The 55,516-nt window shown below is 36.2% G+C and carries 64 protein-coding genes, 2 tRNA genes and 1 pseudogene (1 of these 67 running past the window's edge); 27 read left to right on the top strand and 40 right to left on the bottom strand.

Annotation, left to right across the window (positions count from 1 at the left end):
• The 7 genes from R7P80_RS25105 to R7P80_RS25075 form a co-directional block, all read left to right on the top strand.
• On the top strand, positions 1-194 hold the final stretch of the coding sequence (locus R7P80_RS25105; RefSeq protein ID WP_318096843.1) for an RNA 2'-phosphotransferase. The gene continues 391 nt to the left of window position 1, outside the view; only the last 194 of its 585 coding nucleotides appear in the window; the start codon falls outside the window, past its left edge; its stop codon occupies positions 192-194.
• 95 nt (positions 195-289) lie between these two features.
• Positions 290-1,255, top strand: a complete 966-nt coding sequence (locus R7P80_RS25100) for a hypothetical protein (RefSeq protein ID WP_318096842.1) — start codon at positions 290-292, stop codon at positions 1,253-1,255.
• Positions 1,256-1,352: 97 nt separating this feature from the next.
• The gene (locus R7P80_RS25095; RefSeq protein WP_318096841.1) at positions 1,353-1,826 is read left to right on the top strand and encodes a hypothetical protein; all 474 of its coding nucleotides are present in this window, start codon (positions 1,353-1,355) and stop codon (positions 1,824-1,826) included.
• Positions 1,827-1,840: 14 nt separating this feature from the next.
• Positions 1,841-2,425, top strand: a complete 585-nt coding sequence (locus R7P80_RS25090; protein ID WP_318096840.1) for a hypothetical protein — start codon at positions 1,841-1,843, stop codon at positions 2,423-2,425.
• An 11-nt stretch (positions 2,426-2,436) separates the two neighbouring features.
• The gene (locus R7P80_RS25085; RefSeq protein ID WP_241620630.1) at positions 2,437-3,423 is read left to right on the top strand and encodes a hypothetical protein; all 987 of its coding nucleotides are present in this window, start codon (positions 2,437-2,439) and stop codon (positions 3,421-3,423) included.
• Between the two features lie 15 nt (positions 3,424-3,438).
• Positions 3,439-4,995 carry a hypothetical protein gene (locus R7P80_RS25080; protein WP_318096839.1) on the top strand — a complete coding sequence of 519 codons (1,557 nt, stop codon included), beginning with the start codon at positions 3,439-3,441 and terminating at the stop codon, positions 4,993-4,995.
• A gap of 96 nt (positions 4,996-5,091) precedes the next feature.
• Positions 5,092-6,279, top strand: a complete 1,188-nt coding sequence (locus R7P80_RS25075) for a hypothetical protein (protein WP_116921452.1) — start codon at positions 5,092-5,094, stop codon at positions 6,277-6,279.
• Positions 6,280-6,337: 58 nt separating this feature from the next.
• On the opposite strand, the gene R7P80_RS25070 is transcribed toward R7P80_RS25075, so the two are convergent.
• Genes R7P80_RS25070 through R7P80_RS25060 form a run of 3 tightly spaced genes read right to left on the bottom strand, consistent with a single transcriptional unit; the run spans position 6,338 to position 8,562 of the window.
• The gene (locus tag R7P80_RS25070) at positions 6,338-6,700 is read right to left on the bottom strand and encodes a hypothetical protein (protein WP_045594296.1); all 363 of its coding nucleotides are present in this window, start codon (positions 6,698-6,700) and stop codon (positions 6,338-6,340) included.
• 23 nt (positions 6,701-6,723) lie between these two features.
• Positions 6,724-7,110, bottom strand: coding sequence for a hypothetical protein (locus tag R7P80_RS25065; protein ID WP_048516149.1), 387 nt, complete (start codon positions 7,108-7,110; stop codon positions 6,724-6,726).
• Positions 7,111-7,119: 9 nt separating this feature from the next.
• The gene (locus tag R7P80_RS25060; RefSeq protein ID WP_318096838.1) at positions 7,120-8,562 is read right to left on the bottom strand and encodes a GTPase; all 1,443 of its coding nucleotides are present in this window, start codon (positions 8,560-8,562) and stop codon (positions 7,120-7,122) included.
• Between the two features lie 406 nt (positions 8,563-8,968).
• Here R7P80_RS25060 and R7P80_RS25055 point away from each other — a divergent pair, with 406 nt between their 5' ends.
• From R7P80_RS25055 to R7P80_RS25025, 7 genes are all read left to right on the top strand, one after another.
• Positions 8,969-9,967, top strand: coding sequence for a DUF2333 family protein (locus R7P80_RS25055; RefSeq protein ID WP_241620622.1), 999 nt, complete (start codon positions 8,969-8,971; stop codon positions 9,965-9,967).
• A 5-nt stretch (positions 9,968-9,972) separates the two neighbouring features.
• Positions 9,973-10,317: a hypothetical protein gene (locus R7P80_RS25050; RefSeq protein WP_133297343.1), complete on the top strand. Its 345-nt coding sequence runs from the start codon at positions 9,973-9,975 to the stop codon at positions 10,315-10,317.
• A gap of 350 nt (positions 10,318-10,667) precedes the next feature.
• Positions 10,668-10,733, top strand: a tRNA-OTHER gene (locus R7P80_RS25045).
• Positions 10,734-10,740: 7 nt separating this feature from the next.
• Positions 10,741-10,816 (top strand) — tRNA-Gly (locus R7P80_RS25040).
• A 373-nt stretch (positions 10,817-11,189) separates the two neighbouring features.
• Positions 11,190-11,636: a cell envelope integrity protein TolA gene (locus tag R7P80_RS25035; protein ID WP_241620618.1), complete on the top strand. Its 447-nt coding sequence runs from the start codon at positions 11,190-11,192 to the stop codon at positions 11,634-11,636.
• Between the two features lie 34 nt (positions 11,637-11,670).
• A complete protein-coding gene (locus R7P80_RS25030) occupies positions 11,671-11,892 on the top strand; it encodes a hypothetical protein (RefSeq protein WP_229623713.1) in 222 nt (73 codons plus the stop codon).
• A 50-nt stretch (positions 11,893-11,942) separates the two neighbouring features.
• Positions 11,943-12,596, top strand: a complete 654-nt coding sequence (locus R7P80_RS25025; protein WP_318096837.1) for a hypothetical protein — start codon at positions 11,943-11,945, stop codon at positions 12,594-12,596.
• Positions 12,597-12,754: 158 nt separating this feature from the next.
• Here the strand turns inward: R7P80_RS25025 and R7P80_RS25020 are convergent, their stop codons facing one another.
• Positions 12,755-14,167, bottom strand: a complete 1,413-nt coding sequence (locus tag R7P80_RS25020) for a hypothetical protein (protein WP_118894929.1) — start codon at positions 14,165-14,167, stop codon at positions 12,755-12,757.
• A gap of 116 nt (positions 14,168-14,283) precedes the next feature.
• On the opposite strand from R7P80_RS25020, the gene R7P80_RS25015 reads away from it, so the two are divergent.
• Positions 14,284-15,318 carry a hypothetical protein gene (locus R7P80_RS25015; RefSeq protein ID WP_229623711.1) on the top strand — a complete coding sequence of 345 codons (1,035 nt, stop codon included), beginning with the start codon at positions 14,284-14,286 and terminating at the stop codon, positions 15,316-15,318.
• 35 nt (positions 15,319-15,353) lie between these two features.
• Here the strand turns inward: R7P80_RS25015 and R7P80_RS25010 are convergent, their stop codons facing one another.
• The 3 genes from R7P80_RS25010 to R7P80_RS25000 form a co-directional block, all read right to left on the bottom strand.
• On the bottom strand, positions 15,354-15,908 hold the full coding sequence (locus tag R7P80_RS25010; protein ID WP_318096836.1) for a hypothetical protein: 555 nt from the start codon (positions 15,906-15,908) through the stop codon (positions 15,354-15,356).
• Complete coding sequence (locus tag R7P80_RS25005) at positions 15,905-16,576, bottom strand: hypothetical protein (protein WP_053317326.1); 672 nt, start codon at positions 16,574-16,576, stop codon at positions 15,905-15,907. Before R7P80_RS25005 ends, R7P80_RS25010 begins: the two co-directional genes overlap by 4 nt.
• Before the next feature lie 140 nt (positions 16,577-16,716).
• Positions 16,717-17,238, bottom strand: a complete 522-nt coding sequence (locus R7P80_RS25000) for a thermonuclease family protein (protein WP_048516159.1) — start codon at positions 17,236-17,238, stop codon at positions 16,717-16,719.
• Between the two features lie 171 nt (positions 17,239-17,409).
• Between R7P80_RS25000 and R7P80_RS24995 the strand changes: the two genes are divergently transcribed.
• Together R7P80_RS24995 and R7P80_RS24990 are read left to right on the top strand one after the other, a co-directional pair.
• Complete coding sequence (locus R7P80_RS24995) at positions 17,410-17,946, top strand: hypothetical protein (protein ID WP_318096835.1); 537 nt, start codon at positions 17,410-17,412, stop codon at positions 17,944-17,946.
• 11 nt (positions 17,947-17,957) lie between these two features.
• Positions 17,958-18,425 (top strand): hypothetical protein, encoded by a 468-nt coding sequence (locus tag R7P80_RS24990; protein WP_318096834.1) that lies wholly within the window; start codon positions 17,958-17,960, stop codon positions 18,423-18,425.
• Between the two features lie 245 nt (positions 18,426-18,670).
• On the opposite strand, the gene R7P80_RS24985 is transcribed toward R7P80_RS24990, so the two are convergent.
• From R7P80_RS24985 to R7P80_RS24965, 5 genes are all read right to left on the bottom strand, one after another.
• On the bottom strand, positions 18,671-20,047 hold the full coding sequence (locus R7P80_RS24985; RefSeq protein ID WP_318096833.1) for a transposase: 1,377 nt from the start codon (positions 20,045-20,047) through the stop codon (positions 18,671-18,673).
• A 190-nt stretch (positions 20,048-20,237) separates the two neighbouring features.
• On the bottom strand, positions 20,238-20,576 hold the full coding sequence (locus tag R7P80_RS24980; RefSeq protein ID WP_054390400.1) for a hypothetical protein: 339 nt from the start codon (positions 20,574-20,576) through the stop codon (positions 20,238-20,240).
• Positions 20,577-20,623: 47 nt separating this feature from the next.
• Positions 20,624-21,379, bottom strand: coding sequence for a hypothetical protein (locus tag R7P80_RS24975; protein ID WP_318096832.1), 756 nt, complete (start codon positions 21,377-21,379; stop codon positions 20,624-20,626).
• Between the two features lie 83 nt (positions 21,380-21,462).
• Complete coding sequence (locus R7P80_RS24970; protein ID WP_045594272.1) at positions 21,463-21,825, bottom strand: hypothetical protein; 363 nt, start codon at positions 21,823-21,825, stop codon at positions 21,463-21,465.
• Between the two features lie 141 nt (positions 21,826-21,966).
• Complete coding sequence (locus R7P80_RS24965; RefSeq protein WP_048516162.1) at positions 21,967-22,530, bottom strand: NUDIX hydrolase; 564 nt, start codon at positions 22,528-22,530, stop codon at positions 21,967-21,969.
• 139 nt (positions 22,531-22,669) lie between these two features.
• Here R7P80_RS24965 and R7P80_RS24960 point away from each other — a divergent pair, with 139 nt between their 5' ends.
• Both R7P80_RS24960 and R7P80_RS24955 read left to right on the top strand, forming a co-directional pair.
• Positions 22,670-22,990: a hypothetical protein gene (locus R7P80_RS24960; RefSeq protein ID WP_318086789.1), complete on the top strand. Its 321-nt coding sequence runs from the start codon at positions 22,670-22,672 to the stop codon at positions 22,988-22,990.
• A 145-nt stretch (positions 22,991-23,135) separates the two neighbouring features.
• Positions 23,136-23,465 carry a hypothetical protein gene (locus R7P80_RS24955; RefSeq protein ID WP_318096831.1) on the top strand — a complete coding sequence of 110 codons (330 nt, stop codon included), beginning with the start codon at positions 23,136-23,138 and terminating at the stop codon, positions 23,463-23,465.
• 316 nt (positions 23,466-23,781) lie between these two features.
• Here R7P80_RS24955 and R7P80_RS24950 read toward each other — a convergent pair whose 3' ends face one another.
• From R7P80_RS24950 to R7P80_RS24935, 4 genes and pseudogenes are all read right to left on the bottom strand, one after another.
• Complete coding sequence (locus R7P80_RS24950; RefSeq protein WP_318096830.1) at positions 23,782-24,342, bottom strand: hypothetical protein; 561 nt, start codon at positions 24,340-24,342, stop codon at positions 23,782-23,784.
• 6 nt (positions 24,343-24,348) lie between these two features.
• A pseudogene (locus R7P80_RS24945) lies at positions 24,349-24,726 on the bottom strand (HlyD family efflux transporter periplasmic adaptor subunit); the annotation flags it as partial.
• A 53-nt stretch (positions 24,727-24,779) separates the two neighbouring features.
• Positions 24,780-25,445 carry a hypothetical protein gene (locus R7P80_RS24940; protein ID WP_318096829.1) on the bottom strand — a complete coding sequence of 222 codons (666 nt, stop codon included), beginning with the start codon at positions 25,443-25,445 and terminating at the stop codon, positions 24,780-24,782.
• Positions 25,446-25,447: 2 nt separating this feature from the next.
• Entirely contained in the window at positions 25,448-26,026 is a 579-nt protein-coding gene (locus R7P80_RS24935) for a hypothetical protein (RefSeq protein ID WP_318096828.1), read from the bottom strand.
• Between the two features lie 131 nt (positions 26,027-26,157).
• Between R7P80_RS24935 and R7P80_RS24930 the strand changes: the two genes are divergently transcribed.
• On the top strand, positions 26,158-26,517 hold the full coding sequence (locus R7P80_RS24930; protein WP_318096827.1) for a hypothetical protein: 360 nt from the start codon (positions 26,158-26,160) through the stop codon (positions 26,515-26,517).
• 222 nt (positions 26,518-26,739) lie between these two features.
• Here R7P80_RS24930 and R7P80_RS24925 read toward each other — a convergent pair whose 3' ends face one another.
• The 6 genes from R7P80_RS24925 to R7P80_RS24900 all read right to left on the bottom strand — a co-directional run bounded on the left by R7P80_RS24925 (position 26,740) and on the right by R7P80_RS24900 (position 33,056).
• Positions 26,740-28,290 carry a hypothetical protein gene (locus R7P80_RS24925; protein ID WP_318096826.1) on the bottom strand — a complete coding sequence of 517 codons (1,551 nt, stop codon included), beginning with the start codon at positions 28,288-28,290 and terminating at the stop codon, positions 26,740-26,742.
• A gap of 90 nt (positions 28,291-28,380) precedes the next feature.
• Positions 28,381-29,514, bottom strand: a complete 1,134-nt coding sequence (locus R7P80_RS24920; protein ID WP_318096825.1) for an SPASM domain-containing protein — start codon at positions 29,512-29,514, stop codon at positions 28,381-28,383.
• Positions 29,501-30,100, bottom strand: a complete 600-nt coding sequence (locus R7P80_RS24915) for a hypothetical protein (RefSeq protein ID WP_053317318.1) — start codon at positions 30,098-30,100, stop codon at positions 29,501-29,503. The genes R7P80_RS24920 and R7P80_RS24915 overlap by 14 nt, the downstream gene beginning before the upstream one ends.
• Positions 30,090-31,283, bottom strand: coding sequence for a radical SAM protein (locus R7P80_RS24910; protein WP_318096824.1), 1,194 nt, complete (start codon positions 31,281-31,283; stop codon positions 30,090-30,092). Before R7P80_RS24910 ends, R7P80_RS24915 begins: the two co-directional genes overlap by 11 nt.
• Positions 31,270-32,370 carry an SPASM domain-containing protein gene (locus R7P80_RS24905; protein WP_044129067.1) on the bottom strand — a complete coding sequence of 367 codons (1,101 nt, stop codon included), beginning with the start codon at positions 32,368-32,370 and terminating at the stop codon, positions 31,270-31,272. The genes R7P80_RS24910 and R7P80_RS24905 overlap by 14 nt, the downstream gene beginning before the upstream one ends.
• A 227-nt stretch (positions 32,371-32,597) precedes the next feature.
• The gene (locus R7P80_RS24900) at positions 32,598-33,056 is read right to left on the bottom strand and encodes a hypothetical protein (RefSeq protein WP_318096823.1); all 459 of its coding nucleotides are present in this window, start codon (positions 33,054-33,056) and stop codon (positions 32,598-32,600) included.
• A gap of 251 nt (positions 33,057-33,307) precedes the next feature.
• Here R7P80_RS24900 and R7P80_RS24895 point away from each other — a divergent pair, with 251 nt between their 5' ends.
• Positions 33,308-34,615, top strand: coding sequence for a hypothetical protein (locus R7P80_RS24895; protein WP_318096822.1), 1,308 nt, complete (start codon positions 33,308-33,310; stop codon positions 34,613-34,615).
• Between the two features lie 142 nt (positions 34,616-34,757).
• Positions 34,758-35,012 carry a hypothetical protein gene (locus tag R7P80_RS24890; RefSeq protein WP_020332248.1) on the top strand — a complete coding sequence of 85 codons (255 nt, stop codon included), beginning with the start codon at positions 34,758-34,760 and terminating at the stop codon, positions 35,010-35,012.
• Positions 35,013-35,071: 59 nt separating this feature from the next.
• Here the strand turns inward: R7P80_RS24890 and R7P80_RS24885 are convergent, their stop codons facing one another.
• Positions 35,072-35,758 (bottom strand): hypothetical protein, encoded by a 687-nt coding sequence (locus R7P80_RS24885; RefSeq protein WP_318096821.1) that lies wholly within the window; start codon positions 35,756-35,758, stop codon positions 35,072-35,074.
• A 234-nt stretch (positions 35,759-35,992) separates the two neighbouring features.
• On the opposite strand from R7P80_RS24885, the gene R7P80_RS24880 reads away from it, so the two are divergent.
• Positions 35,993-36,463, top strand: a complete 471-nt coding sequence (locus R7P80_RS24880; RefSeq protein WP_045594252.1) for a hypothetical protein — start codon at positions 35,993-35,995, stop codon at positions 36,461-36,463.
• A gap of 34 nt (positions 36,464-36,497) precedes the next feature.
• Here the strand turns inward: R7P80_RS24880 and R7P80_RS24875 are convergent, their stop codons facing one another.
• The 9 genes from R7P80_RS24875 to R7P80_RS24835 form a co-directional block, all read right to left on the bottom strand.
• A complete protein-coding gene (locus tag R7P80_RS24875; RefSeq protein WP_318096820.1) occupies positions 36,498-37,757 on the bottom strand; it encodes a multifunctional CCA addition/repair protein in 1,260 nt (419 codons plus the stop codon).
• A 6-nt stretch (positions 37,758-37,763) separates the two neighbouring features.
• Positions 37,764-38,330 (bottom strand): non-canonical purine NTP pyrophosphatase, encoded by a 567-nt coding sequence (locus tag R7P80_RS24870; RefSeq protein ID WP_053317312.1) that lies wholly within the window; start codon positions 38,328-38,330, stop codon positions 37,764-37,766.
• Positions 38,331-38,341: 11 nt separating this feature from the next.
• Positions 38,342-38,746, bottom strand: coding sequence for a hypothetical protein (locus R7P80_RS24865; protein WP_318096819.1), 405 nt, complete (start codon positions 38,744-38,746; stop codon positions 38,342-38,344).
• Positions 38,747-38,865: 119 nt separating this feature from the next.
• The gene (locus R7P80_RS24860) at positions 38,866-40,230 is read right to left on the bottom strand and encodes a hypothetical protein (RefSeq protein ID WP_318096818.1); all 1,365 of its coding nucleotides are present in this window, start codon (positions 40,228-40,230) and stop codon (positions 38,866-38,868) included.
• A gap of 59 nt (positions 40,231-40,289) precedes the next feature.
• The gene (locus R7P80_RS24855) at positions 40,290-41,504 is read right to left on the bottom strand and encodes a hypothetical protein (protein WP_318096817.1); all 1,215 of its coding nucleotides are present in this window, start codon (positions 41,502-41,504) and stop codon (positions 40,290-40,292) included.
• 41 nt (positions 41,505-41,545) lie between these two features.
• Positions 41,546-42,115: a hypothetical protein gene (locus R7P80_RS24850; protein ID WP_045594244.1), complete on the bottom strand. Its 570-nt coding sequence runs from the start codon at positions 42,113-42,115 to the stop codon at positions 41,546-41,548.
• Between the two features lie 65 nt (positions 42,116-42,180).
• Positions 42,181-42,570: an autonomous glycyl radical cofactor GrcA gene (gene grcA / locus R7P80_RS24845; protein ID WP_020332256.1), complete on the bottom strand. Its 390-nt coding sequence runs from the start codon at positions 42,568-42,570 to the stop codon at positions 42,181-42,183.
• Positions 42,571-42,579: 9 nt separating this feature from the next.
• Complete coding sequence (locus R7P80_RS24840) at positions 42,580-43,305, bottom strand: DUF1524 domain-containing protein (protein ID WP_053317309.1); 726 nt, start codon at positions 43,303-43,305, stop codon at positions 42,580-42,582.
• A gap of 109 nt (positions 43,306-43,414) precedes the next feature.
• The gene (locus R7P80_RS24835) at positions 43,415-43,711 is read right to left on the bottom strand and encodes a hypothetical protein (RefSeq protein ID WP_053317308.1); all 297 of its coding nucleotides are present in this window, start codon (positions 43,709-43,711) and stop codon (positions 43,415-43,417) included.
• A 313-nt stretch (positions 43,712-44,024) separates the two neighbouring features.
• Here R7P80_RS24835 and R7P80_RS24830 point away from each other — a divergent pair, with 313 nt between their 5' ends.
• The gene (locus tag R7P80_RS24830) at positions 44,025-45,347 is read left to right on the top strand and encodes a hypothetical protein (protein WP_053317307.1); all 1,323 of its coding nucleotides are present in this window, start codon (positions 44,025-44,027) and stop codon (positions 45,345-45,347) included.
• A gap of 104 nt (positions 45,348-45,451) precedes the next feature.
• Here R7P80_RS24830 and R7P80_RS24825 read toward each other — a convergent pair whose 3' ends face one another.
• From R7P80_RS24825 to R7P80_RS24805, 5 genes are all read right to left on the bottom strand, one after another.
• Positions 45,452-45,874, bottom strand: coding sequence for a hypothetical protein (locus tag R7P80_RS24825; protein ID WP_116921428.1), 423 nt, complete (start codon positions 45,872-45,874; stop codon positions 45,452-45,454).
• Positions 45,875-45,934: 60 nt separating this feature from the next.
• The gene (locus R7P80_RS24820) at positions 45,935-47,140 is read right to left on the bottom strand and encodes a hypothetical protein (protein ID WP_045594238.1); all 1,206 of its coding nucleotides are present in this window, start codon (positions 47,138-47,140) and stop codon (positions 45,935-45,937) included.
• Between the two features lie 2 nt (positions 47,141-47,142).
• Positions 47,143-48,402: a ParA family protein gene (locus tag R7P80_RS24815; RefSeq protein WP_318096816.1), complete on the bottom strand. Its 1,260-nt coding sequence runs from the start codon at positions 48,400-48,402 to the stop codon at positions 47,143-47,145.
• Positions 48,403-48,758: 356 nt separating this feature from the next.
• Positions 48,759-49,037, bottom strand: coding sequence for a glutaredoxin domain-containing protein (locus R7P80_RS24810; protein WP_020332262.1), 279 nt, complete (start codon positions 49,035-49,037; stop codon positions 48,759-48,761).
• A 125-nt stretch (positions 49,038-49,162) separates the two neighbouring features.
• Positions 49,163-49,453 carry an HU family DNA-binding protein gene (locus R7P80_RS24805; RefSeq protein WP_020332263.1) on the bottom strand — a complete coding sequence of 97 codons (291 nt, stop codon included), beginning with the start codon at positions 49,451-49,453 and terminating at the stop codon, positions 49,163-49,165.
• A gap of 631 nt (positions 49,454-50,084) precedes the next feature.
• On the opposite strand from R7P80_RS24805, the gene R7P80_RS24800 reads away from it, so the two are divergent.
• Both R7P80_RS24800 and R7P80_RS24795 read left to right on the top strand, forming a co-directional pair.
• Complete coding sequence (locus R7P80_RS24800) at positions 50,085-51,524, top strand: DNA cytosine methyltransferase (protein ID WP_020332264.1); 1,440 nt, start codon at positions 50,085-50,087, stop codon at positions 51,522-51,524.
• Between the two features lie 71 nt (positions 51,525-51,595).
• Complete coding sequence (locus R7P80_RS24795; protein WP_318096815.1) at positions 51,596-52,276, top strand: hypothetical protein; 681 nt, start codon at positions 51,596-51,598, stop codon at positions 52,274-52,276.
• Between the two features lie 11 nt (positions 52,277-52,287).
• On the opposite strand, the gene R7P80_RS24790 is transcribed toward R7P80_RS24795, so the two are convergent.
• Positions 52,288-53,286 carry a GIY-YIG nuclease family protein gene (locus R7P80_RS24790; RefSeq protein WP_223370989.1) on the bottom strand — a complete coding sequence of 333 codons (999 nt, stop codon included), beginning with the start codon at positions 53,284-53,286 and terminating at the stop codon, positions 52,288-52,290.
• Positions 53,287-53,401: 115 nt separating this feature from the next.
• On the opposite strand from R7P80_RS24790, the gene R7P80_RS24785 reads away from it, so the two are divergent.
• Positions 53,402-53,635 carry a hypothetical protein gene (locus R7P80_RS24785; RefSeq protein ID WP_318096814.1) on the top strand — a complete coding sequence of 78 codons (234 nt, stop codon included), beginning with the start codon at positions 53,402-53,404 and terminating at the stop codon, positions 53,633-53,635.
• Between the two features lie 69 nt (positions 53,636-53,704).
• Here the strand turns inward: R7P80_RS24785 and R7P80_RS24780 are convergent, their stop codons facing one another.
• Both R7P80_RS24780 and R7P80_RS24775 read right to left on the bottom strand, forming a co-directional pair.
• The gene (locus R7P80_RS24780) at positions 53,705-54,367 is read right to left on the bottom strand and encodes a DUF5565 family protein (protein WP_318096813.1); all 663 of its coding nucleotides are present in this window, start codon (positions 54,365-54,367) and stop codon (positions 53,705-53,707) included.
• A 113-nt stretch (positions 54,368-54,480) separates the two neighbouring features.
• Entirely contained in the window at positions 54,481-54,717 is a 237-nt protein-coding gene (locus tag R7P80_RS24775) for a hypothetical protein (protein WP_045594227.1), read from the bottom strand.
• Positions 54,718-55,516: the final 799 nt, after the last annotated feature.

Here is a 55,516-nt window from a genome sequence, read left to right as displayed (position 1 = left end):
ACTATGTGCATCTTTCAGTTAACATTCAAAAAGCAACAAGAGTAGGAAAACGCCACTCTAAAGAGAAAAAGCCTGTCATTCTTGTGATCGATAAAAATGCTCCTGTAGACTTTAAGATTTCTGACAACGGAGTCATTCTGGTCGATTTTGTTCCCCCTCAATACATTTCAATTTTAAAAGAAGACAAGGATTAACATTCACTCATAAAAAAGCATCGTTAATCAACTTATTGTTATGATTTATCGATTTTTGATATAATAGTGACCAAAACCACATAAGAATAAGAACAATGTTATCTGAATACATAGCAACCATAATGATTGATGCTGCCACCTCTATACTATTCAAAGAGTATCAAAGTGAAATTGAAGCAAAGAAAGGCTTTAAAATCACTACAAGAGTTGGTAGTGGTCATAGAACCAAGTGCTCTCTAAAAGGCTATAATGGCTACCTTAAGATCACCTATCAAATAGGTAAGAAGATAATTGAAAGCAAGCAAACAAGCTATTTGGAACTTTCTAAGTGGCGTTCATCCAGCGAAATCGTTTCTAAACACAAATTTTTTGATGGCAATCTTACAGTGCAAACCTCACTTGCGCATACGGTGCTTCACGAATTTGCTCACCTATTAGACATCATAAGAAACTTTACTTATGACCCAAATCGCAAGCGGAACAATGTTCATGGCGCTGTTTTTATTTCAATTCTAGAAGAACTGAGACAAAAAGGTCTTGATAAGAAAGTTTATGATCAGCTTATGCTAGATCCATTATTCAGATCGCTTGAGATTCAGGACACAAGCAATATTCCAGCTAAAACCTATTCACAGGAAAATGTCTCTAAAGGTTCATTCTACAAGGTGATCATTGAAGACAGAATCGGAACCTTTAAAGTTCTTAACACAAACCGAAAAACGGTTAGTGGAATACTTAGTTATGACGGTTCTGAATTCATACAAGGTAAAATTGGATACGCACTTATATTGTCTGATCTTGATATCAATGAAGTCTCTATCACTTTCCCGTCAGCCCTGATTCAAGAAGGCTCAATCAAGAAAGGAAGCTTGTTCCAGGTTAAGCATGATGGCAAGTTTTACATGGGTAAAGTTACCAGCAAGAGAAATGGAACAATCAGCATGTTGGTTACAAATAATTGTGAAAACTTCTATAAAATGAAGGTTCACTCTGCTCTACTTCAACCACTAGGTGAAGAAACTAAACACATCAATCCACACTGCCTATCTCGATTCAATTAAAGGTAGTAATCCACTATCAAACAAAGCCTTTTTAATTGACCGTTACTTTTTATTATGTATAATAAATGTAATTAAAAATAAATTAAAAGGGCTGTTCATGTCTTTAGAATCAAATACAAAAGAAGAAAAATCACTTCTTGATAGAATTAATGCTAAATCAATTGAGGGTGAAAAGGACTCCGATTCTGAACCGAGAATTGCATTCTATGTTGGTTTAGACTCTCACGTAAGTGCTCATACGGTTAAAGCCATTTTAAGTAGTGAGAGATTTTCTAACTCTATCGTTTTAGCCCATTCAGAAGATGTCGTTAAGTTGAGTCATGAAGGCATTAAGGCACATGATGTTGAGCTTTATAAAGACACTGACGAACTGTCCATCTTCTCTTTGCGAAATATTGAATGCCGCGATCCACTAGAGCATGAGTTATTAAAGCTAAAAAGAGATCTATGTAGACCACCTAACTTTAATCTACAGCCTAAGAAAGTAGATTTAGATTACGGAAATACCTACCCTGGTATGTCAAAGAAAAAAGGCGGTCATCGCCATCAATTCATCAGAAAATTGAAATAATTAAAGTAAACACCATGAATATTAAAGAATTAAATGAAAAACTAATTAACTTGATGATTGTGTTTAGCCTTGAGTCCGAAGATGATAACAGGATTCGTCGTCTTAGCACTGCGTATTCTATGCTTGTAAACAAAGCAAATTACTCTGGCGAAACACATCACTCATTAGCTGACATTGACCGAATCTTATCTTCAGGAGAGAACAAATCTTTCTTTGAATATTGTGTAGAACATGGGTTTAATATTGATATTAATGAAGGCGCACTAATGCCTCTTGATAAAGAATATTTTGAGACTTGTCCGCATAACATCTCGACACTGTTAACCACTGAGCAATTTGAGTCACTACTCCCTCATAAAGAACAAGCTATATGGGATACCGAAAAGGTCTTTCTCCCTGTATCAGAATGGGATGAGGATTATGGTGATTGTTTATTTTTCAGACTAGAAGCTGGTGAACCACCAGCCGTTACAAGTCCAATTTCTTCTGATTGGGATGCAGATTATTTTACGCATTTCATGCGATTACCAAAAGAGCTTTCTTTTACCACTAACCACCGAGAAGCCTGCATCAAAAGCGGTATCCCTACTACTATTTAAGGATAATTATTATGCTAAAAAGTATTTCTGTTAGAAACTTTATGGGGATTCAGGGGCTGCTTAGATTCGATACTACGAAAAGTGATGACCTTGAACTTTCTGTAATCAATGGATGTCCTGGTTCTGGTAAGACAAGCCTTTGTCTTGCAATGCTAGATCCTATCAACCATCTGTCTATGTATGAGAATAATAGACCAATGAATGGCAGAGAGATTCCATACATCAACATTTACTCAGAGCAAGGTTTGGCTGAGTTTCGATTTGAGTATGATATTGATGGGTGTAAGGTCTACTATGGTTACGGTAAAACAAATAAAAATGGCGTTGTTTGGGAAGAGCTTCATATAAACGGCGAAGTCATGACTAGGATTGATCGTAGAGATAGTCATATTGCAGAGATTAACCTGCCTGGTGCTGAGACATTACGCAGAAATCTTGAGACTAACCAGACTATCAGCGTTGTTCGTTATGTAAAATCTAATTCTGTATTGGATCGCAATTCAAAGGTCACTGAAATTTTCCTAAAGTTTTGTGATTTTAACGAACATGTATATTTCAGCAGCCCTGCTTACCTAACGCATTCTGCTCGTAGTGATAACTCTTACATACTTAGTAATAATGCGAAATACATCCATCAACATCAACTCACAGACCAGTTAAATAAGTACTTTCGCGATCTCGGCTTGAATCTTTGCCTGTTTACACAAGAAGAATGGGGCAATGCCACCATTAAGGTTAAAAGGGAAGGAAAAACGTTCAGCGCTAACTTTGCACTTACGGAGAGTCAGATTATGCTTATTGATTTTTTCGTTGCGATACACAAATCAGAACAGTGTTCTTTGGTGATTATTGATGATGTATCTAAAGTTGCTGGAGTAGAGTTTGAAAGAAAAATCTCACAATACATTATTAATAATTGCAAATCACAAATTGTGTTAACTGATATCTCTAAAGAAATTAATAAACTTAATAAAATAGAACCATTTACATTTAAATAAATAGTAGTGCTAATAATGAACAAATCAAAAATAAAAGCGTTTTTAAATCGCATTGATAAACCTAAGCATCCTTCATCATCTAGGTTTTTTGCATATATACTTCTTATTATGGGGGTCTTTGCATTGAATTGGGTTAGTAATCTAAATATGCTTGAAGATGAAATATTTGATAAAATAAATGCCCGTCCAAGCGATATTTTTTCACATTTATATTTCTTTCCTGCGGTAATGATAACTATTTCAATTTCAAAAATTATAAACTCTTATGATAAATATACAGATAAAATTTTCAATTTCGAGAAGAAGCTTGTAGAAACATTGAATTTAGTGAGAATAAAAGTTAAGAATGAGTATGCATTGATTTTAATTGATATAGCTTCATTTTTATTTTGTATGTTCTCAGTTATTTTCTTTGCATTTAGCATAAGCTACAGTTTTGTAACTATTTCCGAGTTTTCAAAATTATTCGAATTTGGTAGCCACTATGGTTTCAAGGACGATTTATTTAACTCTTCAATATCTCTTTTGCTCTCATATTTATTTTTGAACTTAATTTTTGTTAAGCCTGTAGAGAAAGAAGATAAAGATACTAAAAAAATACCATATTCAGTTATCTTTGGAATGATAATCCCGTCTCTAATCTTTATGCTTCCATTCACTCCTGGCTTTTCTGAAAATATAATTAATCAGGATGAATTTACAAGTAGCCATTTTTCAGAAATGAAATTTTATATGACTATGATGTTAGGTTTGCTCACAATAGCTATATTTCTATCAATCATATTTGACGAAAAGCCAAAGATTGATTGGAAAAAGGCAATTTTCGCATCTGCAACATCATACACTTTGATTTTATTAGTTGTATTTTCAATCAATAACTCTGTAATAGATGAAATGTTCGATAAATCAAAGTACGAGAGGACAATATCAATTAATAATAAAGAATTTACATATAAACCTGGTAACGTAGCACTAAAAGAAAATGACTTCTTTTTCGCGCTTGAAGCCTATGATAAAAACGGACTACTTTTTATTAATGCGATAGATGGAATGATTTATTATTCAAAAAACCATGAGGATGAAACCATTAGAGCAATTGGTAAATTAGCACAAAGACGCTACCAATTGATTGAGGATAATAAAGAATTTATTGAAAAAACCAGCGCCAACAATCTCAAGTTGGGTGATTTTATTACCTTATATATCGCCAAAATCGAAGTTCAGAAACAAGTTTATGATGAGAACTTAGTATATAACCTTGCTTCTATCGGCAAATACCAAGAAGCAGCCGATATTTATCTAAACAAACTAATGAACTCTGAGATGAAGTTTGTACCTATAGAAGGAAAAGAAGTAAAGTACCTTACTGGACGATTTGAACTACCTTCTATGATGGCACTGATCATAGCATCAGGAAAAGCGAGTCTTGATACAAGCAAAATCCAGGATCAAGAGACGAAAGAAAAGTGGGAAAAAGAACTTAACCGAGTGAGTGAAATACATAACGGCAAAAAACCGTCACATATTAGGTTAACCCCTGAAGAAGCAGAAGAAATAAGAAGCTGGTTCTGAGAACATCGTGTCATCCCCGCTGCTAAGCGGGGTTTTTATTTGTTGTATAAAAGCACTGTGATATAATAAGAAAAATATAAACTCAAAGGAATCCACATGAGAGCACCAATTTTATCTTATGCAAGATTAAAAGACTCAATTTTGGCGGTTGAAAAAAACGGGGGTACTGTTTTTAGCAACTTTCTTGGCAAATATGGTCAAGAACTAACCATTGAAATCTTCAAAGAAAATGAACAAGTAAGGTTTGGTTTTAATAGACCCGCAACCGAATATTATGAAATGACAGACTTCAATGTTCCTCATTTGCAATATCTTTTCGATAAAGATGAGTGTTTCCCATCTGAATTCTTAGCACATGAGCTTGCAGAAGCCATTATCACTATCACTGACAGACAAACTGGTGAAAATCTTACTGCTTTATTCGATATCGATTCAGAGAAAGTTATCATTCCAGAAAGCCAAGAGATTTTGAGCCTCGCAGCAACTGAAAGCAAATACAAAATTCAAATTCCTGAACATGATTTGAGCATGTATGAGAAAGCTAACTCATTCTCAGAATCCCAATTCTGGAATGTAATTAATTCTATTGAAGACAAAAGTAAGAGCAACCTTGGACATGAAGGGTATCTCATTGAAAAATCAATGTCAGATCCAGAGATGCATGGTTTTAATTTACGAGCAAGAAAGCTAGTACGCGAGCTTATGGATCATCTTAATGATGAGTACGATATCTTAGATATCGCTCATACAAACAGGTTAGCAAATCACGTTGTAATGCTAGGAAAAGATGAGTACTACAGTGTCATTAATGGTAAGGATATTCTAGAAGTTGTCGGAAGCGATCTTAACTCCACAATGTCAGTAGATCAGTTAAATATTCCTTACACTCTACAATCATCATACCCGTATCAGCCTAAATTATCTGTTTCATCTCCAAAGCTCTATGCGCAAAAAGAAGCTGGTAGACTTTTAAGCTATCTAAGAGATATCGATTATAAAGCTCTAGAAGCTGAGACAGGGATTAACACGGATAAAGTCAAGGCAACCACCTCTAATGCAATTGCAAGGCTTGAGTGCGTTCTGAAGGGTGATTTTGATACAGCTATTAAAGGCTGGTCACATCAACAATACGAAAACTTATTGTTCCCAAGTATCAACATCCCAATGAAAACACACGAAACCGATCCTATCATTGGAGCATCAGTTTCTAATCTTATGAAAGACTTTGTTCTATGCAATGCAAAAACCATCCACCGAGATAGAGATTCTACACTTAGCATGTAGCACCTACATAATAAAAGGAGTCATGATGACTCCTTTTTTATAACTCATAAGCTATACTTTAAGCAATTTGAAAGCCCATTTTTTGAGCTTCTATTTTGATTCTCTCAATAAACTCGATATCAATATTGATGTAGCAGATCACATGCTTTTCAACATCCTCGTAGGTCTCTAGGCTTCTTAACCAATCAACAGTAAATGAATATGACTCTGCAAGCATTACTTGATATTTAACACCATCTACTGGGAATACACTTACAAAAAATCTTGCTGTCTTATAACTTTTGCTAAACTCAGAAAAAAGAACTACTGGAAATTCAATCTCTTTCGCTTCAGGGAATTTCTCAAGTATCGCTTCATTAAGCTTTTCCTGGTAAAAACGTGTTAAGTTTGATTCCAAATCCGATAAATCTAATCTTCTCATTTCTATTCCCTATAACTTATTGACTAGCATTTTATTGAAAGAACAACAGAATCAATACCTTCACTAATCTCTGTGCAATTGAAGATTTCCATGTATTTTTTACGATCTTCTTCTAAATGAAGATTTAGTCTTAAGTGTTTATGCTTTTCTTTTTTGCGCTTTGAGTTCGTGCTGTATATTTGCAAACCTTTCTTCTTGTACTCTTCTCTATCTCTAGAGACAGAGTATGGTTCAAATGACTCTTCTTCTTTATGGAAAGGATACCAAGTAAAACTGTTTGCAATTGCCCCAATGATATGACCATTCCGTCTAGCATAAGATTGACCACGGATGAACATGTCTCCATTAGCCATGATTTTTAGATCACCATCAGATGGCTTTCTCTCACTGTGTTTGTAGTAAATAATCATGTTTCACTTCTACTTTATTACAATTTTTAATGATTTAACCAGTGCGTTTTTCAACCGTTTAGCTTCACTTTTCATTGATTCAATGGTTGATGTATCAAATCGTCTACGATTGAATTGAACATGTAATGCCTGGTCGCACCCTGCTATGAATCGTGACTTCAGTTCTTCATACCCTGTTTCTGAGGATTGTACTAAGCAATATTCATCAATAACGCTCAAACTCTCAAATACAGACTTATTGTATTCAAGTGCAGCATCTTCATTACCCTTAACCATGTCGGCATGTGTTATTGCCATAATGCATACAGGTTTTTTCTTTTTAGGGTTCGCTTCGTAATAATTATGCACTCTACTGATCAATTCAATATCATTGTTTTTAGAAGGCTTATTTGCTTTAACAGCAAATATTACAATGTCGCTTTTTGAAATTTCTTTAAGCGTTAATTCAAATTGATTTTCACTTCCATCAATACCTTGACTATCAACCAGAGTAAAATCTACTTCATTGTTTTTGTATTGATAGGCTGTAAACTTATCAGTCGTAGGTAAGACCGACACTTCCGACATTACCTTTCCTAATAATCCATTAATAATACTGGATTTTCCAGAGCTAATCTCACCTACAACTGAAACTCTAATCGGTTCAATTTTGAACTTGCTAATTGACTCTTTATCTTTCTTACTTGTTTCGCTTACTGAAGTATACAATTTGGAATCGTATTTTTTACCATAGAGATCAATCGCTACTGTCGCGACTTCCTGATATAGAATTTTAAGTAAATGAACTCGCAAATCATCATTAAACTTATCGTAGATTTCAGAGGTAATCATTCCTCTCAGTTCTGAAATCAAACCTGTAGGAGTCGTTACTCGATATGCGCGATAAATATTCCATAGAATATTTGCCGTATCTTTATGATCATAACAAGTTTTCAGAGTCGAAACTTTCACGCTATCAACGAAAGGTATGTTTTCGAGAAGATGCTCTCGGTATTTTTTAGATACCTCTTCTAACATGATCAGAAATTCTGGCGCGGTAAAGGCAAGTTCACCATTGAATCTTGAGTTGGAACAACGGTTAGCTATCAAAGTAACAATTGAGAGCGTGTTTGCCTTAATACCCTCAATTGATGGCTCTTTCTCAAGATAGGTATCAATCAATTGATTGGCTTCTATCCAAGCATCTAGCTCTACTTGGTTCCAATTGCTGGATGGTTCAAGCCCATTAAGGTCTGCTTCACCTGCTTCACCTAACCTGCTTTCGTTTGCTCTTATTCTCTTCTTTTCAAAAATTACTAATGCTATAGAAGTAATAATTGCAGTAGCAATTAGATAGATGACGAAATCCAGTAATAGGTTTTGCTGAAAGATTGCGTAAGATCCGAATCCAAGTATCCCTAATGTAGGGAAAGCTAGGTAAGCCAAACCAAATCTAGTGAATATTTTTTTCATGTTAACCTCTTGTAATTTTGCACAATATAAGCACATAACTATTGACTTATCAATTTTTATTTGTATTATTAAAGGCGAGTTCAAGTTACCCAAAACGCGACTTGACTCAAAATCCTCACAGAGGCTAACGTCACGGCGGTAAGACAAGGGTTTGAATGAGTACTCGAAAACCGCCCCTAATTCAACACAACTCTTCCTCACAAAACTCATCCCTTCTTAATCAAAGGCAGGGAGCAAACAATCAATCTCAATTAACCAAATAAAACATCAGCATAGCTGATGAACATCGATCCTTTTCTTTTCTATAATTTTGAATTTTTACTTTACTTTTAAATTGAAGTGTATAAGATCCATAACAACTAAATCAAAATAGTACACACAATTAATTAAATTAAAGGATCATTTAATGACTCAACCAAAAAAGTCTTATAAAAGTAAACTAATCCTGTCTGCTATAGCTGCATCTGTCATAGCGGTTACTGGTTATGTACATGTGATAAGCAACACACCAGACATAAAACAAACAAAAGAAATTCTTAAAATTCAGCAAATTAAGAACTCAGATCAAGTGGTTGGTGACGCATTCACTGCTACTAACATTCAGTTAATCGAAACACTTCTCAATAAAACTGGCGGTTTTACATCGAACGATCTTCTTGTTAAGGCAAAGGTATTCGATAACATGCCGAACTGGGAAGAAGGCGTGATCGGAATGGTAAAGGACTCTGTTCTTACTCTTGAAAAAGAGTTCAGCCGTTCTCAATCGCAAGATCTGAAAGACAAAAAACTATCAGAAGCGTTTTCTTCGATCAGCTATTCTCCGACTAGCTGGTGGTTCCCATCATCAGAAGATCAATACAAGAAAGCTTCTAAAGCTCTAGGTGATTACCTTTCTCGCATCTCTGATCCAAAAGATAAAAATGCTCAGTTCTATGCTCGTGCTGATAACCTTCGCGCATGGTTAGATTTGGTATCAAACTCACTTGGTAGTTACAGCCAACGACTATCGGCATCAGTAGAACAGGAACGTTTTAATACTGACCTTTCTAATGACAAAGCTGCTGTACAATCTACTTACAGTGATCAGAAGGTTGTAGCTAAAACCCCTTGGCTGGAAATTGATGATGTGTATTGGGAAGCTCGCGGTGCTTCATGGGCGCTAATTCAACTTCTATACGCAGTAGAAGACGATTTCGGTACGGTTCTGAAAGATAAAAACGCTGTAGCCAGCTTGAAGCAGATCATTCGAGATCTTGAAGATACACAGAAAACTCGCTACTGGCCTGTTGTCCTGAATGGTTCACCATTCGGCGTGACTGCAAACCACTCACTAGGTATGGCTAACTACATTAGCCGTGCGAACAACGGCATCATTGAGCTGATCCGTCTCCTAGAACGTGGTTAATAGCTATGAAGTGGCTATTAAGAAGCGAAAGCCATGAGGTCGAGGTTTCAGGAGCTTCGCACCTTTCAATGGCAATGTTGGTTGGTCTGATTGAATCAGACCAGCTATATGCTCATGAGAGCCGAATTGGTCAAGACATCTTGTCTATCCCAAAGAAAAGTTCAATGAAATGCATTGATACCTGGTTTACGATGCACTTCAATGCTCCTATGGCTGAATGTATTGAATCTGAGGGATATCTTTCAGTAATTGCGTTGTTAGAGCAAATCGTAGGTACTGATGAACCGACTCTGGGTGAAAATGACATAGTTGATGCTGCTTATAAGCTGCTTCATGAGCTACAAATGTAAAAAACGAAGAATTAATAAAACACATAAAAAGTAGTTGCACATACTTTTTATTGTTGATATTATTTCTTCTACCCACTGAGAGAACACTGTTCTTTCATCACGGAGCTGGAATCCAACTTAAGCTTTTGTGTATGGGATAGAATCCGAGTTGGAGGCATAGCGGATAAGGTCAGCAATTTTTAATTGCGTCACTACCTGTTTAGTCAATGAAGGTCGCAAAGCCGCTGGAGATTGACAGGATGTGACTGGACATTAGGGGCTGAGATTGCAGGTGACTTTTCGGTAGAATAGTAACCGTAGAGTTTTTCTTAGACCTTGGCAGGATTTCCTGCCCTGGTTCTAAAATCAGTGCGGTTGAAGTTAGAGGCTTAACGCCATCATGATGGAGTTCGCAGGTTCGAATCCTGCCTTCCGCATCCAAATGCGTATATAGCTCAGTTGGTAGAGCACTGTCCTTCCAAGTCAGGTGTCGAGGGTTCGAACCCCTTTATACGCTCCAAATTTTGCTGCCGATATAAACTTTTGCTTGTTACAAGCGAGCCAGTAGTAATACTGCTCTATCTGAAAGGCTTAAGCCTTGAGTTTAAAATTATCGGTGCAATAGAGCATCATAGCGGCTATCCCCATTTTGGAGGGGTTAACAAGTTCAAATCTTGATAGGCGCTCACTGAAGCTCACTCAGCACATAACCGATTATGCGGTCTGCATCGTCTATCACGATGTAGTGAGCTAAAGCTCTATGTGCGACCTACTGTTCACATACAGATCTAATCTGTATGCCTTTCTGGTCTGGTCAACCAGGAAGAGTTAAAGACCTAATAGCCTCCCTCGTGGAGGCTTCTCTATATGTATTGAAAAGTAAGGTTTTTACTATGAGATTACTACTATTATCTATATTATGTTTAAATTCTTCTTTGTCCTTTGCCATAGAAAAAGACATTTCTTCTAAGGACGATGCAGAGCTTGATCGAATCTTTGCTGAGCTTGAGCAGCAAACTCAAGAGAGATTGATGTACAAGAGTGAACGTGATCAAGAATTTGAGATGTATAACGAGAAATTCCAAGAATTATTTAAAAATGCAATAAATCTGGATCTTGATCAGCCATTTGAGTGCCGAATAAACATTAAACTACTGCCAACAACAGATGGTTTTATTGTTCGAAAGGTAACTATGCTTTATGATAGCGGTCACTGCACACATATTCCTGAAGCGATAGAAACATTGCAATTTCCTATGCCAAAAAATAAAGAACTTATTCGAATATTTCAAAATATTAATTTTACAATGCAAAGTGATAAAGTGTTAAAATCAGAATAACCTAATCGTTAGCATTCTACTTTAGCGAGAAACCATGATCATTTTAAATTTCAATCCTGTCTGGTTAATCATGTCTATCCTCTCAGGAGCAATGACACTGAACTTTGCTTTGGATGTACTACATCATGGTTCCTCACTAGATTCTCATGAAGGTGCAATGAAAGAGTATCATGAGATCTTCTACAAAAAATCCAAGTCACGCGCTTTAGCTTCTTTTATTGCCTTCGCACTATTTGTTATTCTATTCATCGCATAATAAATTGACTCTCATAATTACCTATGTATAATAATAAACAGAGGTGATTTATGTTAGTTAATATCGAAATTTCAAAGGTTTCAGAAGAAAAGCTCTCTGAATATCGAAAAAATCTTGCAGAGGTTTATGGTGAAGGCGAACCACCGATTAAGGTGTTTGCTGAAATGTACCAAATGGACAATCTATCCACTGAAGTCACGCGGCTGGAAGACAATACGGGTTTATATCCTGTTCGATTTGATATGAGCTTAAGCCATCAAGAACTTCTACCTGAAGGCATTAAAATCATTAAGTACCCGCACTGCTTGCCAGCTCTAGTAACACAAATCAATTACGACAAACACAATCGTATTGTTGAGACCAAAAGTAGACTTAATAAATATGGTTACTGCGAGTCTTTTTCCGATTTTATGGTAATCGCAGGTAATCAACTTAATGCATCAGCGCGTAATTTCTTGGTTACATTCTCGTACATTAAGGGTTATGAACGAGCAAGCACAGAAGCTGACCGAGGCAGCTTAATTCGAAGCGATCACACGGTTCCGATCACATCTAATCAAATCGAAGGCATTCTTCACTATCATGTTTATGAAGTCGTGAGCAGCGATTATGAGGATATTACGAGCGATCAAGCGTTTGAGCTGCTTGGAATGGACTTGCGAGGTGAAGTGATTAACACTGAAGATCTTCGAAGTAATTTTTGATAGCAAATATTGATGGAAACTAAAGAGTCATTACTCATGAAAACGACGACTAAACTGGATTGTCGGCTCTTAACGAACAACAACTGAATATAAGAAAACCTTGCGCGAACTTTTGATTCACGCAAGGTTTAAAACTTTTCATGTATTGGTTTATATATTTACAGAGAAAGCTCTTTTTCGTTGGTTTCTTTCAACTCTTTGTACGCTTCCTTGTGCGCATCAATAAGCTTATTGATTGATTCAACCTTTTCGAGTTCCATTTTGAGGAATCTAGCATAGTTACAGTCAGAGTCAGCTTTAGCTTCATATTCCTTGATTCTTGATTGAGAGTAATCAGCTCTTTCCTCATGGAATTTAACGCGCTCTACGTGGTATTCCATCTTTTCTGCAACTGTACGATTATCGTCATCAAAAGTAATCTCACCACTTCTCAACGCTGACTCCCTACCCAAGTAAAGAGGTGTAAAATGACGAGCAAAACCACCACCATTATCACGCCATCTATCACTAATTGGACACGTCTCGGTGTAAGTTTTACCTGTTTTCTCATCTGTAAACACAAACTTAATGTCTGCTTTATACCCGAAATTATCTACAAAACGACTTTCCGCTGGATGGATAAAGATTTTTCCGCAATCGTAATCTCTTAACATCCCGTCACCCCAACAGTCACTTGAAGTGCTTAAACCACCAAAACGCATGATTTCTTCTTTAAAGGATTCTTCGAACTCAGCATCGATAAAGTCTGTCACCAAACCATTTTCATCAAAATGATGTGAGGCTAGGTATTTAACAGCACCTTTCAGGGTTTTATAGTCTTTCGTTTCATAACTAAGAGTACGACCACTAACCGTGTTCTTATTCATGCTATCGTAACTATGGAACGCTTGGTACTTCCCTTTTGAATTGATCACAATGCCACCAGGTGCTTCTAATTGCTTAAAGTAATCTGACAGCGTTTCACCAGCCTTAAGCTTAGGATAACCATCTTCTGAATATTCACGGTCAGCGTCTTTTTGAAACATCCCTGGATTCAAGATCTGTACTTTATTCACAACATAAGACTTGAGCTTTTCCATAGCCTGATTAAGCGCGTCATCAAGTTCTACAACATGTTTAACATGGATTTTGTCGTTAATGGTCTTACTACCATCACTTTTAGATACGTGGATAGTGTAGACACCCTCATGGTCATACAAAGGACGAGAAGAATTGTCATGAATAGCAAACCAAGCTTCCATATTTACATCTCGATGGTTTGCGAACTTACAGACACCAGCAGCAACGATACCCGATTTAGGGTCATACTGAGGTTCATAGAAATCATTGCGCAATGCTTCGTTTACGAAGCTCTTAATAAGCGATTCTGGCGATACCTTCATCTCTGGTTCCAATCCCTGAATATAGTAACCAGTTTGTTCTTCGAAAGATGTAAGAGGGATAGATTCAACGAATCCATCTTCATGACCTCCGAAAGTGATTTTGATGTTACCATCTCTGGTTTCAGGAAATTCAATAACCTTCTCAGTAACATCATTAAGAATGAATTTACCACCTACAACTTTTTTCATTATTTTTATCTCTTAGCAGTATTTAATTCTTAAATTATAACACGCAATCCCACATTTAAAAACTTAATGGTTCTATTTTTTATGATATAATCAAGAAAAACAATAGGAATAAAATAATGAAAACTCCAACATTGAGAAAGAAAATTAGAGCAATATATAGTCATCTTTTAAACACGAAAGAGAAAACAAATACTACCGATGATGAGAAAGCTCTATTTGTTCTCAAGCAACAACAAACTTTACTTCAAAATGAAATCGAAAATAAATCTAAACTTTCTAAATTGTTAACCGACCATATTAGCAATAGCATTGTATCTAACCAAAAAGTTATTGACACAATAAGCGAACAGATAAAGGCAACAAAAATTCCGTATAGCAGCTTTGAAGACGAAGTTAAAAAGTCAATTGATGAGTATAACAAATCAGTTAAGCTGTTCGCAGATAAAGGCGGTAAAGGTTTTTATGATCTGGCTATTTCAATGTACCCAAATCATGAAATGACACATAATGATTTAATATCTGTAATTGAAGAGCTTAAAGAAAATGGTGTTGATATAGAAATTTTGGATAATGAGCCAAATGAAAAATACGATGAGTATAGAACAAGACCATTTGGAGGAACTTATTACTCATCTTTAACAGTTGTGTTGCCTTCATCGCATATGGATACACTTCAAGAAGCAATTAATCAAAAAAATAGCGCAATCATTTCTACTTCTTTTACAGAGAAGTCTATTCTATGCGATTTCCATGCACACTTTATCATGCCCTATGCATATGACGAAGATAGAGAGATAACACTGGACTCGCTAAAGAAAATGATTGCTAAAGAACGTAGCAAACCTGAACGAACAGACAGGATTGTTCAAAAGGCATTTACATCACTAGGATTTTTTAGGTCTGAGCTATCATATAGTGGTTTTAAATCAGAGAACTGGGATCACTTAAATGACGCGATGTTGTTAGCATTTGAAAATTTAGATTTATACCAAAACACAAATGACCATATTAATGGTTTGATGCCTGGACCATTTGGTTATACTAATGAACACTCCAAACTTCTTGGTTATGAAAAACCAACAAGAGTCAATATTGTTGATGACCTGAAACTAAGAGAGATAAAAGATAGGTCTGTGTCATTACAACCATAGAGAGAAAAGCCCGTTTTCGTAACGGGCTTATACATTCATTCAACACCATTTATTGCATATACGTTGTTAAACGTGTTGATGTCGTATCCAAGGTCGTTTGTTACACCCTTCGACACTTCAATAAAGTCATATGTGGCTGGTAGCCCCCCAAGATAAATCAGATCTCCTTCGTCACTTTCATAAATCGGGAAATACCTCTCTAGATAATTCGATTTAAAAATACTGAATCCAACTACGTTATTACCACGATTGCCAAATTTGTTATGGAATAAGTCAGCTTTCTGCTTAATCTCATCGCAGGATAGTCGAAATTGACGGTAAGTTGAGTATGTTTTGGAATTAGCAGCTTCACAATCTTCCTTCGATGCATAAGTGTAAACCCTGTACCTGTCTATACCTTTATACCCAGTTCTACTGTTTGGCTTTGCTACGACAAGATAGTTTTCATCGGGTTCTTTCCTGTTTTGATGACTTTCATCTATTTTGATTTCATAACAATTTATTAGCACACCAAGAAATATTATTAAGGATACAAGAATTATTTTTTGAGGCTTAGACACTGTTATATGACCGTTCACTTTTTTTGTCATTGAACACCAACCATTTTGTATGATTCATTGAACATATCTATATTGTAACCAAGACTGTTCTTGTCATTTGAAACTTCGATGAAGTCATACGTAGCTGGAATACCACCAAGGTATACTAATTCACCTTTTTCATTTTTATAGACTGGATAGTATCGTTCGACACCAGTTCCCTTAAAAACACTTAACCCAAAAATCCGAGCTTTATCTTTGTTGTATTTATAATGAAAGTCATAAATTCTATTCATTATAGTATCGCAACTAGCATGGAATTGAGTGTAAAAAACACTTCTTGTCTTACCTGTAGATCTGTACTTTTCTTTGTTTACATTAAAGCACTCTGTTTGATCTCTAAATGTGTAAACTCGATAGTGATTTGTGTAATTAATATCTGTTTCTTGAGGCGCTATAGGATGCCCCTTATGCAGTAAATCAGTATAACTATTAGAAGTAATCTCGTTGTGGGCAGTTTTTAGATCTGAAGCCATAGAAAGAGCCATTAAAACCATTACTACTATAATAGTTAATACTAAAGTGATTTCTACTAAGCTTACTCTAACACTACTTCCAGAAGAGCTAGGGATATCGATAGCGATCCTGCGTAGTTGCGGCTCTTCCCCATCATGCTTTTTCTTATCTCCAGTTTTTATACCTGTTTTAATTTGCTTCATTATAATTTCCTAATTTATTATATGTTATTGATTTTATATTGATATTTATTTGATAATATTTACAATATATTTACATATAATATTTAACCACGTAGAAATAATAAGAGCAATAAAAAACCCCTCGTAGAGGGGTCTTAGTTTTACTTTTCCATCATTTTTTTCATATACATGCTATGCAAGAATGGGTGTTTTCCCCATTTGTACTCGTAGGTTGAGTAACCCTTTTCAATAAGATCAGCGCCCAGATCAATCCCGTTACTGCTCAGAGAGCAGATAGGACGACCATAGTGTCCAAAGTCCCAACATACAAAACTTACTTCTTGTTTTTCCCAGTTCTTCTTCACATAATCAGAAGCGTACTTACCTTCAACGGTATTTTTTGCTTGGTTTCTATGTACTGACTCAGGTGTGTTAATGTTTCCTATTCGAACTTTAAAACTACCATATTTATCATTAAAGTGCTTTTTCTCTTTATTTTTTGTTGCAGCGCCTTTTAGCTGATCGTAAACACCTCGACTGTCGGCTGTTACTATCATTGTATCGCCATCAACTACTCGATAAACGACACCAGTTCCAAATACAGCAGAGTTAGGATCTAGATTTCCTGCAAATGCAGTAGAGGAAATTGATATCAACGCCAAAACACTTAATTTTTTAATCATTTTATTTATTCCTATTATTTAATTATTAATGATTTTATAATTTTTCGTTGCAACGTTTCAACAATAATCTATAGATTGTTTAATTATTAATTCCGAGATTGGCAAATAAACTTTACTTTCTATATTGCTTGTGTATAATTAAGAAAAACAAAGAAAAGGTTTAGGATTAAGATGCGTAACGAAGTTCAAAAAGAACAAAGAACAATTGGATGGTTACTTACAGCCTGCGCTGTTATGTTCAGCTCAATCTTTTTTTCTCATTTGAGCGCGTCTGTACGTCAAGACCTTCCTTTTGAACAAAGAACACATGTTTATGAGAGCAATAGCTCAAGCTATTCTGCTAATGACTTGCTTCTCGGTAAGCACTTAAAGCCAAGATCTCTTACTGAGGAAGAAATCTTACTCGCAGAGAACAAGGTTCTAGCAGAGGAATTTCGTACAGTCTCTAAACAAGAGCTGCATAAGTTTCTAAAAGCATCAAGAACTAATCTATCTAAAGGTCAAACTTTGGCAGTAAATAGTAAAAGTTCTTTTTCTTGTGATAAATTCAATGTTGACTCAAACAATAGTTCAAATGGTTTTATCGATGATTATGTAAATCAGTTTCAACGTGAAGCTTGTCGAATTTACAAAAACCGATTCGATGATGAACAAATTCAGTACATCGCTTATAATGCTGCTGAATTGCTACTTTCCTCTAACCTATAAGATGGTCGATAATGATGAAGAACATGATTCCTACTAAGCAACAAATCAAAGAGCTAATCCAATCCGCTTGTATCGATCTTGAGGCTGCAAATACTCATATTCAAGTGGTTGACTCTTTGAACTTTGATGAGCTTAATGAAGATGCTAAGTCATTAAATACCTTGCTTCATATTTTTTTAAACTTACACATTGGTGCTAATAGCCCTTATTCTGAGCAAATTAACTTTGTGTCTGCTGCAATTTCATCAGCTATCTTAGAAAACGATCCTGAAATCGAATTCGAGAAATCTGAAACTATTGAGCAAAAACTAGGAATGCTAGAAGAAGGAACAGTGTTCTGTTGGTGTGATGATGTACTCGTATCTTTAAAACCGAATGAATCCTTCTGCACCGCACGATATGTTAATGGCGAATTGGCTTCTAACAGGTTTTATTGGGGATTTGAGAAAACCCCTGCATACACCATCGGTAAAATGTAGCACCACACACACTCTAAGCATATGAAATTCTGGTCTTTATGTGTAACATAGAGTCCATGAACTATATCGATCAGGAGTTCTATGTAGGTAAGGAAAAGAGCATGATGATGAACCTCCCAGCCCTAAAGTGCTGGGTTTCTGAATAATTGATGCCGAAGCTCAAATATTCATCCTGTTAGAAACATTTCCGATATAAAATATCAGACGAAAGGTGCCATCGTTCTATGGTCTTATGGCTAACATCACTAAGGCGTTAGCACCGCGCTTTCTTTGTCTCTCGTTTTTATACTGGTGTCGGTTCTGTCAGCCAGTTTTTTCTTTCTTGCTACGATACTTTTACGAGTTTTGCTTTTGGCAAACGTATTCTCTTTAATGTAATGTATCAGTCGTTTCTTTAGCACTTTAGCTGCATTTGAGTCAGCATTATCTCTGTTCCCACATGACAAACAGATAAAAGTCGCTTGGTCTGGACGCTCTGTATTTAAGCTCCCACAGCAAGCACACTCTTTTGAGCTATTCATTGGATTCAGCTCGCTAATTGCAATTTTACCCGCTTTACGGGCTTTATACGCGATGTAAGTAGCCAATTGACCTAACGCAACGCCAAGCAGTGATCGATTTAGACTGCTTTTCGCTTTGGCTCGGTTTCTGGCATATCCTTTTCCATCTTCTTTTTTCTTAGGTGTGGCACGTTTAGTCATGCCCGTTAAATTCAAATCTTCCAGACCGATAATTTGATTGGAACTTTCGACTAATGCTTTTGAAATATGGTGATTATGATTTTTTCGGCAATCGGACTCTTTCGCCTGAATACGGCTGATCCTGGTTTGTACAATGCGTTGTTGATTCGTTTCACAAGCTTTAGTTTTGTTCTTGCTTAATCGCTTCTTGCGAGCGAGGATGCGCTGATAATGCGCTATCTTTTTCGCTCTGCGCTTTTTACGCGCTATTTCTTCAGGGCTGTAAGTAACGGAAAATCCATCACTAGAACAAAGGTGAAGCGCAACACCTCTATCAACACCAGTGGTTTTAAGCTCAAGCTCTTCATAAGATAAATGCGACAAATCTGAAAGGATTTGTTTCTCATCTAAAACCAAGAGACCATCATCAAAGCTACCAGATAAAGTGAATTTCGCACCTTGTCGTGAAAGCCTGATTTGATTCCCGATTTGCTCAGGCTTGTGGGGAATAACCAATGAAAACACAATTCTTCGCTTCGCTTTGGCATGATTGTTAATCACGATCCGAGAGCCATTATCGAAAGGCTCAATAAAGAACATTTCTTTAGTTAAAATAACACTTCGTTTTTTAAACTTGTTTTTAATTTTTGGAAACTTCCTAAGTCCTTTTCTCGCGGCTTCCGCATCAGAGAAAACTGAACTTGCTGCATTACGTAGAAGTTGAACTGGAATGTCTTTTAAAAATAAAAGCTCAGGATTGTTTTTGATTGAAGCGTAACCTTGAGCGATAAGCTCTGGTGTTTCGTTTTTTAGAAAGGTTTTATATTCGTTAATCTTTTGATTACGGATCACATTGGCAGCACCAATCCATTGAGCAAAAAGTGTGGCTTGCTCTGGATTGAGTTTATCAGAAATATTGTAGCAAAAGCCTAATATTGCCAAGGTAAATCCCGAAAAACATTAGATTAATGAAAACCTTAAATTATCACGCGACACTTTCTGTGGCAACAAGGTTTTTAGTGAAAACAAGAAATAATCTGGTTTTGTTTTCATGTTCGCTCACCCCTACCTAAAGGAAGGGGATTGCGCTCACTCTCGTTCAATTTAACTACTTAAGCACCTTGATTGTGAATTATTCAATGACAGTAACGACAAAAGGGATTGCTTCATAATCCCTTTCGAACTTCAAACTAACCACTTGTCCTACTTCTAGAGGCTGTAGTTCAATATTTCCACGAACTTCTTCCATACAACCTCTGAGTTTTGCCTTACGACCATCCTTGAAATTAATCATGATTGATTGATCATCATTTTTAGAGGTTTCTATTTTAGCAATGTCCATATCGCCAAAGTAATCACCACCAACATTAACCAGATCAGGAATATAAATATCGTTACCTTTAATTCCTTTTGGGATATCTAGGTTAAATGTTGATTCTCCACGTTTCCTTCTAAATCTAACAGATCTCATTATCACTCCAGTCTATTGATGATAAAGACTTAATCTAGCATTATTACCTAGCTCCAACCACTAAGTTTAATAGCCGTTTCAAGACACTTTTTGCAGACTCCAAGATCAATTACCTTATCATCTCTCAAATCCAGCCCCCAAAAATCTTTGTTAGGACTACAAATAATTTGTCCAGATTCTCGTTTTAAGCGACCAATTTTTAGTGGTTTAGTCAAGGCTAAGTGATACTTACCACCAGAACCAACATTCTCATTTGGACTGTATGCGTAATACTTTTCAAAGTCTTCAGGATTTAGCTTGATTACTCGCTCAAGCAAATATTCAACGACCTCTTTGCTAGCAAGCATTAAGGCATATTTCAGATCGTAATCGATTCCTGATGCTCTGGAGTTGTTACATAATTTGGTTTTAACACGGAAGGTTTCAAGCTTGCTCTCTAAAATCTCAAGGATATCTTTAGTGCTTGGTGAGTTCGAAATAAACCCATCAATAATGAGCTTTTCTTCTGAAATGTACTTGCATGACTCTTTTTTAATTTTCGCTTTAGCTTCTTCGGCTTCACGGACTCTAAGTTCTTTTTGGGCTTCTTTCTCTGACTTGAGTTCTGCAACAATATCTTTTTCTAAAGAGACAATCAGAACATCTCCTTGTTTGAAAGTGCTATTTTCGGAAAGTCTAAACTCACTACCGCAAACAAGTACTGTACCGTCATTAAGGACAGTTGCTTCAATGTTGCTCGACATAAGTCGATTAACTAGACCTGGATTTAGATATCGAGACGCGCTATTAAGTTTTTCTTTCATTTCTAACCCTCCGAATTTATTTTTATTATACACCTCTCAGATTAAAAGTAAATAAAGCCAGAACATAATTCTGGCTTTAAAGTTTAAAATGATGATTTAAATCGCTCATTAATAACCTTTTCATAATTGTGAAGTTTGGTCTCCCAATCATACCCGCTGGTGATGGATTTTATCTTTTCAAAATCCTCACTTCTCATGCTATGAGGGGCAAGAGTACCTGTTAGACGAGTCCAGAAATAGTGATGGATGTAACCTTGAGCTTTAATACTTAGCTTGTTTCTTTCAAGCTTTTCTAAAGAATCAACTTCTTCCCAAAATTTGACGGGCTGATCGTATATTGTAGTTATTTGCTCCAGAGTAAGTATTACCCCGAACTTATCTGCAATATAATCTCTAACCTTAGAAACACACTTATCTGATTTTTCAATTAGTTTTAATTCTTTCATATTATTATTCCGTTTTTTATTATTAAATTTCACGGAAATTATAACATCTAAGAAAATTTTGCCAAACAAAATTAAATTTCGTTAATGGTAATAAAAAATCGACACCAAAGATGTCGATTAATAAATGAGTTTCTGAGATTCCTATACTCTAATCTTGGCTTGCGATGTTAGAAACCCCAATGGCAAAGAAGGTAAATAACCATACTCATCGCTATTCAGGTTTAACTTAAGCAACAAGATATCTTCTCCTTCTTCCTCTAACCCATGCTTAGTTTCTGATTGGATATCAGAGAGGTCACATGGCATTAAATAAAAGCTTCCCTTCTCAGTTGAAGCACCAGGGCTTAATAGCATATCTCCAAGATACACTAGGTCACATACTTCACATTTGAGACCCGCTTCTTCTTCTAATTCAGCAACTGCAATTGACGAAGGCGTTAAGTCTTTATCAATTCGACCTGCGACAGGTTCAATCACTAATGTGCTTTCTTCATCAATCGCGCCAGCTCGATGCTGTAGAACCGCTAAGAAGTCACCTGATTTTGGATCATATGGTAAAACGAATACTGAGTTGGATTGTCGCACAACTTCGCGTGTTTGAACGATGTGACCGACATCATTAATTTTAGGTGTTTTTAGTGAAAGACTGAAGACACTAAGAAAGCCACCCGACACTTTATGTTCACTAACTACTTCTGATTTCATAACAAATTTCCTAACCTTACCTTAATTCAATTATTGCACTAAGGTATGGGATATGCAAGCGATTCTGTATAAATTCTTTCTTCAACTATAATCCCTATATGCTATACTCCACCGCGTTTCCAAACTACTCAAAGTACATATGAGCACGTTAACAGAAATTCTAATAAATCACGGATATGCAAAGACAGAATCCGAAGCAAACACTTTGGCAGATACACTAAGTGCCGAACATCTTAATATGAACTGCACAAAGCCAATTAAGGCAGTGTTAGAAGCTGACTCTGAAACTAAGTTGAGAAAGTTAACAGACAACCATAAAACGCTAGCTTCTATAATGTGCGGATTGATACCAAGAGATCAGTATCCAATACACAGCTTAATGATAAATGGTCATGGTAAAGACCTTGCTAAAACCGATCAGCTATTGTCCTCAATAGGCATCCAGCTTAAACATGATTAACAGAGCCTCTATGAGGCTCATTCTCAATAGCTACTTTTCTCCCCTTAAAAAGTTTTTATTCGTGATAAAAAATGCTTTACTCTCCAGTCTTTATTGTTATAATGACGATGAATCAATTAATGAATAAATCTAAAAAGGATACTTAATGTCTTTAGTTAAAATTCTGAATGAAAAAACAAAATCTCTAGGCACTCTAGTTGATAAAGGCAGCAGCAACGACACACATTTTGTACGTTCTTTCCAAGCAGGTGATGTTTACGGGAAGCTTTCTGTGAACGTAAAAGAAGCAGGTGACGCTAAGTTCTTGCTATTTAAGGGTGAAAAGAGCCACGAGATCTTCGTGAAAGATGCACCTAACTTTATCAAAGATTTTCCTGATTTTATTTCAGATGATGAAGCTAAAAAGCTAAACAAGATTTTTGTTCCTATCGTCAACCGTCTAACAGGTACGCCTAAGATCGCGAAATTCCTGTAATTCAGTTAATTCGATATAAAGTGCAATAGACCGTCAATACACATTGACGGTCTTTTCATTTTGATTGAATTCATTTACCATTAAAAATAAATGGATTTATTATTATGAATGAAATTATTTCTTCATGCTAACTCAAATGCAGCTAAAGTGCTAAAGAAACGACTGATACATTACATTAAAGAGAATACGTTTGCCAAAAGCAAAAACTCGTAAAAGTATCGTAGCAAGAAAGAATTACACTTCCATCCTTGATTAATTCTAACATTGAATCTGCAAAATCTGTGTATTTATTGTATATTCCACCACCTATTGTTTTTTATTTATTCCAGCTATTTAAGCATATGTTATTTTTACATATATATTTAAATTTATAAAAGCCAAGTCTTGACTGCCTCAACTCAACATTAAACTTATTGTTTTTTTCACCACAGAATACATCTATATGATTATTTGTGCTTACTCGAATATCTTCATTATATATATTACAATACCTTACCTTCCCCTTATAATCAGTGTTATGACCAAATTTAACATTATTCTCTATACTAATAAGTTTTTCACCTTTAATATCTCCTGCATAAGTCCATAAAATCAATAATGGGATAACTGCTATGCAAAACTTATTTCCTGTATTTCCTTTATGTTTCCCATCATCTTTTGAACTTACAATATAAAATATACACATATATATTAGAATCAATTTCCAAAAATTATCAACCATAAACAAAATAAGATCAGATGCAAAAATTATTGATATGAGAGATAGAATAACAGGTGTAGTAAATAACACTATCGTAACAATTCCAACCTCACTATTCTTCAATTCCCTTAAGTAATTTAAGAATATCTCATAAATGCAGAGTATATTTAATTTCATTTTGTATCACCTTTCTGAGACACTCTCTTTTATAGTTCTTTTTATAGGGTTTAAGAAAAACTCTATGATTTTTCTTTTTCCAGTTTTTATATCTACTGTTACTGACATTCCCGAACTTATGGTTGCTTTCATACCTGACAAGTTAATCTTATTACTTTCTATTTTTATTTTTACTTTGAATACAACCCCCAACTTTTCATTCTCAACTGAATCATTAGAGATGTCATATGTTTTACCAACCAAATATCCGTGCTTTACAAAGTCATAAGTATCCACTTTTATTATAACATCTTGGTTCTTTTCTATAAAACCTATATCCTTACTAGGAACTAATGCTTCTACAATAAGTTCATCTTTATTAGGTACGACCCTTAAGATGTCCTCAGCAACCGTTACAGATTTTTACTTCTGATTCTTTTATATTGCTTACTAAAACTTCAAGCTTGTTTTTTTGAATCAATTGCATTTTCAATTATGAGTGACAACTGAAGGTTTGATAAAGATCTAATATTGGTAGCTTCATAGTCGTACTCAAAGTCAGGGACGAAATTGTTTGCATCATCCTGGCATTTGAATTCGATCTCTACAATAATAACATCCAAGTTATGAAACAAGTCTAATTCATATTTTAATGAACCAACAGAATAAACCTGTCTCACCTTACTAATCTTAGAATTTATTTCTGAGCAGAGAGATTCAATATCCGTTTTTTCATCTTTTGATATTTCATACTCAAATTCGAAAAGCTTACCTTCTGAGTCTATTTTAAAAGTAAATATTTTTTTTACTTCTTTTGTTGCAATATCCCACTTAAATCTGAATCTGCAAGAAGATTCAGGTAAATCAATAAGATTGCTCTCTTCACTTAGTTTCAATTCATTTATTTTCTCAAACTCACCATCGAGAAGTGGAATGGTTATTTGGGCATCATTAACAGATATTTCCCAGCCATTAACCCCAACTGTTAACTTTTGCTTCTCTTTGTTTACCAAGTAAAATTGTACAATTTCAAAACTAGAACTTAATTTGCTGGAGTATCTTTTCAGAAACTCATCTAATTGTTCTTTGGTAAGTCTAAATTTTCTTTCTATTTCTTGATTCATTCTTATAACCAGTCATTTATCTTATTGAGCTTGAACCCACCACGTATGAAAAACGTAGACTTAGGCATGGCTTCATCAAACTGAGGGATGTACATGATATCTACATTCAAATAATCAGTGATATTATAGGTCAGGTACGGTAAAGGTACTGTGTCTACTTCTGTCGTAAAATAGTAATGATTATAATGCGGTTTAGATCGATGTATCCATCCTCGCTCCATCACCATCAAAGCTAAATTGTAGTTGATGTTATCGAGAATATAATAACCTGTATCTGGCTTGTACGTGTATATAATTCCACCCTGTTTGTTATCCATATCAAAAGAATCTTTCATTTGGAAGTAACCAAGGCTCAAGTTATGTTTTTTGTTTTCCGACTTAAAAAACGTCCACTCTAAACCAATACCATTATGACTTTCATTGTACTCATACTTATCAAATGATTCAGTTACATGTTTTGACCAACCGCCAAATTTTATGTATACATCATCGCTATTTATAAACGATTCCCACTCACTAGCTTGTGCGCAGCTTGCAGTTAGTGCCATACCTGCCAATATGGGTAATATTTTATTTTTCATATTCTTAAATTTATTAGTCAATTAATTTGATATCATTATATGTTCTATAATTAAGTCGTCAAATTTATTTTAACTAATAAAAAAATAATGGTATAGTGCTTTTTTAATGTATAATAAAAACGAGAATTTTAATGCCTACCTTTATCTGTGATCGATGCCATTCAATCGAAAATACTGCTACATGCATGTACCACACGCGAAAAAACTTGCAAAAGTACTTTGGAGAAGAGTTTGTAAACAATGAAATGATATGCTCAGGATGCACTCCAAAGCACTTCCTAGATGGTAAGCCTAATAAATATGGTGGTTGGCATAATAGATTTCATCGCGAGATTGCTACTAAAGAGTATGTGAAGGAACAGGCTAGTGGCAATAGACTTGTCCATAGTAAAGGTCTTGAACAAGTTCGTGATGGAGTTCTGCCAATGATCCGCCTCGCCAATGTACCAAAGGTCGGAGAGATTAAGCGAGTATTCTCAAGCCTAGTCTGATTTTTCGAAGATTATTGTTAAAGAGAGAACACATGACCCGTTCATTCCAGATTATTTCGATTTAGCTCATATGCGAGCTGCGAATTCTGAATTTTAATCATTGATGAGCTGTCTGGATTTTCTTAGATGCAAAAAGCTCACACATGCGCTTTAAATACCTAAAAGATCTATTCTCATACAATAAAAAGGGAGCTGTTTCAGCCCCCTTTTCTTTTTTAATTGTTAGTTATTTTTGTTGATAAGCATCAAGAGCTGTGACAATGAACCTTTTGACTTATCTTCCAAGCGCTCACCAAACCTTAGGAGTACGTCATTAATCTTCTCAGATGTAATTTGAGCGTAGTCATTAAATACGGTTTGAGCAGTAACATCAAAGCGCTCTCTGCGGTCTTTAGACTCAACTTCAAAAAGGTTGCTGATCTCCATAACCTTCTTCAAAATCGCCTCTTTATGTTTCTTAGACTTGGATGAACTACTCAACAATGAATCTAACTCAGCAGCAAGTTTCATCAAGGTTTCTGAAGATTCAGGAATCTCAATCTTATGAGGTTCCTCGATCATCTTCGGCGCTTTCTTTAATTCTAGCGACAGTCCTTCGCCAAGGAATCGTGTTAACGTGCCTTTAACCCAGTTGCCACCAAGTGATGATTGAAGCAGTTCCATCATTTGGTATCGAGTCATACTCAAAGTCAAAATATCAGTTTCAGCTTCGTAGTACAGGTCGCCATAACTATCAGTGGAGTAGCTAGAGAACGAACAAGTGAAAGTAAAGTAGTCTTGAACAATTCGAGAATCCCCGAAGAAAAAGTGTGGACTACCAGATGGATTGTTGATTTTTACCATTGCCTGGTTAACACCACGAAGATTCTTTTTCTGACTGTTTTTATCAAACAATCTGCTAGCTTGAGCAATGTAATCTACGTCTCTGCTTTTCTCTACCAGTCTTAACAGGGACTCAATTTTTTCTGTTCGAGCATTTAACTCGTAGTAACAGGCTAATGGAGAATCAAAGGAAGACGAGTTGTCATCTGCATAAGCGATAGCTTTATGCTCTACAACACTTGAAAGCGAACTACTGATAGAACTAGCAATTTCTGTTCGAACATGATGCGCATTCGTCTCTAACTTTTCTGCAATAATTTCAAAATCAAAAGCATGATCATCAGTGGAATAGCCATATACTGTTCTTGCAAACCATTGCAGTTTCTCTTTATCTTTTTTGTTTAAAAGGCAAGTAGAACTGTTGATACGCTCTGCCTCTTCAAGAGCTTCTTCGATTTCTTTTTTGATATTGCTATGCTTATCATTGAGTCGTTTAAAATACTCACCACTTGCTGTTTGCTTTGGTTCATATTTAGGTAGGGGTACACCATTTAATTCAATGATGTTTGCAGGTTCACCCTTATACTTCTCACGGTCAAAAGTCATATCTGAAAGACCGCGTTCAGAAATTGCGACTCTAAGGATTACATTATCCTCATCAGGAACCCACTTACCATCCTTCCCTTTAGCAAAACATACTGAGATTTCATTAATTGTGTCACTAGGAACATGTGAGCCATACATATACATAGGCTCAACCTTCTTCGGAGTAATCTTCATGAACACAAAAGACTTTGAATAGTCTTTGGCATCAATATCTTTCTGGTATTGACTTAAAGTTTTAGCCTTTTTAATAAGCTCTTTGATGTTTTCTCTGTCGATTTGAGATAGGGATTCCCCATGCTCCACCAGCATACTCTCAAGCAACTCAGGTTTTGCTAACAGCTCCATATTCACTCCAAAATCACATTAAATTTTTAATGATTCTGGCATATGAATGCAACTCCGTCAATTACTTTTGTCTTTATTTATGTATAATTACTAACAATAGAACTTTGCCTTATCTTGGCTCATAAACCATTTTTTTAGCTTGTCTTTTCCATGAGCAATAATTAATTTTTCACAGTGTTCGAATAGCGCAAACCAAACTTCGCAAAAGTAACTTTCTGAATACTCATCGCCCTTGATCATGGCATGATTCATACAACCACCTTTGCAGTAGTTTCGGTATTTGCAATCAATACATTTTGAATTTGACTTAATGCCTCGTTTAGCAAGCTTTCGAACCAGCTTGAAGTCAGCGACTCCCTCAACTGCATTACCAAGCTTATGACGTTTTGTTTCCGCCATATCCATGCAAACATACATATCACCATTTGGTTCAACGCATATCGATTTTGATGAACAACCATAAGCAAAAGGGCAAGAATCTCCTGTACCGCACAGTTTCTCGTCTTCCTCTAAAACCATTCTGAGAATGTGACCAAGAGGTTCTATTGGGGTGTCATAGTTAAGAACCCATTCATCCATTATTTCTATCAGCGCCTTTGCCATTTTATCAAGGGGAGCAATATCAACTGGATTGTTCGCTTCGTATGCTGGATAGAGACCAATCGCATAGCCTTCACTTAAAGCTTTTTTTGCTTCCTTTACTGCATTTTGCAGACCATTCAAATCAAGTACGTATACAGAACCCGTTGGAATACTTTTACATACATCGACTACATTAACTTCAAATCTTTTCCTGTAATTCTCTGAAGTTCCTTTAAACCTTCTCTGATCAGTAAAGTGGTCTACTGATGTAGTCATTCTTCCTTCAAACTTGTCCCATAGTTCCTTTAACTTCTCGGTATTCCCCACAAAATTACTTTGCGCACCGTCTTTAAAATTGTATCCCGACCTTTCAAAGACCGCCCTGGCATAATCAATACAGCTTATAAACATCTGACTAGGAAGGAGTGAAATCTCACCTCCAACGTACTCTAGGTCTACGTAATCTCCCGATTTTGAACCTATTGAGGGTAAGTAAGTATTCACTAGGTAATCAATTGAGCGCTTGAAATCATCCTCACTCATTCTACTGTTTGATGAATGTGGAGCTATACAATACGAACACTGAGCATTGCATTTTTTAGTCATTCTAAACTGAATGGTATAAGTACTACTTTTCATCATTTACAATCCAATGAGTTAAATGTGGAGTGATGATTCTTTTAGACCATAATGGGCTGATCCATGAGCCAGGAAGTTCATTGAACCAAATCATTTTTTCTTGCCTAAACATAAGGCTTATGAAATGCATGTAATGCACTACTCTAGGATCCTTTAAGGCTGACTTATCTGAGTCACCATAATCAAACAACTGTGTGTAGTGCGTTGAAACCTCACCTAACAATTCGTTTTCTACTTTAAAGAGTGAAGCATTAGGAGGAAGCATAAGTGAGTGAGTCCTCACATCGCTGCTTAATGTGAACAACTGGCTCATCAACGAACAAAGCCTGTCATTGCTTTGGGATAAAAATCCATCCCGAATCACTGGATGAAAGTATACTGACTTACCCTTTTTTAAATACTTAAGCAGAGCGCACAATAGTAATTCGAAATCGTCTGATACGATTAGCACGTCAGGTTTAACTTCATAAAGTGGTGGTCTTAATTTCGTAGGCTCCAAATGCCCCCCGTAAGGCACTGCCTTAGAAAGATACTCATATCTTTGTGTGCCTTTAGGAATTTTTTCATATTTAAGATCGTTAACGCTCATCTGAAATCCGTTTTAATTTTTCATTATTACTTTGTATGTAGCTAAGGAACGACTTTAATCCGTGACATTCTAAGCCACTTTTGGGATCCCATAACCTTGACCTTTGTTGACATCCACCTTTGCAATTATCAACAAATTCACAAGCTAAGCATGTTTTAGGTAAGCGCTCGTTAGCAAAAAGTTGCTGAGTTCTTACTGGTGAATTTTCTATATCAACAATACTGTCTTCGAAAATATTTCCAAAGGAAAGAGGGGTCGAGTTACCAATTTCCGCAGCGCAGCCAGTGACTAACCCATCCGTTCTTGTTGAGAAACCCTTACCAGAACCACAGGCTATATCCCCTAGCTCTTGGTCATGAAGAAGGTCTGCTATCATTCCATGAATAGGATCCACCCGTAACCCCCCATCTTCTTTGGATTTGTTTAGAAGCCATTCTGTAATCAGAACATAGTAGTCAGACTCAGCCTGAAACCCCATATGCATGTTATTTGAAATACTGTATCGTTTCCTTTTTCTCGAAAACTTTAGGTGTTCAGCGTTCTTATCAGAAAGATATACTGCATAGTCATCTTTGGACATAGAGTGTTCAAGATAGCTACCACCAGGCACTGCGTTGTTAATCTGAAAGTTTCTAACTCCAATGTCATAGAAATAGTCAAAAAGCTCAACGCCTTTATCCATAACATCAGGCGTAGTTGTAAAAGACAACACAACGCGCTTACCACGAGCAACCCAATCCTTTATGTTTTGTTCCCAAACCTTAAACTTTCTTTCATCAAATCTATTTGGCTCATAGCTGGTGGCAATAAAGTCGAATAAGTCCGCAATTTTTTCAAGCTTGGAAAGATGCATAAAATTGGTCATCAAAGTAATGAAGGCGTACTTTCCTGTCTTTTCAAAATCAAACTTTCTACGAATGTAAGGGATAACTTCTTGGTAAAATTCGGCATCAACCAGTGTTGGTTCACCCCCCATGATGGTCATTTCAGCATTTTGAATGTTAGAATTAACAAAATGTTCCGCGTATTTATCTACTACGATTTTGAACTGCTCTACGCTCATTCTTGTTTTATCATGTCGCATAGCCTCTTCAATGAAGCAATGGTCGCATGATAAGGAGCAGTTCATGGTTGGATAAAAATAGTATTGAGCGATTTTTATATCTTGATTAGTGTTCATCATTCAAAAGTACCGATAGACGTTCTTGATGGTTTCTGATGTACTCCATAAATGGCTTAAGACCATGACAGTTTGCCTTATCGCCTTTCGCATTCCAGAATCTAGCTCTCAACATGCAAGAGCCGTAGCAGTTACTTAAAAACTCACACTTACGACATTCTTTATCAAGACGACTCCCCATAGAGCTATGCATTTCCTTGGCTTCTGAGTTCGCAATATCTTGCACATTGTCTTTATAGATATTTCCATAGCTAAGCATATTTTTACTGCCAATTTCCGAAGCACACCCAGTTATGGCACCATCGAAACGAACATTCATACCTTTGTTGATACAACACGAGATATCATCAATCTCATGGTTGTAAACAACTCCACTAATAAAGCTATTTACTGGATAGACATTTACATCAATCCCATCCATTCTCTTTTTATAGAGCCATTCAGTAACAGCAATGAGGTATTCAGCTTCACTCTTAAAGTCAGGAATGATTTTTGCGTTCTCAATTACGATTTTTCTTCTATTTCTTAGCGGGATCGACAGGTCGTCCGTTCTAACGGAGACATGGCTTTCATAGAATTCGTTACCGAATTCATTCTCGATAATCTTTCCTTCAGGGACTATGGTATTTAGCTGAATAAACCTAATTCCTTTATCTAGGAACTTGTCTAGCAAATCAGTACCTGCGTCAATGACATCTTGTGTTGTAGCCAAAGATATGGACAAAGGCTTACCAGATTCAAGATAGATATTGAGATTCTTTTCCCACGTTTCTTTTTTACGATCAATGCTTGCGACCATATTTGCTGAGGTGAATCTCGCTGGTTCATAACTCGTAACCACAAGGTCAAATAAATCCCTCATTCTTTCCAGATTCGGCAGGTGAAGTAAGTTCGTTACTATCGAAACCATAAACCCCTTACCAGTTTCTTCGAAGCGTTGTCTTAGGTATGGGATTACTTCATGATAGAAATCACTTGGGATTAACGTAGGTTCGCCACCAATAATCGTAATCTCAGCAAACTGAGCTTTTGAATCCTTGAAATGACTGGAAAACTTATCTGCGACGATCTTGAATTGATCCTCGGTCATGGTTTCCTTTGAATTTATCAGGCTCTTATCAATAAAACAGTGCTGGCATGAAAGCGAACACCTCATTGATGGGTATATATGGTATTGATAGTTATTCATTTCTTTTGTCATTTAATTTATTAATAAAAATGGATTATATAACCAAAGAAACGAGTCAAAATTGATGTGGGTCAATAAGAAAAGGACAAAAGTTGATGTTTAACGTCCTTGTCTCAAGGACGTTTTTCTTAAAGATAGCAAAGTCTAAAAGTGGCAGTGCCTTGGTAGAATCCTTTCACGTTATGATTCGTAACATGCGCTGTAGCACCAACTCTAAGATTATCAATTTTACCTAAATGGTCGAATTGGGTTCTACCGTTGTAGTCCATATCACCGCCATAGGAGAATCTATCTACTGGGATCATTAACGTATGATTTTGTCCGTTACCCGTTGTCATGATGATACTGTTTTGAACAACATAACCTCTAGCTTCCCACCCTGCTGCACCCTGCGCGGCAAAAACAGCAGCTTTAGCAGAATTTGGTGATGTCACAATTGGTTCATTGTGACCAACAAAGGTGGATTCGAACTCAAGGTTTCTAACGACCTGGATCGAAATGGGAGCCATAATCTCAAGCGAGGCAGTAAAGTTCTGGTCTTCAGCCTGCACAGTGGTTGATGATGCTATCGAAGCTATCGCTAACACTATTATTCTTTTACTCATTAATATTCCTTGACTTTTTTATTGACTAATGATTTTTATCTGCGAATTATATCAAGGAAAGTCTGTTGTACAAGATCTAAACTAAAAAAAATGATCATTATAGGAAATGTTAAACTATTAGGTAAGAACACCATTTTTTTAACAATCACTATGTTAATTATTAATTTGATTAATTTTGTTCATTGAAAACCAATTATTTGATAAAATAATAAAAAACAAAATGAGCTTAAAAAATGAATAATTTTGAAATTATCGAACAAAACAAGAACCTTATAAATAATCCATTTGAAATAAATGAAGCTGAATCGACCTTCACAGTAAATGGTGTGACTTATGGGGTAAATAAGGCTACGGTGAGTGTTATTGCTGAAGCATTTATCAAGGCTAAAGAAGATTCTGCGGTATTGAATAGACTGAATAACCTGTTTGATGCTAAGCAAATCCAGTCGGGCGAACGCCTAAGCAATATGACTTTTCTATGCGTAAAAAACGATTTTTTCGGAAACTGGATAGAGACCAGTGAATCTGATGATTTTGACACAGCAACGTATTTCGCTCTTGTTGATTTGAAAGCAAAAGATAAAAGCGATTACTACAATGTTTTGATGTCTCCAGACAATCCAAATGTTTTTTGCAATTGCTATTCAGAAAATGGTGTTCCTTTATATGAAGTTCATTATTACAAAAGCAAAAATGAGTATGGACTTATTTGCAGTGGAAAAACCTTTGAAGAGGTGATTGGGAAATATGAAGCAGTAAAAGACGAACTCCCTACACCAATAACACTCATGAACAACTATGATATTGCCAATATTGAGCTTAGTGATGGAGTAGTTATTGAAGTTAAGCAAGACAGAAAGGCTGGAAGTATTGTAAACCCAACTGACTATCAGGTCAGATTAGTCAAAGGGGATAAGGTCTCAGATACGATGTACATTAGCGGTGAACCGCTTAGCATCCTTAATCTTCGCGATGGTAAAATTGACTATGAAGAGTTTGGTTTAAGTCCAGATGATATCGTCAATCAAGCTGATGTTATCCAGTCAGATATCAAACTAAAGATAAAGGATGATGTACGATCAGAAGAGATCCAAGACATCATTGCTAAATCTGTTATGAAGTTAGGCGATGAAGAATACTCTAAATGGATTTGTTTAGAAAGCGATGCTAGCCCATATCAAATTTCATTTAGAGTTGAAAACCCTAAACATTGCTCTGAAGATCAATTGCAGAATATCGATTTCCAGATTAAGCATAAGCTTGGCGCTTACGTAGGTGACTACTCTGGGCTGATGATTTCTTCAGAATACATAGCTAGAACACTATCTAACAACAGTAAATTCAATTCAGGTATTTACGATGATAGATTAGAGGAAGACATGCAAAATGAAGGAGTGCTAGATATCCCTTCTGAAGACCTAAGAATTGAAGATATGATAGCAAGATACATCTCTTTCCCTGGTGATTGCATTGAAATCCACTTAGAAGAATTCAATGAAAGAAACGCAAAAATATCGAAAGAATCAACCCTTTCAATTTAAGTTTCTTGGTGTTAAATTAAAGATAATTGATTGAGTCATTTGGAAGATTCCATTGATTCAGTCAGTTATCTTTTTTCTCAGTAATAAAATAAATAAAACCAATATAACTGTATAAGAATACGATATAGGAAACTCTGCAATTATGAGCGATAAAGAATTGGAAGTGCGTCCATATGACCCACTATACAAACAAAACCTGAAACGCAAAAACTTAAAATTAGTTACTGAAGCTGGTTACATCCCTACATGTTTAGCAGAATTCCATTATCGGATCAGAAAAGAAAACCATATAATTGATTTTTATCCAAGCACAGAAACCTGGATTATTGTGAGCAATGATCATACTAAACCCAGATTTGGCATGTTAAGCATGATCAGATTTTTAGATAAGATTTAATTGTCTAATTGACGAAAACCTCCCTTTATAGAGAGGTTTTCACTACAATCTAACAAAACTTAGTACTCCATTTCAGGTTCGGTTATTTTGAAGCTTTTAAGACCATCAAATCCTCTATCTCTTAATTCAATCAGTTCATCCAGATTAATCTCTACCCATTCACCCAATAGATCTCCATCCTCAACAATAGATTCCATTTGGTCTAATGTAAGGTTTTTCTTTCTGTGATTACTTATTAATATATCGTGGTACTTGAGATCTAATTCAGCACCTTTCCAGAAATATGCTTTATTTAGAATTTCGGATTTATCACTATCTTCATACATAAATTCATCTGAATAATTCGATGAAGATTTATCTATAACAATGAAATCAAAGTCTTTGGAAGATTCCATTTTTTTGTATAAACCTAACGCGCTTTGAGTAACATTTTCTCTATCGCTAATCAATAAAGCTCCACCATCAATCTTAGAAAGCTCAATCATCAGTGATTGATATAGCAGTGAACCAAATCCAGGATAAGCTCCTGTAGTATCAGTTACGAAATATACTGATTTTCCGTCAATCTTTTCATCAGATCGTTCAACAGATACTTGACCAATAGTTTCAAAGTCTGAATATTGATTCTTTTTATCAATATAGAGAGTTACACATAACCTTAGGTCATCAGAATAATGATTTACTAATAGTGAAGGATTGACAGAGGAAATGGCTTTTAAATTTTCAATCGACTTAGGATCTAACATTTTTGACATTCTTTTTTTATATTATTCTTAAATAATTTTACCACATAAAAATATAAGTTTAATGTTTTTATTATTATACACACTATAATGACTCATGGTTATTCTCTGGGTATAATAATGATAGTTTTGACTGTACAGATTGTAGCTGAAAAAAGTTTGCGAAATATTTTCAAATAGCTACTCCAAACAAGCTATGCAGTGATATAATAATTAAAAATTCATTGAGAGATAAATATGAAAGTTACTAAAGAATCACTCAGCAGACAGAAAGCTATCAAACTAATTTGGAGCCAAACAAGCCCTGACTTTAGAGGGCAGCTAGGAGGTAAACCATCAATTATGCTTAATGCTGCTGATGGAGGTGGTCTATGTACCGTTGACGGGTTAACTGACGCTCAATTTGAACGCTACTTGCAAGATGCAATTGATTCAAAAAACAGAGACACATGTAAAGATTTGGCTGTTAAAATCTTTAGTCAGCATAAAGATGTCTTTGCACCATTAGACCTTCTTGATAAAAACTGCGGAACCATCAATCAGTGGTGTCGTGACTTTAATGGAATCAGAGAGCTTGTAATCGGCTTAGGTTCAAAAGGTGATGGTCATTATAGTGACGATAAAGCCAAAGAAATACTAAAGACTGTCGATCACTTTGAAGAAGTGTACAACAGAACCTCTGAACCTTCAGCATCGCTTTCTCGTTAAAATAAAACGCTAGAACATTGTTCTAGCGTTTTTTCTATTTTGGCTTTCTGTCTGTAGGTTGATTCTTCTTTTGAGTGATTTTATGTTCGGAAACAAAAGGTTTAATCGCTCTAATTCTAGCCTCTAAAACTTGCTGCTCCACATGTTTAGATTTCCTATCAATCTTCGAAAGATCCGCCTTTTTTGCCAGCTTTAACACCTGCATTAGGTAATCTCTTTGCGGGTAAGATTCTTCTTCGAATCCCGTTCTACCACGAGAATCCGCTTCACCGCAGATAGCCAACATCTCCAAGTTCTTAGGATTTCGGATTGCATCAATAGCATAGAAAAATTTGATAAATGTTGAAGGACTTCTTAAGAAAGCTTCATGTGAGTGAGTGTGAAATTCAGAAGCAATTTTACCAAATGTTCTGTATTTCTTCGGCACCCTCAATCTGTCACAAATATCATCAACTAAAGGAACACCTCTAATCTCGTGCATGTGATGTCTTGGAAGAATATCCTTCGGTGTTAGCCCCTTACCTAAATCGTGAACTAGCACACCAAATCGAGTAACTGAACAGGTAGTTAGCTTTACAGATTGCTGAAGAGCCATCATAACATGAATACCTGTATCAACCTCTGGATGATACTCGCGTCTTTGTCTTACACCGAACAACCGATCAACTTCTGGCAAGATCTCTTTTAAAGCACCAACTTTCTTCAGAACCAGGAAGAACTTGTGTGGGGATTGGGTTTCTAATGCCCCCTTAATCTCGCTCCAGATACGCTCTGGAGAGATTGTTGTCAATTCACCAGAGCAGACTACCTTCTTCATCATGTATAGCGTTTCAGGAGCTACAGTGAAGCCCAGATGCGCATATCTTGCTAGGAACCTTGCAACCCTTAGCACCCTTAAAGGATCTTCGGTAAAAGCCGTGGATACGTGGCGTAGTAATCTAGCCTCGATATCTTTCTTCCCGCCATATGGATCAATTAATTCGCCAGTTTCTAAATCTTGCGCAATGGCATTAATAGTAAGGTCACGTCTAAAGAGATCTTGCTCGATAGAGATTTCTGGAGAAGTGCTAGGGATGAAGCCATGATAGCCAGTACCTGATTTCTTCTCGGTACGAGCAAGCGCATACTCACAGCCATCTTTGAGAAAAACTGGAAAGGCTTTACCCACATTAACAAAACCATCATTGAGCATGTCTTCAACACTAGCACCAGTTACTGCGAAATCTCTATCTTTAGGCTCAATACCTAATAATGTATCTCTGACAGCGCCACCTACTAAATATACTTTGCGCATAAAACCTCACGATTGATACTCACCCTTCCAAGGTGGAATACTATTAATTTCAACTTCTTTTATTTTTTTATCTAAGATTAGATTTTGGATGGCAGTCTTTCGAGCAGAGAAATCATCTTTGCATCCATCCTTCTCAAGCTCATAAAGAGTCTTACTGACTCCATTAGGAACAAAGAAAGGATCAAATCCAAATGCATCATTGGGAACATCCTTAATGTCTTTAAACGTTCCGTGTGTAACCCCTTGATACAAAGCAACACTATAACCATTATGAAGAGCTAACGTTGTAATCCACTCAAGCTTACAATCACTTGAATCTGCGATCTGACTAAGCTCTGATAGTCTGTAACGGATATCCGTAATTTCTTCGCCGTTAACTTTTAAGATTGTATCTTCGACTATCGCGCCTTCGCCAGCTTCAAGCGATTTGTAAATCGCAACTTCAATTGAGTCCTCTGACTTCACTTCTTTAAGGTCTTCACCATGCTGAATGTCAACATCTAGACCACCAGATAACCTTATAAACTCTTTTAATTTGTTTAAGTTTGAAGTAACCAATCTAATCTTGTTCATACTATACCTAATTAAGACTTAGAGTAAAGAGTTAATCCTACACCAAATATAATAAAAATCACACCAATAAACTCAAGTTGATTAAAACTCCTTTGATGCAAAATGAATTGATTAATTATGAAGCTAAAAATGATGGAACTACCCAAAGCCACCAATGATAGAAGAAGATAGGGAAAGGCTTTTACTCCGTTCGTGTAGTAATATGCAAAACCGACTGATACTACAACACTGATAGGCAAGCACATGAGTGCTACTTTACAATATGAAACCCATCCTAATTGATCATCAATGTTCTTTATTGCAACTAAGTTTTGCATGTGTGCGCCACACGTTGCGACAAATAACGCAAGAAAAATTCCTAAGCTTGTCATCCTAAACTCTTTATTATTAATTGTTTTATCAATTTTAAATGACATTAGATTGCTTTTCAAACAAAAACGATATGACATTTTAATGGATATGGTTGTATTTAACGAGCGATGAATGAGTGTTGAAGAGTAATAAAAAAGGCTGCTATTCATAGCAGCCTTTAATGTTAATCTTTCTTACTGAAGGAGAGAAAGTGACTTACTTGAGAGTTCTCTTCCTTATCCTTCACAACAGAGAAATTCTCATCAATATCAGAAAGCTTCACTTCTTTCGTATGAATGGCTTCTGCACGAAAATCTTTGTAACTTTTAACTACCGACACCATTTCAGGAATTTTATAATCTCTTATTCCATATAAACGCACAAGTTTTTTAGAAATTACTCCCGATCTCATTCCTTTAAGTGAATAGTCATGTATTTGTGGATTTTTAATAAACTTTCTAATGTCAGGAACCTGCTCAACAAACTCACCGAAAATTAATTCTCCTAAGCTAAAGTTAATATTAGAAAAGTTCGATGTCTGAAAATTGACATGAACTGAGCAATCAAGTTGAGAAATCAGCTTGGAAGCCATCACATCTTTTTCATCAATAATCGTCACATCTAAGTCAGAAGATAATAACAACTTAAGCATTAAATCGTAGTGTGAGTCATTAAATAGGAAGATTTTTTTTCGATCATATTTTTTAACTTCATCTAAAGCATCAATATTGGTAATCCACTTCTCTGGATTTTCTTTTGGATTAGTTTCTCCGTCATATTTGAAGTAAAAATAACCAGTGTGCATATTATGAATTAGAGCTTTTGATGTTTTAACATCATTGAACTGATGCGATCCTGATTCATAGCCTTGCTCTCCTGGCTTACCCACTGAATCTGATATTCTACGTAATAAAAATTCTACGCTATGACCGTACCCTCTCGTATCTGGCAGATCGCATGTTGAAAACGAGAAGGAATCAATATATTTCCAAGAGTTATCCTTAAAGCTCTGTATGCATGATTCTTTTGAACCAAATTCATCGGATCCCATATATTCACGCATTTCAGTTATTGGGTAGTAATCGCAAGAAACAAACTCATAATTACTTAAGATCAGATCGAATAGTTCTTCATTTTGAAGAAAACCCTCATATCTACAATAGACATCCTTATTATTTATATGACGAGCAAGTATTGAATGAGCTTGACCATCAAAAGCTAAGCTACCATTTTCATGCATAGTAATATACGTAGGAAGTTCATCCATAATTCCTTTGTATTTTTGGTATAATTCAAGGTTTTTCTCTTTTTTCTCTTGAATTTCTTGTTCGCACTCTTTTAGCATAAGGTTGATTATGTTCGCATCAAATCCTAACTCATTGTTTTCTGTCAGAACATGATGCTTACAGGTAATCGACTTTGTTAGGTTTTCTATTTGTGTATCTAACTCTGCTTCTTGATTATCTGACAATTTGATACGTATAAGCGAATCCAACCAAATCTTCAGAGTTTCGCTAACATCACGGGAATTCTCTACTAAAGTGTACATTTTTATTCCTTTTATTTATTTCAATTTACAAGGTCTGACTATTAATCAGACCTAAAAACTTAAAAACCAACATCTTCTAAAGGCTTAATTCTTTGATTTTCATTGATAGAAAAAAGAGATTCTACTTCACCCTCGATTGAAGGTGTCACTAGGTTCTCATTAACAAGCTCTTGAAATTTTACGATATCGAAATCCACATGAATTATTTTTAAAAACTTTGCTATTTGTTCGAAATCAGTGATTCGATCTAAGAACACTTTCGGGAAGTTATTTCCTTTTAGCCAAGAGTCAATTATTGATTGAATCCTTCCTTTTCGCTTTCTAATGTTTAGCATTGTAAGCGTTAAATTTAATGTTTTATGCATTTCAGAAAGATCATAATATTCTTCAATAATCTTGCTAGTCGCTTCCAATATGTCTTCATCACTTTTAGAATAGTCAATCATGCTTGGTGACAAATACAAATAAAGATCATTCATCAATGAATTGGCTAACTTATTCAAAAAATCTAATTCATCATCAATAACTAAGTAATGATCAATTAGTGATAAGGTTTCATAACTCTTATAATTTATTGCATCTAAAACATGATCAGTTTTCCACTGATATTTGTTTGATAGAGTTAAATAGAGCAGGAGGTACGAACAATTATCGTAAAAATCACAGTCTTTTTCACTAAGCGAAATGATAAATTTCCTACAATCAAAATCACTCAATAACCAAGTAGCCATATGGGTGGTCTCTTGGCGCGAGTTTAAAAAAGAAAAAATATCGTGTAAGTCCACGCTTTGTCTATAAGCTAAACACACATCCTCAAAGAATGGATTGTTTGAATAATCCAGTAAGGCTTGCAGTGGAGATCGTTCAATATTGTTAATTGCATAGACAGTAAGATCATGCTTTAACACAAATTCCTTAACTGAAATTCCAGTGGTTTCACTAAATATGGAAATTGCTTCTGGTTTTATCTCTTTATTGTGCTGCATTAGAGATACAGCTAGAATTTCTCTATAGACCTCAGTTCTAACCTTATCTGACACCTCTCTTCCTTGAAATTCTTCAAGGTACATCTTAAAAACATTGAGATTAGACAGAAAAAGACTGGATAACAATGCGTCTACTAGATACATCCAGTGACGGTCTCTATATGATTCTCTGACTTCATTTATCGCTCTGTCACTAAAATCTTCTTCGATACAAAATTTTTTGTAGGCTGTATTTATTGGATAACAACTTTTCTCAAGAATCAGTTCATTCAACGTTTTTATTTTCATTATTATTTACCATTAAAAGCCTCTATCAAGAGGCTTATCTATTATCTATATTGTGTTTTTCGATACCTTTTCCAGTTTCGCTCAGAATGCCTTCTTTCATAGTCTGTGTACCAGTCCTTCATTTCCTGAAGAAGCTCTCTATCCTTACGCTTAATCTTCTTGATGCGAACACCTTCAAAGCATTCGTCATCTTGATTTTTCATCACCCTGGCAAAAGACTTTTTTCTATTACCTCTACCATATTTGCGCCTTCTTTTTTCTGCCGCAAACCCGCTTACACGGAAGTAAAAGCGATATATAAGGTCATCAATTTCTTTAGGATTGAGTTCAATATACTCAGACAACACTTGAGCTTTTGGTATAACGTTTCCTGCCAGATTTAGAATCTTGTAATTACAGGAACTGTAAAAACCATCTTTATCATCAAATGCAAACTTTGCTCTTTCAGCATCAGGTAAGTTGTACTTTTGATTCCAGCTAATTTTTTCAAACTGATCACCGAACATATAGTTAAACCTTCTGATACCCATTGATTTAATGAGTTCATAAAGATTATTTACAATCTGCTCATGACCATTGATATCTACTACAATATACGTTTTTTTAAACATTTTTCTTCACCTAGTTTTAAACCAAACTAAGTGAAACCCTGATCTATTGTTCGGATCATAAGCTCTTAAATCCTATCTGTAAAAGTTCGGGTGATAACATCTTGTTGCTGCTCTCTAGTTAAAGAGTTAAACCTTACAGCATATCCACTTACGCGAATTGTGAGCTGGGGATACTTTTCTGGATGATTTATGGCATCTTCCAATGTTTCCTTATGCATCACGTTTACATTCAGATGAAACCCTACATTTTGATTAATCTGTTCAATTTCTAAAGGAATTTCATCATATTCGAAACTCCCAAGCTCATCAATAGAAACTATTGAATCAACTTCAATTTCATCTGTGTTTGCTGCCAAGCATCTAGCCTGGTTTAGAGCTTTATCAAGCAACCAAAAGGAACCGATAAGTTTCTTATCAGAGGATTCCGTAATTTTTACACCAATTATTTTACTCACAACATCACCTTACTTACTACATACGTTGTTTTTTACTTTACTGAATTCAATCGCTTCATTTTGGCTCATCCTCAAGCCGTACTTCTTAACAATCCTCTCGAATCTCAGCACATATTGGCATTGATATGGCTCGTTAGGAGGAAGCCACTCCATAGGAGGTTTTGCACCTTTTTGTCTATTTAGACTTTTATCAACCACTATGATGTTTGCAGGATCGTTTGCAATTGCTTCTTTCAATTTATCTGATAGCAAATAACCGCCGTGCTCGTGAACCCATTTAAGTGGAACAACGTGATCTGCATCTAAATCACCAGGATTATAGAATCGCTTACCAGAATACGGGTCATTCCAAACTCCGCTAAGCACATTGCATTGTTTTCCTGTTTTGAAATCAACTGCACTTACTGATTGAGCGATAAGAGCCTCGTGTCTTGAGTTCTGGCAATCCCCATCGACATCTTTCCAATGAGGGTACATATCTCTTTCATATTTAGGGATAAGACCATTACTAGGTGCTTCTTTCTTTTCAGAGCCTGAATAAGAATACCCTTTATATGGAGTTCCCCCATTCTCAAGACACTGAGTCATTGATTCAAAATCAACTGATTTCTTAATCCTTGAGTAGTATGAACTGTTTGAGTCATGACAAATACCTGACGAGCTTTGTTTTACAACATCGGCAAAGACACTCGTAGATACTAACGCCATAGCAGTTAGAAGAATAAAGTTTCTCATCTTAAGCCACTTTTTATTATTTTAAATATATCTTGCTATTTTAGACAGCCGTTGTAAAGCGCGTTTCTTTTAATAAATAAAAAACCCGCTCCAGCGGGTCATTTCCCAATCACTTTAGTTTTATGCTGCTACCTTTTATCACACCTCGCTTCAGAGCCATTACATGATAGCAAAGTACAACAAGGAATGTTTCGAACGCTTCATGTTCACTCATGCCTTCAACGTTAATCTTTTTCTCATTTCTAAGCCACGTATATGCATTTTGTTTAACCGAATCGGATTCGAAGTCGATTTTAAGTTCGTCAATCCATTTACCTGCACGTTCTTCATGAGCGAGTATGTCCGCCATCATTAACACAGGTATCGAGTCCAGTGACATTTCTTCTTTTATAGTTAGTTTGTTCATCGTCAATCTTCCATTAATTTATTTATTTTCAGCTATTCTATTCATATCGAGCACATTATCAACACTAAGAGAAAAGAAACCATTGATTTTGGTCTGAGCTAGCTCAGACCTACTGATCGCAAAATGATCAAAACTATTGATAAATGTATGTTTTATGCCCTATTACAACGAATTTTGTCCAAATACAAGGTTTTTTTGACGTATCTATTGACATTAGACCATTGTCAATGTATAACTTACATCAAGACTGTTAATTTATAACGTTTTTCAGGTGATGATGAAAAACTAAAACGATGAAAACTAAGGACATCGCATGAAAAAAGATTCTCAAACCAAAGACCAAGCTGGCAACACATATGTTTTTTATGCCGCTGAAACACTTGAAATAGTTGGCGAGTCAGACAAAGTAAAAGACTTTTTAGAAGAATATTTGAAAGAAGAACTTAAGAGCTACTCTGGAATTTACCGAACAAACCAGGTTAAAGATGGCAAGCAGGCTCTATCCGCATATCGCGGCCTTATCATGCGTGTAAAAGGAAAAGAGGACGAAGTTCCATTCCCAAGTGAAGAAGTACGCACAAGCGCATCATCTCGCCGTGATAACGAGTGGGATGTGTATGATGCATTCACACATGAAATCGTAGAGCGAACTAAAGATATCCGAGATTTTTGTACTAAACACGATCTTGGAAAAAATGCTCACGTACAGATTTACAAAACAAACCACTATGATGAAGAGAACAAAAAGCATCTTCTTCCTAGTTATAAAGGGTACTTTATCCGTAAAGCTGAAACAGCAGATAAGCTTGTTCCATTCCCTGAGAAGAAGAGCGTTCCGCCAGAGTCATATGACGTATATGAGTACTCTACAATGAAGTTGATGGGTAATTACAAAGACCTTAAAGTGTTTATGAAGGAAAAAGGTCTGAACCCAGCACTAGAAACTCATCTCCGTAAGACAGGTAAACCAGATCGAGAAGATCCGTCCAAACCAATGGCAAATCAATATCGTGGTTACTTTGTTCGTCAAGTTGGTAACAATATTGAATTACCATTCCCTGGTGAACCAGAGCATCCTGCAAAAGGTACGGGCAACGTTTGGTGCATATTCGATAAGAATCTAAACATTGTTGAAAAGACAAACGACCTTCAAGCTTTTGCTCAAGAAAAAGGATTGAAGCATTACAAGCCTTTCTACGACACAAACCGTGTTAGAGCGACTAAAGGTGATGGTGAAACTGATGCGACTATCATGCGTTTCTACAAGGGTTATCTGATTCGAGCTGAAGAAGATCTGAAAAACTGGACTCACTTGCCGCTTCCTAATCCTAAGAATGCAACTGATCCTGACACATCTAGCTTGGATCTAATGGTTTGGAAAGAAAACGGTGACGCTCTACAAGGTCGTTACATACCTTCTTACCAAAAGACATTTGGTGTAGATACCCTGGATAAAGAAATGCTTTATGAGCTGGCTAATAAGTTCCTAAGCAACCCAGAAGCTAGACAGGATGGCTATGGTGCTGTGTTTATCAAAGACATGAAGCCTGGCAATACGAAGAGTGATGACACAATGGAAGCGCTGGCTGAACTAGAAGTCATTCTTCCTAAAGAAGTGATCGATTTCCTATCGTAAACACCTTTTTAGCATTTATGTTCTTTCCCCGAGACAATGCTATTTACCTACACATAAGAAAAAGGACAGCGATTTTGCTGTCCTTTTTTATTTGTCTGTATGATTCATCGAGCTACCATTTCATCTAGCTCTTCAAGCAAGGCGTTACGCCACTGTAGACGAAACTCATATGAAATCATATCGGTTTCATGAGGAATAGTTGGAAACTGCTTCTTGAAGATGATGTCAAATGTTTCACATAAATCTCCAAACTCGGTTTCTTCTTCTACATAGCTATCAAACTCTTGATACTCTCCGACCTGAAATACATCATTTATACGCTCCCGAATCACGATATACTGATCTTCATCCACTTGGTCTAGCAGACCAATAAAAAGACCCACAGACTCAGATGCCATGTGCTCTGGAACACCTCTGTCGCGATATATCTCATGGACTACATCTTCTCGATTCGTAGGCTTTAAAACGCCAAGCAAACCATCCATTAACTCTTTAGCTGATATCGATTGCTCATTAACTAATGCCATAGTCACTTTCCTTTTATTTACACCAATACCGAAATGATTCAGAGTCCAAACACAAAGTCATTAACCGACATGCTTGAGGATGATTTTATCGATGTCTCGGATCAGTTTTTGACGGATTTTTTCAGGATAATCTTTAATCTGATAAGTAATTATAGACTTCTTATCACTGCGGATATCCTCTTTTTTAAGGACAGCCTGACTTTTTCTGGATCCTTTAGCTAAAGGCATAAACTCTGGCTTTTTAGGAGCTAGTTCGCCGCACTTAAAAATAGCTTCTGCTGCTTCTACGATACGCTTAATGACGTATGTGTTCTTTGCGACAAGATCACCTTCGTACTCTAGAAACTCTTTGGAAGCAACAATCTCAGATTTCGTTGCCTGTAAGCTTGCTATTTGCTCAGCATCCAGCTTGTTTTCAAGTGACTTAAGCTTGGTAAGATTACCTGCCCCAAGCCTAGACGGTGCGTAAGATAACCCGATTAAATCCTCATTAATATTTGCAAATTCGATACAGTTGTTTACATGCTTTTCAGAGAAACCATACATGTCTGCTACGTCTTTTGCAGTGAGTTCGTTTTCTTCGATTATCTTTTTCCAGAAAACACCATTATCTCTCGCAGAACGACCTAATTTTGCTTCAGTTTGCTGATCGTATACTACGAAGTCCGCTAAGGTTATCGGTCTGTCAGATACAAAGACTTCGAGAGGCAGAGTCTTCTCAATAGCGTTAAGCCTTCTTCTCGAACCATCGAACAGCTCAATAACACCATCTTCGCCTTCATAACCATATGCTTCCTCTTTCTGCTGTTTTGACATTGTTTTATCAATATCTTCGACATCTATAGAGGACAGCCATGTTTGAGAACGAGGGTTTAACGATGACACTCTTGTCTCGGATGCCACCTTGCCAGCCTCAATAACATACTTTCTGAAAACATATGGCTGAGGATCATCTAGAATCAGAGTCTTACTTAACTGCAATCTTTCAGATACTGCCACCAGATCACCTGAAGATAGCTTAATCAGATTTGCCAAGATGTCATCTTTATCCAAAGCATTGACATCATTATTGGTGGCTTTAGCAATCTGGAAGATCACATCATTAGCATCGATATTATTAGACTTCACAGCAGAAAGAATGTGATGAATGTGCTTTTGAGTTTGAGCTACACTCTTTGCCTTCTCTGCGCCTGGGAGATTATTTAGAGAACTAGCGCCTGTACCAACAGGTCGGTTTTGTCCCATTCCTGGTTTTTTTCTAGCCATGATTACGCAACCTCTTTCTGTTTGCTCCAGACCTTATCCATGTCAAATTTAATTTGATTAATGTAAGCATTCATATTGATAACAGCAGAGCGAATAGCTTTCGAATCATTATGAACCTCACGGTATTCTGATGGAGAAAGGTCAAACACTGTCTGCATATTGTTAGAACACTTGAGGATTGCCTCTGAAAATTCGATTTTGCAAGGCATCAAGTTGTTCGGGAATAGAGACATGATTTTTGACTCATTATCGCCCTGAGATTTCGTCTTTCTGTAGTTAGACATCAGAATGCCAATGCGGTCTTTATAGCCTTCAAAGCCATACTGAGACATGATTTCAAATACTTCAGGAAGAGTTGTAAGCCAATTCAATGTTGCAAAAAGGTCGTTGTCATTTGGCTGTAGAGGGATGTACAGCAAATCAGAAGCATAAAGTGCATTACACACATGCAAGTCAATTGATGGTGGCGTGTCTACAATGACCACGTCAAAGTAATCATCCAGCATTTTCAACTTATCTTTAAGCATTTTGTACGGGTTGATATCTGGGTTCTTGCTAGCAATATCTTCCATATCTTTAGCGAGTGAGGTGTCTTTACCTCGACAAGGCAACACAAATAAGTTTGGTATTGTCGTGTCTTTCAATTGGTTGTAGACATACTCGGCTTCCGACATACCATCAGGGATGTCATTTAAGTAGGTTTCAAGAACGAGATCACCAATAGTGAACTCATTATCACCATTCAATCCCTCTATCTCTACAGAAGCTGGACTGTAGTACGTTGAAAGGTTTTGCTGCTTATCGAGATCAACAATAAGAACACGGTATTGTTCATGTCTGAGAGCAAGACCTGCGCCTAGATGAACTGAATTTGTCGTTTTGCAGGCTCCACCCTTCTGATTAGCAAAGGTGATTATCAACAGCTCTTGAATTTTTGAACGATTAAATATGGGGTATTTCAGCTTATTTTTAGGCTCATTATGCAAGGCTTCTCTAATCTTGTAGATATCCTTAATATTGATCAACCATCTCGAACCTTCCTCTCTAAATCGAGTTGGATCGATTCCAAGCTTGGTGCAATAAGCTTTAATTGTTTTCTCAGTAGGACCATTTGGACCCAAGAATGCTTTAGCGTCAGCCAACGTAAAATGACGCATGTCCTTTTTGTTCGCTATGCAGCAAATTTCAGCTTGTTTTACAGCCATAGCTTCTTCAGCAGTAGCTGCAAGAGCATAAACCTCTGATCTAGTATCGTAAAACATGAGACCCCCGAATTTAAGTTACGGGGTGTAATCTAGCAACAAGAGTTGATATTGGCAAATAAATATTTAAATTTTTACGCAGGGTTTGATTTTTATCACCCTCCCGCATTTTCATCACCGAAGTGGATTTTTCAGGGAGAGTGATAAAAGGTATGACATACCCAATAAATCGCACGGGCTATTGATACATGAGGTTAAAAAGCTAGTGATTCTTGATATAGCGTATAACTTAGCTTCCGCCATCTACATTAACTGGATAGGAAAAGGATCACTGAAATTAATTTGAGCAATATCTTGTATTCAAAGTTAGGGGTAATCCACTCTTATATGCTGTCAATTGATGGCTTTATGCTTTCTTATAACGTCATATCTGACAGATCGATTGACAGAGCATCTTCTTTATCAAAGTAAGCATCTAAATCTGTGAATCCACCGATATAAACTTCATCAAGGAAGATTTGTGGGACAGTTTGAACTTCAACACCTGCCTGTTCTTGAATCCGTGCGACCATATCCTCTTTTGAAATATCTACACCGATTTTAATGATTTCGATATCCGCATTTTTTTCATTAAGAAGATTGATTGCTTTTACGCAGAAGGGACATGCATCCTTTGAATATACTACAGCTTTCATTTTTTAAACCTGAATTTTATTGATTTATATTGAGGTTCAATTGTAAATACAAAGTTTAAATACATCAATAAAAAAAGGGGGCTATAAAGCCCCCAGTTAACAAATCGGTTTGTTCTCGTTTGTTTCTATTCTTCTACAGGCAGTAGAGCAACTTTGTCTTTAATTGCCTTAACTGGTGTAGCAGACACTTTCATCTTAGCTTCAATATGAATATCTTCGCCAGTCTTTGGATTTCGACCTTTACGAGCTTTTGCTGTTGTAACTTTCATTTTAGCCAGATTAGGGATGGTGAATTCATCCTTTTCTAGCAAAACTTCTTGACCAGTTTCACCCAGAGCTTCAAGAACTGCTTTGACTGAAGTTTTTGGCATCTGAACCTTTTCTGAAATGGTTTCAACCAATTTATCAATGTTCATGATCATCATCCTTTTGGCTTGATTCAATAAAACACTGGAAATATACATACAAAATAGAGCAGCTATCAAGTATTTTTTTCAAAATATCGTGATTTTTTCCAGATATGAGCAAATGTTAGCCTAAAATGTGACCTGGATTAGAAATTTATTACTGCTTGGTTAGTTATTACCCCGAATCTAACCTATCGTTCTGATCTTCTTGGATTTTTGGTTACAAATAAATGACGCCATCTTTGTCAAAGATATGTCGCTCTGTACGCTATTGCTTAAAAATCCCTGTTACATGCCTAACTATCAATCCCATTGGGTTAATAAACACTCAGTACCTACCCGTCTTAGTGTATTATGCGGCAAGTAAATTAATTCATTAATTATCAAATTTTAAAATGCACCATACTTTAAAAGAGGTAGGCATCATTTTTTTTGAGAAATCCGCCGTGACATTTCTATTTTGAACTCGATTAAATTTTATCTTTATTTAAAGACAAGCTTTACGATTCAACAACTTTCATATGTAAGCTATATTTTGTTTTTTTACTATACATTCATGCGCATTAAGAGTAAATATAAATATTGACCATAACCATAAACAATGTATAATAAGAACAAACAAACCGCCAAGGACAATAAAATGACAGCTACAGAGAACATGGTTCAAGTTTTTGCACCTACAGACCTCGCAAGTAAACGATTGAAGATCACTAATACGGCTAAAGGACGTAAGATTCAGATCTCTAGCAACCTACTTCCACTGTTCGGCTTCGAAAAAGGGACTCCTGTCGTCGAAGAGCCGCTTGGTGAAGGTCAGGGGTACAAAATCATGCTTGCTGAAGGACTTCCATACAAGAACACTAAAATTATCTACTCGCGCACATACAAGCGCCGTAAGAACAACCCGTTTGAAGTACTATTCGAGACAGCTTCTAAGAAGATTTTGGATTCTACTATTCCACAATATTGTGAATACATTCATGTCACTATTCGATTTGGTGTCATGTATGTCAAACCTATGATTAACCATGTTGCTGAACGCATTGCAAAAGTAATGAAGGCAGCAAACCCTTTTACAATGTTCGCAGCTTGCTCATCTGGTATTGATGCTGCCGCAGCGCAGGAAGCAGGCTTCAAGGTTGAGTCACTGTTAGAATACCGACCAACAGAAAAGCGTGACAAGCGTGACCTAACAGAAACAGGCGTTGTTTCTGCAATCTCTAACGTTCAGCTATCACATGTGTTTAACGAGGATATCACTCAAGTTTCAACAGAATACTTGAAGTGGGCGACAAAAGATAAGCCTTCAATGCTTTTCACTATCTCCCTCCAATGTGATGATTTCAGTAACGTGAAATCAAACAATTTGAAAGAGAAGTCAGAAGCTGATTTAAGTAGCACACTCGATATGGCAATCGATGGATTACGCATCATCGAGAAGCTACAATTCCCAATGGTGCTTCTTGAGCAGGTTGCTCCGTTTGCGAACAGCGAGATTGGTCGCATGTGGGATTTGCGATTAAGAAAAATGGGCTACAAAACATTTTCTCAAAAGATTGATGCTCGTGATCATGATGGATTAACAAGCCGAGTTCGATTTTTCCACTTTGCTACGACTTTACCAACAGAATTTTTCTGGCCTGAACAAACTGAGCGTAACCAAACACCTATTTGGGAAACTTTCATCAAAGATCGTATTCAAGATTTCCGTGACATTACCCATACAAGTTCTATGAAGAAGGGGATTGAGACTGGTCGAATCCGACCAATTAAAGAGGATTCACTTCACTCTCCAACACCTCTGAAATCACAGGCTCGACAAGCTGCTGATAGCTTAGTGATCATGGAGAAAGACGGAACCATTCGATTCCCTGACGAGCAATTACTGAAAGACCTTATGGGTATCCCTCAGTCGTTTAACCTAAATGGTGTAAACAAAGAACAGGGTACTGAAATTATTGGTCAAGCAGTGGATTACCCTCTGTATAAGAGTCTAATCATGAGTATCAAAAAGCACATCAACGACTTTTTGGTAAAAAAAGACGAGTTCTGTTTAAAGTCGTTCTTATCAGCGGCTTAATGTAAGATACACTAATCGAAGCAATTTCATCGCGTCACCATATTAAGTGGCGCGAATTCAGGAGACCGATTATGGCTACAAATATTGAGAGCTATTTTTTTCATCAAGACCACAATTCGTTAACAGTTGATGAGATCCGTAAGCACGGATTTGCAGCGAAAGAGGCATCTAATGGATTTATTGAAGCGTATCCTACGATGCAGCTTATCATTGCAGAGAAAGAGCTTGAGCTAAAGCGTTCACTTACCATGAATGAGTCTAACGAGATTCACAATCTCAATGAAATTAAATTTCTGGATCTTCTAATCAGCGGTGTTAAAGATGGCTGCCCTCCAATCATGATGTTTTGCGATGATGGTGATTATGAAAACACACTTACTGTATTCACTACGCCTACATTAAAAGAAACCATTGTTGACAACCACTTCACCTCCGATCATGCGAAGATTACTAAGAAGCTTGAAGAAGTTTACGGAATTAGTGATTATTACTCGCACATTGGATTTGCCAGACATACTGAATACGACCTAATTACTGCTGAGCAACGTAAACAGAAAGATGCTCATAAAAAGCAACTTGAAGATTACCAGTACAGCTTATGGTTAAAGACATTCTCAGAATTATCCGAACGACAAAAGCTTCAACGCCTTAAAGATGTAATGACTGAGAATAAGTCCAGTTATGTAACCCGCTCTAATACTGATAACTATAAAGAGAAGCTATTCATTGAACGGTATATCTCTGAAGAGTAAAGAATGCATATTTAAGGGAGCGAGATAGCTCCCGTTTTTAACTGCGCTAACTCCCATAACAATAAATCTAACTTATCCCAATCCATAGCAAAATACTCATTAAGTGCAGTAGCATAAGTCGAATATTTTCTATGCAGAGCCTTCTCCATTCTTCCATACGACTTAAGAACTAACAGTACTTTCGACTCGTGGACAACACCTTTTTGTGAGAGCTGGTTAACTACTTCAGATAATCTTATCTTTGAATCCCTGCTTGTCTTTCCGATTTTTATAAATCTGTCTGGCATACCTTCAATATTTGCAACAAAAGACATCACATACAGATCGCATTTATTTAGATGCTTAACTTTTTCACGAAAAAGAGACTCAACTCCCTCTTCCTCTTCTTTCAGTTTTTTATCCTTAGCTAAGATCGAAAATCGCTGATACTCATCTATGTTGGCAATAGAGCAGCTTCTAGACCTACTCAACCTTAGATAGTCCTGATTTACACTTAACCTCTCATTCTGCTCGCTTTGAATCTCAGACTGCACATCAATACCAATATTCGATAGCGCATCAAAGACACAAGATAGCTTATCGCTAATGTTAAGGTTTTCATCTACAAGAGATGAATCCAAATCACGTATTTTGGATAAGGTAGTTGTTAGAGCTTCAGACCTACTTACTTCAGATTTTAAAATCCCCATTAAAGCAAGGTCATTCGCCGCTTTATCCTTTCCTTTCCACCAATACACATCTTTATATCTGGTAACTCTATCAATCAGCTTAAGCTCATTAGAGTTAAGGAACTCTTCACTATCGTACATAGGAATGCTGGTGGACTCAGTAGCCAACTTACTTTTTTGGCAAGTAATACCAGCATGAGAGAAGTGATGGTCTCTAACATCACCTTTTTTAGCTATTAAAGCCACTTTACAGAATGGGCATTGAAGATGAGACTTTCCCTTATCAACTTCATCTATAGATACATACTCGCCCTGCTCATTTAATCCATATGTAAGGAACATTGTTCTTTCACCTCCGAATATTGGTAGTTAAATATACAACAGAGATAACATACATTCAGCATTGACTCATTAGCTAACTTATGTATAATGGTAAAAAATAATATAGAGAATGAACATGATTCAAGCAATTATCGATGAGAAACTAACTGACAAGTCTTCACTTTCCGTAATTTTATTCTCTCTTGCTCGCAAACACTGCTATGACTTTACAGAAGAAAGAGTAAATAATAGCAGCTCATTAAGACAGCAATTAAGTAAGAAAGTCATGAATGAAGCTAAAGAAATGGCTCCACATGTAACAGAGGAACAGTGGCGTGATGCAGCCGAATATCTAGCACAAAAAGGATAATTGACATTGCCCCCTTGGGGGCTAAAGTAAAAAACCCTGACTTTACGCCAGGGTTATTTCGGTTAATGATTAAGGGACGAATGAAGCTCTCGCTTCTTTGTCATCTCTAATATCTTCTCGCCATTCAAAGTTAAAATGGGATCGACGCAGCTTAACCATTCTGCCATCTTTCGGATGGTGCCATACGATTCCTTCTGCATTTAGAGTAGAGAAGAACTTTTTTAGACCATCGAAAGTGTAGTCTTGAATTTTAACAACCTCTGAGCCGTGACGTACAAGCTTGTTGCCTTCAAGCTCATATACGTTGCCTTGGATGCCTTCTCCAATTAGCTCGTAAGTACCATCTTCTTTGACTTCCAACAATTCAAAAGCAGAAGCAAACTTTTTATCTGCTTTATCATTGAAGTCCACTGGAACCCAGTAAGGAAAGTGCAATGAAATAGGTGCTGGTTTTTCTTCAAGCTGTATTGCTCCATTAGGTACATCTACAAACATATCTAATGATGGAACAAAGCCTTTTTTATCTGCTTTCCAAAAGCGTAGGTATTTTTTTTGAATTTTCCTATTCCATCTCTTGTAGAGAACACCATCCTTAATTAAGGCTGGAGTACCATCGTATTTGATAGTTGCAATAGCATTGTCATCAATAACCCATTGACTAGTTGGTTCAACATCGCGAGTAGCCATGTTTACATTACGGTCAATAACAAATAAAGCTTTTATTTTTTTCACAATTAAATCCTCAATCTGAACACAAGTTTCGAACCTCGTGGACGCTCAGCTTGAGGATTAATCAAGCGGATTTAATATTACTTATAAAAAATCCTTAGTCAACATTTAATTTTTTACTTAATGCTGTATTTCTCTTTAACTTCCTGAATTTTAGCCCACACTTCATCGCCGCATTCATGCTGTTTAACTCGTTTGAATACATTAGATAGAACGCGAGCTTCTTCTTCGTTTACCTCTCCATCCTCTAGGGCAATAGATAGAAGGTAGTTTAGCTCTTTGAGATCAAGTGTACCGTCATTCATAAAACAAGAGATTGATGCAGTTGCAATTCTTAGATGACTGTTATTCATTTTTTGATTCCTTTATTTTACTTTTTGATAATTCGGAACAATTATTTCAAAAAATAAACTTTGATCAAGACTATTCTTTTCATAATAATTGATCGATTCTAAGCTTTAAGTTGCATTTTATATACATCTATTATCGCTCTTTATTTAACCGATTATCGAATACAACAGTTCAAAGAAAGCAACGATAGCATTTCACTATTAGCGCTCATGAATCAAAGAAAACAACGATATGATTTCACTATTAGCGCTCATGAATCAAAGAAAACAACGATATCATTTCACTCACAAGCTTAATGAGTCAACGAAAACAACCATATGATTTCATAACTAAATACTATGAATCAAAGAAAACAACGATATAACAATCAAGCCATTATGCTGCAACCATATGTAAAATAACGTTTTGTACCAGCAATTTAAGATCCGCACCCTTGACCGCTCATAAACATTCTTATCGAATTCCAAAAAATCAACTCAGAGATCAAGCAAAACAACGATATAACAAGCAACCCATTATGCTGCAACTGGCTGTAAAATAACGTTTTTTACCAACAATTTAAGATCCGTACCCTTGACCGATCTTAAACGTTCTTATCGAATTCCAAAAAATCGACTCAGCGATCAAGCAAAACAACGATATAACAAGCAACCCATTACGCTGCAACTGGCTGTAAAATAACGTTTTTTACCAACAATTTAAGATCCGTACCATTGACCGATCATAAACGTTCTTATCGAATTCCAAAAAATCGACTCAGCGATCAAGCAAAACAACGATATAACAAGCAACCCATTACGC

Origin of the sequence: Vibrio sp. 2092 (assembly GCF_033339635.1) — a bacterium.
Taxonomy (GTDB): domain Bacteria; phylum Pseudomonadota; class Gammaproteobacteria; order Enterobacterales; family Vibrionaceae; genus Vibrio; species Vibrio alginolyticus.
Note: the sequence above shows the minus strand (reverse complement) of the source record. Positions and strands in the feature narration are given on the sequence as shown.

What these genes read in the sequence shown, in the direction of transcription:
- R7P80_RS25100 (WP_318096842.1), top strand. Translation starts at nt 290, where the DNA reads ATGTTATCTGAATACATAGCAACCATAATGATTGATGCTGCCACCTCT.
- R7P80_RS25095 (WP_318096841.1), top strand. Translation starts at nt 1,353, where the DNA reads ATGTCTTTAGAATCAAATACAAAAGAAGAAAAATCACTTCTTGATAGA.
- R7P80_RS25090 (WP_318096840.1), top strand. Translation starts at nt 1,841, where the DNA reads ATGAATATTAAAGAATTAAATGAAAAACTAATTAACTTGATGATTGTG.
- R7P80_RS25085 (WP_241620630.1), top strand. Translation starts at nt 2,437, where the DNA reads ATGCTAAAAAGTATTTCTGTTAGAAACTTTATGGGGATTCAGGGGCTG.
- R7P80_RS25080 (WP_318096839.1), top strand. Translation starts at nt 3,439, where the DNA reads ATGAACAAATCAAAAATAAAAGCGTTTTTAAATCGCATTGATAAACCT.
- R7P80_RS25075 (WP_116921452.1), top strand. Translation starts at nt 5,092, where the DNA reads ATGAGAGCACCAATTTTATCTTATGCAAGATTAAAAGACTCAATTTTG.
- R7P80_RS25070 (WP_045594296.1), bottom strand. Translation starts at nt 6,700, where the DNA reads ATGAGAAGATTAGATTTATCGGATTTGGAATCAAACTTAACACGTTTT.
- R7P80_RS25065 (WP_048516149.1), bottom strand. Translation starts at nt 7,110, where the DNA reads ATGATTATTTACTACAAACACAGTGAGAGAAAGCCATCTGATGGTGAT.
- R7P80_RS25060 (WP_318096838.1), bottom strand. Translation starts at nt 8,562, where the DNA reads ATGAAAAAAATATTCACTAGATTTGGTTTGGCTTACCTAGCTTTCCCT.
- R7P80_RS25055 (WP_241620622.1), top strand. Translation starts at nt 8,969, where the DNA reads ATGACTCAACCAAAAAAGTCTTATAAAAGTAAACTAATCCTGTCTGCT.
- R7P80_RS25050 (WP_133297343.1), top strand. Translation starts at nt 9,973, where the DNA reads ATGAAGTGGCTATTAAGAAGCGAAAGCCATGAGGTCGAGGTTTCAGGA.
- R7P80_RS25035 (WP_241620618.1), top strand. Translation starts at nt 11,190, where the DNA reads ATGAGATTACTACTATTATCTATATTATGTTTAAATTCTTCTTTGTCC.
- R7P80_RS25030 (WP_229623713.1), top strand. Translation starts at nt 11,671, where the DNA reads ATGATCATTTTAAATTTCAATCCTGTCTGGTTAATCATGTCTATCCTC.
- R7P80_RS25025 (WP_318096837.1), top strand. Translation starts at nt 11,943, where the DNA reads ATGTTAGTTAATATCGAAATTTCAAAGGTTTCAGAAGAAAAGCTCTCT.
- R7P80_RS25020 (WP_118894929.1), bottom strand. Translation starts at nt 14,167, where the DNA reads ATGAAAAAAGTTGTAGGTGGTAAATTCATTCTTAATGATGTTACTGAG.
- R7P80_RS25015 (WP_229623711.1), top strand. Translation starts at nt 14,284, where the DNA reads ATGAAAACTCCAACATTGAGAAAGAAAATTAGAGCAATATATAGTCAT.
- R7P80_RS25010 (WP_318096836.1), bottom strand. Translation starts at nt 15,908, where the DNA reads ATGACAAAAAAAGTGAACGGTCATATAACAGTGTCTAAGCCTCAAAAA.
- R7P80_RS25005 (WP_053317326.1), bottom strand. Translation starts at nt 16,576, where the DNA reads ATGAAGCAAATTAAAACAGGTATAAAAACTGGAGATAAGAAAAAGCAT.
- R7P80_RS25000 (WP_048516159.1), bottom strand. Translation starts at nt 17,238, where the DNA reads ATGATTAAAAAATTAAGTGTTTTGGCGTTGATATCAATTTCCTCTACT.
- R7P80_RS24995 (WP_318096835.1), top strand. Translation starts at nt 17,410, where the DNA reads ATGCGTAACGAAGTTCAAAAAGAACAAAGAACAATTGGATGGTTACTT.
- R7P80_RS24990 (WP_318096834.1), top strand. Translation starts at nt 17,958, where the DNA reads ATGATGAAGAACATGATTCCTACTAAGCAACAAATCAAAGAGCTAATC.
- R7P80_RS24980 (WP_054390400.1), bottom strand. Translation starts at nt 20,576, where the DNA reads ATGAGATCTGTTAGATTTAGAAGGAAACGTGGAGAATCAACATTTAAC.
- R7P80_RS24975 (WP_318096832.1), bottom strand. Translation starts at nt 21,379, where the DNA reads ATGAAAGAAAAACTTAATAGCGCGTCTCGATATCTAAATCCAGGTCTA.
- R7P80_RS24970 (WP_045594272.1), bottom strand. Translation starts at nt 21,825, where the DNA reads ATGAAAGAATTAAAACTAATTGAAAAATCAGATAAGTGTGTTTCTAAG.
- R7P80_RS24965 (WP_048516162.1), bottom strand. Translation starts at nt 22,530, where the DNA reads ATGAAATCAGAAGTAGTTAGTGAACATAAAGTGTCGGGTGGCTTTCTT.
- R7P80_RS24960 (WP_318086789.1), top strand. Translation starts at nt 22,670, where the DNA reads ATGAGCACGTTAACAGAAATTCTAATAAATCACGGATATGCAAAGACA.
- R7P80_RS24955 (WP_318096831.1), top strand. Translation starts at nt 23,136, where the DNA reads ATGTCTTTAGTTAAAATTCTGAATGAAAAAACAAAATCTCTAGGCACT.
- R7P80_RS24950 (WP_318096830.1), bottom strand. Translation starts at nt 24,342, where the DNA reads ATGAAATTAAATATACTCTGCATTTATGAGATATTCTTAAATTACTTA.
- R7P80_RS24940 (WP_318096829.1), bottom strand. Translation starts at nt 25,445, where the DNA reads ATGAATCAAGAAATAGAAAGAAAATTTAGACTTACCAAAGAACAATTA.
- R7P80_RS24935 (WP_318096828.1), bottom strand. Translation starts at nt 26,026, where the DNA reads ATGAAAAATAAAATATTACCCATATTGGCAGGTATGGCACTAACTGCA.
- R7P80_RS24930 (WP_318096827.1), top strand. Translation starts at nt 26,158, where the DNA reads ATGCCTACCTTTATCTGTGATCGATGCCATTCAATCGAAAATACTGCT.
- R7P80_RS24925 (WP_318096826.1), bottom strand. Translation starts at nt 28,290, where the DNA reads ATGGAGCTGTTAGCAAAACCTGAGTTGCTTGAGAGTATGCTGGTGGAG.
- R7P80_RS24920 (WP_318096825.1), bottom strand. Translation starts at nt 29,514, where the DNA reads ATGATGAAAAGTAGTACTTATACCATTCAGTTTAGAATGACTAAAAAA.
- R7P80_RS24915 (WP_053317318.1), bottom strand. Translation starts at nt 30,100, where the DNA reads ATGAGCGTTAACGATCTTAAATATGAAAAAATTCCTAAAGGCACACAA.
- R7P80_RS24910 (WP_318096824.1), bottom strand. Translation starts at nt 31,283, where the DNA reads ATGATGAACACTAATCAAGATATAAAAATCGCTCAATACTATTTTTAT.
- R7P80_RS24905 (WP_044129067.1), bottom strand. Translation starts at nt 32,370, where the DNA reads ATGACCGAGGATCAATTCAAGATCGTCGCAGATAAGTTTTCCAGTCAT.
- R7P80_RS24895 (WP_318096822.1), top strand. Translation starts at nt 33,308, where the DNA reads ATGAATAATTTTGAAATTATCGAACAAAACAAGAACCTTATAAATAAT.
- R7P80_RS24890 (WP_020332248.1), top strand. Translation starts at nt 34,758, where the DNA reads ATGAGCGATAAAGAATTGGAAGTGCGTCCATATGACCCACTATACAAA.
- R7P80_RS24885 (WP_318096821.1), bottom strand. Translation starts at nt 35,758, where the DNA reads ATGTTAGATCCTAAGTCGATTGAAAATTTAAAAGCCATTTCCTCTGTC.
- R7P80_RS24880 (WP_045594252.1), top strand. Translation starts at nt 35,993, where the DNA reads ATGAAAGTTACTAAAGAATCACTCAGCAGACAGAAAGCTATCAAACTA.
- R7P80_RS24875 (WP_318096820.1), bottom strand. Translation starts at nt 37,757, where the DNA reads ATGCGCAAAGTATATTTAGTAGGTGGCGCTGTCAGAGATACATTATTA.
- R7P80_RS24870 (WP_053317312.1), bottom strand. Translation starts at nt 38,330, where the DNA reads ATGAACAAGATTAGATTGGTTACTTCAAACTTAAACAAATTAAAAGAG.
- R7P80_RS24865 (WP_318096819.1), bottom strand. Translation starts at nt 38,746, where the DNA reads ATGTCATTTAAAATTGATAAAACAATTAATAATAAAGAGTTTAGGATG.
- R7P80_RS24860 (WP_318096818.1), bottom strand. Translation starts at nt 40,230, where the DNA reads ATGTACACTTTAGTAGAGAATTCCCGTGATGTTAGCGAAACTCTGAAG.
- R7P80_RS24855 (WP_318096817.1), bottom strand. Translation starts at nt 41,504, where the DNA reads ATGAAAATAAAAACGTTGAATGAACTGATTCTTGAGAAAAGTTGTTAT.
- R7P80_RS24850 (WP_045594244.1), bottom strand. Translation starts at nt 42,115, where the DNA reads ATGTTTAAAAAAACGTATATTGTAGTAGATATCAATGGTCATGAGCAG.
- R7P80_RS24840 (WP_053317309.1), bottom strand. Translation starts at nt 43,305, where the DNA reads ATGAGAAACTTTATTCTTCTAACTGCTATGGCGTTAGTATCTACGAGT.
- R7P80_RS24835 (WP_053317308.1), bottom strand. Translation starts at nt 43,711, where the DNA reads ATGAACAAACTAACTATAAAAGAAGAAATGTCACTGGACTCGATACCT.
- R7P80_RS24830 (WP_053317307.1), top strand. Translation starts at nt 44,025, where the DNA reads ATGAAAAAAGATTCTCAAACCAAAGACCAAGCTGGCAACACATATGTT.
- R7P80_RS24825 (WP_116921428.1), bottom strand. Translation starts at nt 45,874, where the DNA reads ATGGCATTAGTTAATGAGCAATCGATATCAGCTAAAGAGTTAATGGAT.
- R7P80_RS24820 (WP_045594238.1), bottom strand. Translation starts at nt 47,140, where the DNA reads ATGGCTAGAAAAAAACCAGGAATGGGACAAAACCGACCTGTTGGTACA.
- R7P80_RS24815 (WP_318096816.1), bottom strand. Translation starts at nt 48,402, where the DNA reads ATGTTTTACGATACTAGATCAGAGGTTTATGCTCTTGCAGCTACTGCT.
- R7P80_RS24810 (WP_020332262.1), bottom strand. Translation starts at nt 49,037, where the DNA reads ATGAAAGCTGTAGTATATTCAAAGGATGCATGTCCCTTCTGCGTAAAA.
- R7P80_RS24805 (WP_020332263.1), bottom strand. Translation starts at nt 49,453, where the DNA reads ATGAACATTGATAAATTGGTTGAAACCATTTCAGAAAAGGTTCAGATG.
- R7P80_RS24800 (WP_020332264.1), top strand. Translation starts at nt 50,085, where the DNA reads ATGACAGCTACAGAGAACATGGTTCAAGTTTTTGCACCTACAGACCTC.
- R7P80_RS24795 (WP_318096815.1), top strand. Translation starts at nt 51,596, where the DNA reads ATGGCTACAAATATTGAGAGCTATTTTTTTCATCAAGACCACAATTCG.
- R7P80_RS24790 (WP_223370989.1), bottom strand. Translation starts at nt 53,286, where the DNA reads ATGTTCCTTACATATGGATTAAATGAGCAGGGCGAGTATGTATCTATA.
- R7P80_RS24785 (WP_318096814.1), top strand. Translation starts at nt 53,402, where the DNA reads ATGATTCAAGCAATTATCGATGAGAAACTAACTGACAAGTCTTCACTT.
- R7P80_RS24775 (WP_045594227.1), bottom strand. Translation starts at nt 54,717, where the DNA reads ATGAATAACAGTCATCTAAGAATTGCAACTGCATCAATCTCTTGTTTT.